This is a genomic window from Pandoraea sp. 64-18 (genome assembly GCF_001899225.1).
GTDB classification, from domain to species: domain Bacteria; phylum Pseudomonadota; class Gammaproteobacteria; order Burkholderiales; family Burkholderiaceae; genus Pandoraea; species Pandoraea cepalis.
The window spans coordinates 114753-171693 of the sequence record NZ_MKVU01000004.1 but is presented as its reverse complement, the minus strand read 5'-3'; the positions used below and the strand labels follow the sequence as shown (position 1 = coordinate 171693).

The following is a 56941-nucleotide window of genomic DNA, read 5'->3' as shown; positions in this document are numbered from 1 at the left end:
GCCAAAGTCGACGACGCGTACGATTTCGTCCTCATCGACTGCCCGCCCACGCTCTCGCTGCTTACCCTCAACGGGTTGTGCGCGGCGCACGGCGTGATCATTCCGATGCAGTGCGAATATTTCGCGCTCGAAGGGTTGTCGGATCTCGTCAATACGATCAAGCAAGTGCACGCGAATCTGAACCGCGACCTGCAGGTGATCGGCCTGCTGCGCGTGATGTTCGATCCGCGCATCACGCTGCAGCAACAAGTCTCGGACCAGCTCAAGGAGCACTTCGGAGACAAGGTATTCAACGCGATCATTCCGCGCAATGTGCGACTCGCTGAAGCGCCGAGCTACGGCATGCCAGGCGTCGTTTTCGATCCTGCATCGCGTGGCGCGAAGGCGTATCTGCAATTCGGCGCGGAAATGATCGCGCGTATTCAAACTATGTAAGGCGCATTCGCGCAGGAACGCATTCACATGGCGACCAAGACCACCGCACTGAAGAAAAAGGGCCTGGGCCGCGGCCTCGAAGCCCTGCTCGGCGCCCACGCCGATAATCACAACGGCGCGACCGACGCGCGCGCCGACGGCGCACCGTCGGTCATGGCGCTCGAGCGCCTTCAGGCCGGCAAGTATCAGCCTCGCACTCGCATGGATGAGGGCGCACTGCAGGAACTTGCCGCGAGCATTCGCGCGCAGGGCCTGATGCAGCCGATTCTGGTGCGTCCCGTCGATGGTGAGAAGTACGAAATTATTGCGGGCGAGCGACGTTTTCGTGCCGCACGTATCGCCGGACTGGCCGAAGTGCCGGTGCTCGTGCGCGACGTGCCCGACGAAGCCGCCGCCGCGATGGCGCTCATCGAGAATATTCAGCGCGAAGACTTGAATCCGCTTGAAGAAGCGCAAGGCATTCAGCGGCTGCTCGGTGAGTTCAACTACACGCACGAGCAAGCCGCCGAATCGCTTGGCCGCTCGCGCAGCGCGGTGTCGAACCTGTTGCGCCTGCTCAATCTCGCGCATCCCGTGCAGACGATGCTGCTCGCGGGCGATCTCGACATGGGGCACGCGCGTGCGCTGCTCTCCGTCGACGCCGCCACGCAGATCACGCTCGCCAATCAAGTGGTGAACAAGCGTCTTTCGGTGCGCGACACGGAGCGCATCGTCAATGCATCGCTCAAGCCGCAGGGAGACGGGATTCGTCGTCGCTCGGCGGAGGAGGGCGGTCGCGACGTGACGCGTCTCGAAGAAGAGTTGTCGGATTTGCTCGCGTCGAACGTCAAGATCAAGGTCGGCCGCAAAGGCGCCGGACAACTCACGATTGAATTCGGCAGCCTCGACGCGCTCGACGGCATTCTCGCGCGCATTCGTGCCGAATGACGTCGGTGTGTTGAGCGTCCTCTCGTGAGCGATCCCGCAGGCAAGTCCGTGGAGCCGACGAAGGCGAGCCCGTCGCAGACATCGGCCGTGCCAGCTTCATCGTCATCGGCAGCGTCATCGCCATCGTCACAGCACGGCACCGCAGCGACGCGTGCATTGCGCGCCCTGCGCGCAACCTACGAGCGCGTGCGCGACGATCGCGTGCTGGTCATCCTGCTCGTGGGATTCGTCGCCTTGCAGATAGCCCGGCCGGCGAGCCTTGGGGACCTGTTCGCACGCATCGATCAGCACACGATTCTCACGCTCGCCGGATTGCTGATGCTCACGCGCGCGATCGATCAGAGCGGCTTCCTCGATTGGCTTGCCCAGCGCTTGCTGCGGGCGTTTCGCACCGAGCGACGTCTCGCGCTGTTGATGGTGGCGTTCGCCGCAGCCCTCTCCACGCTGCTCACCAACGACGTCGCCCTCTTTGCCGTCGTGCCGCTCGCGCAGTCGCTCGCACGCATTGCACCGGTGCGGATTGAACGGCTGATCATCTTCCTCGCGTTGGCGGTCAATGCCGGCTCGAGCCTCACGCCGCTCGGCAATCCGCAGAATCTCTTCCTGTGGCAACACAGTGGCATGGGCTTCGGAGCTTACGTCGTCATGATGACGCCTCTGACGTTGGCGCTCATGGCCGTGTTGCTCGTGACGTGTGCGATGGCGTTCGATTCCCGTGAGCTGCATTTTCAGCGGCGCGGCCCCGCGCATGACGTGCGCTGGCCGTTGCTGTGGGTCGCCCTGGCGCTGTTCGTGGCGTTCGTCGTGCTGGCGGATCACGGCGCTGCCACCTGGGCCTGCGCGGGGGTGGCGGCGGTCCTGCTGGTCGCGCGGCGCAATGCGGTGTTCGGTATCGACTGGTTGCTGCTCGCCATCTTCGTGCTGATGTTCGTGGTGCTGCGCGGTGTGGCCGGGTTACCCGAGGTGCGCGCGACGCTCGGTCAGGTGGATTTGTCCGGATCCGGCATGGCCTATATGGGGGCCGCGGTGCTGTCGCAGGTCATCAGCAACGTTCCCGCCGCGATCCTGCTCGCGGAGTACAGCCACAACTGGCCGGCGCTTGCGCATGGCGCGGCGGTCGGTGGCTTCGGCCTTGCAATCGGTTCGTTAGCCAACCTGATCGCATTGCGCATGGCGAAATCTGACAAGATCTGGTGGCGCTTTCATTGGCTCTCTCTCCCGTTTTATCTGGTGGCACTGTGTGTCGGATATGTTGCCCTCAAATGGGGATAATCGCGCATCGAATGACGTCAAGTCGCAGCGATTGCGCAGCGTTTGGGGCATTTGCCGCGCTGCACCATGAGGAAAATCGGGCTCCTTGAGAGTTGGCGCCAAATCGGAGCATGCACTGCACAATTTCGGCGAATTTGTTGCGTGTTTCGATTGACTGGGGTTCGTAATTTCCCGTAAAATCTCGCGGATTTATCTGCTTGAAGAGCCCATTCGTTTTGCACGAGTCGGGCGGGGAGGCTACGAGATGACCGACGAAAAACGGTCGAACTTGGAACCGAAACCGCAAGCGCCGGCACGTGCAGCATCAGAGGTCTGGGACGACGAGCAGGCGCAAGAAACCATCGTTCCGCTCACACGTGCGCAGGCTGAGCGCCTGTTCGGTCCCGATGTGGGGCGTGTGTCCCGTGTGACTCCATTCAGGGTGGTGGGAGCCCAGGTACTGCTGTCGCTGGTAGCGGCGCTGGCCTGGTGGTTACTCTCGGCATCGCCACGAGACGCGGCGGTGTCCGCATGGCTGGGTGGAATGGTCGGTTGGTTGCCGGGCGCATTGTTTGCGCTGCGGCTAAGAATGTCAGGTGATCGCCTCTCCGTCGGTTCGTTGATGGTGGGAGAGGCGGTCAAGGTAGCAACGACGATTGCGTTGTTTGTGGCCATAGCCTTCGGCTACCCAGGCGTGCACTGGATAGCGTTGCTGGTCACCTTCGTGCTCACGCTCAAAGTCTATTGGCTTGCGATGGCATTGAAGTAGCGGTGAAAACCCGCTCGCGCGTCGACACGTTACCGTGTGCGGATTTTCATAATTGGGTGTTTGATCGCTATGTCATTAGAAGCCGGCCACGCTCCGAGCCCGTCGGAGTACATTTCGCACCACCTGCAAAACCTTGCGAGTTCGACGCAAACCAAGATCGTCGATTTCTCGATCATCAACTGGGACACGATGTTCTGGTCGATCGCAATGGGCGTTCTGGGCTGTTTCGTGCTTTGGTTGGCTGCCCGTAAAGCGTCCTCGGGCGTGCCGAGCCGTTTCCAGGGGGCGGTTGAAATGCTCGTCGAAATGGTGGAAGACCAGTCGAAGAGCATCGTGCACGGCAATCGTGCGTTCATCGCACCGCTGGCGTTGACCGTGTTCGTCTGGGTCGCCCTCATGAACTCGCTGGACTTGCTGCCCGTCGATCTGCCGTCAAAGGTGATCGGGTGGGTCGGCCTGGGCGACATCATTACCCATCACCGCATCGTGCCGACGGCCGATCTGAACGGTACGCTGGGTATTTCCGTCGGCGTGCTGATCCTGATGCTGTACTACAGCTTCAAGATCAAGGGCGCGGGTGGTTTCATGCACGAGTTGTTCACGGCACCGTTCGGTAACCACTTCCTGCTGTGGATCCCGAACCTGCTGCTCAACCTGATCGAATTCTGTGCCAAGACCGTGTCGCTCGGTATGCGACTGTTCGGCAATATGTACGCCGGCGAACTGTTGTTCCTGCTGATCGCTCTGTTGGGCGGCATCTGGAGCTTTGGCGCGGATGCGTCGGTGCTGGGTTTTGTCGGTCACATCATTGCCGGCACCGCATGGGCGATTTTCCACATCCTGATCGTGTTGCTCCAGGCGTTCATCATGATGATGCTCACGCTGGTGTATATCGGCCAGGCGCACGACCATCATTGATGGGTCGTTGCAGGCAGTGACGTGTTTCCCGGTTTCACAGTTTTTCAAATTTAAAGTTTCAAGTCTCTAACCAAAAGGAGTAATCATGCAAGCTTTCATCGCCAACATCCAGGGTCTGACCGCCATCGCTATCGGCATTATCATCGGTCTGGGTGCTATCGGCGCCTGCCTGGGTATCGCGCTGATGGGCGGTAAGTACATCGAAGCGTGCGCCCGTCAGCCCGAGCTGATGAACCCGCTGCAAACGAAGATGTTCCTGCTGGCCGGCCTGATCGATGCGGCATTCCTGATCGGCGTGGGCGTTGCCATGCTGTTCGCGTTCGCGAACCCGCTGCTGTCGAAGCTCGCTTAAGTTTCTTTCGGCCGGTCGCGCAATGATCCGCGCGGCCAACTGGACATGAACGGCGCGCCCAAGCCAGCTGGCACCATGGGGCGCGCTGTTTTGCCAATCGACTCGCATCACCGAAAGGAAACACCGTGAACATAAACGCAACTCTGTTCGCGCAAACCGTCGTGTTTCTGATCCTGGCATGGTTCACGATGAAGTTCGTGTGGCCGCCGCTGATCAAGGCTATCGACGAACGCGCGAAGAAAATCGCTGACGGTCTGGCTGCCGCCGACAAGGGCAAGGCCGAACTGGACGCCGCCAACAAGCGCTCCACGCAAGCCCTCGCGGAAGCCCGCGACGAAGGCGCGAAGCGTATTGCCGACGCCGAGAAGCGTGCTCAGGCCGTGGCCGACGAAATCAAGGCCCAGGCGCAAGCCGAAGCCGCCCGAATCATCGCCAACGCCAAAGCCGAAGCCGAGAATCAGGCCGTCAAGGTCCGTGAATCGCTGCGCGAAGACGTTGCCGGTCTGGCTGTCAAGGGCGCCGAGCAGATCCTGAAGCGTGAAGTTGACGCCAAGGCCCATGCCGACCTGCTGAACCAACTCAAGGCAGAGCTCTGATCATGGCCGAACTCGCAACCATCGCTCGTCCGTACGCCGAAGCGCTGTTCCGCGTGGCCAAGACCGGCGACCTGAATCGCTGGTCGGGGCTGGTGCGCGAACTGGCGCAAGTGGCAGCGCTGTCCGAAGTGGCCAATCTGGCCGACGATCCAAAAATCACGCCGGCGCAAGTGGTCGATGTGCTGACCGCGGCCGTGAAATCGACCGACGCCGAAGTGCGCAACTTCGTCGCCGCTGTGGTCGAGAACGGCCGTCTGGCCGCCATGCCGGAGATCGCCGAACAGTTTGAAGCGTTGAAGAACGCTGCCTCCGGTTCGGCGGATGCCACGATCGAAAGCGCCTTCCCGCTCGAAGGCGAGCAACTGACCTCTCTGGTCAAGGGCCTCGAGCACAAGTTCGGCTGCAAGCTCAACGCGAGCGTGACGGTAGACCCGTCGCTCATCGGTGGCGTGCGTGTGGTGGTTGGCGACGAGGTGCTGGACACTTCGGTGCGCGCCCGCCTGGCAGCTATGCGGACGTCGCTGACGGCCTGAGGCCGGCGCGATACGACTGCGACGGCAAGAATTGAATATCAGGAGCACATATGCAACTCAATCCCTCTGAAATCAGCGAACTGATCAAGAGCCGGATTCAAGGTCTCGAGAGCGGCGCCGAAGTCCGTAACGAAGGCACCGTGATCTCGGTGACTGACGGTATCTGCCGCATCCATGGCCTGTCGGACGTGATGCAGGGCGAAATGCTGGAATTCCCGGGCAATACGTTCGGTCTGGCACTGAACCTCGAGCGCGACTCCGTCGGCGCCGTGATTTTGGGCGAATACGAGCACATCTCGGAAGGCGACACCGTCAAGTGCACGGGCCGCATTCTGGAAGTGCCGGTCGGCCCGGAACTGAAGGGCCGCGTCGTTGACGCACTGGGCCAGCCGATCGACGGCAAGGGTCCGATCAACGCCAAGCTCACCGACGCCATCGAAAAAATCGCCCCGGGCGTGATCTGGCGTAAGTCGGTGTCGCAACCGGTGCAGACCGGTATCAAGGCAATCGACGCCATGGTGCCGATCGGCCGCGGCCAGCGTGAGCTGATCATTGGTGACCGTCAGACGGGTAAGACCGCTGTGGCCATCGACGCGATCATCTCGCAGAAGGGCAAGGGCATGACCTGCGTGTACGTCGCCATCGGTCAGAAGGCCTCGTCGATCATGAACGTGGTGCGCAAGCTCGAAGAGCACGGCGCGATGGAATACACGATCATCGTGACGGCAACGGCGTCGGACTCGGCGGCCATGCAGTTCATCGCACCGTACGCCGGCTGCACGATGGGCGAGTACTTCCGCGATCGCGGCGAAGACGCGCTGATCATTTATGACGACTTGACCAAGCAAGCCTGGGCCTATCGTCAGATTTCGCTGCTGCTGCGCCGTCCGCCGGGCCGTGAAGCCTACCCGGGCGACGTGTTCTATCTCCACTCGCGTCTGCTCGAGCGTGCGGCGCGTGTCTCGGAAGAGTACGTCGAGAAGTTCACCAACGGCCAAATCAAGGGCCAGAGCGGTTCGCTGACCGCCCTGCCGGTGATTGAAACGCAAGCCGGCGACGTGACCGCCTTCGTTCCGACGAACGTGATTTCGATTACCGACGGCCAGATCTTCCTGGAAACCGACCTCTTCAACGCGGGTATCCGTCCGGCAATCAACGCCGGTATCTCGGTGTCGCGTGTGGGTGGTGCGGCGCAGACCAAGGTCATCAAGAAGCTGTCGGGCGGTATCCGTACCGACCTCGCACAGTACCGTGAGCTGGCTGCGTTCGCGCAGTTCGCCTCCGACCTGGACGAAGCGACCCGCAAGCAGCTCGAGCGCGGCCGCCGCGTGACGGAACTGCTCAAGCAGCCGCAGTACCAGCCGCTGCAGGTCTGGGAACTGGCCACGTCGCTGTTTGCCGCCAACAACGGCTATCTGGACGACCTCGAAGTCTCCCAGGTCCTGTCGTTCGAAAAGGGTCTGCGCGAAGTTCTGAAGACCAGCCACGGCGCGCTCATCGGCCGTATCGAAGAGACCAAAGATCTCTCGAAGGACGACGAAGCCGCCCTGCACGCTGCGATCAAGGACTTCAAGCAGACCGGCGCTTACTAATCCGGTTGAATCGGTAACTATTCAACGGACCCGGGAAGGCGCGATGTTCAGCCAACAGCGAACGTCGCGCCGAGACAAGGAGTAAGCAATGGCTGGAATGAAGGAAATTCGCGGCAAGATCAAGAGCGTGCAAAACACGCGCAAGATCACCAAGGCCATGGAAATGGTGGCCGCGTCGAAGATGCGCCGCGCGCAGGAACGCATGCGTCATGCCCGGCCGTACGCTGACAAGGTGCGCCAGATCGCCGCGCATATGGGCCAGGCGAATCCGGAATACCACCACCCGTTCATGGTGAAGCATGCCGACGCGAAAGCGGCCGGCTTCATCGTGGTGACGACGGACAAGGGTCTGTGCGGCGGCTTGAACACCAACGTGCTGCGTGCCGTGGTGGCCAAGATGAAGGACATCGAAGCGCAAGGCCTGAAGATCGAGGCCACTGCCATCGGCAGCAAGGGCTTCGGTTTCCTGAACCGTATCGGCGCGAAGGTGGTATCGCATGTCGTGCAACTGGGCGACACGCCACATCTGGACAAGTTGATCGGCGCAGTGAAGCTGCAGCTCGATGCGTACGCCGAAGGCAAGCTCGACGCCGTGTATCTGGCCTACAACCGCTTCGTCAACACGATGAAGCAGGAAGCCGTGGTCGAACAACTGCTGCCGCTGCCCGAGAAGTTCGAGGGTGCGTCGGACGACGCGAGCGCAGTGCCGGCACAGCATTCGTGGGACTACATCTACGAACCGGATGCGAAGACGGTCGTCGATGCCCTGTTGGTGCGTTACGTCGAAGCTGTCGTGTACCAGGCTGTCGCAGAGAACATGGCGTCGGAACAGTCCGCCCGTATGGTGGCCATGAAGGCCGCATCGGACAACGCGAAGACCGTGATCGGTGAATTGCAGATGATCTACAACAAGGGTCGTCAAGCCGCGATTACGAAGGAACTGTCCGAAATCGTGGGTGGCGCCGCCGCAGTCTAAGCGGTGGCACGGGCCGATGCGCCGCAAGGCGAAATGAATTTGAGTATCTAAAGGAAAAGCGATGAGTACTGCTTTGATTGAAGGCAAAATCGTACAGTGCATCGGCGCCGTTATCGACGTGGAATTCCCGCGCGAAAGCATGCCGAAGATCTACGACGCGCTCACCATGGAAGGGTCGGAACTGACGCTCGAAGTCCAGCAACAGCTGGGCGACGGCGTGGTTCGTACCATCTGTCTGGGTTCCTCCGAAGGCCTGCGCCGCGGCATGACGGTGCAAAACACCGGTCTGCCGATCACGGTGCCGGTCGGCAAGCCGACGCTGGGTCGCATCATGGACGTGCTGGGCCGTCCGATCGACGAAGCCGGTCCGATCGCCAAGGAACACACCCGTTCGATTCACCAGAAGGCACCGGCGTTCGACGAACTGTCGCCGTCGACCGAACTGCTCGAAACCGGCATCAAGGTGATCGACCTGATCTGCCCGTTCGCCAAGGGCGGTAAGGTGGGTCTGTTCGGTGGCGCCGGTGTGGGCAAGACCGTGAACATGATGGAACTCATCAATAACATCGCCAAGGAACACGGCGGTTATTCGGTGTTTGCCGGCGTGGGCGAGCGTACCCGTGAAGGGAACGACTTCTACCACGAAATGAAGGACTCGAACGTTCTGGACAAGGTCGCACTGGTGTACGGCCAGATGAACGAGCCGCCGGGCAACCGTCTGCGCGTGGCGCTGACCGGTCTGACGATGGCCGAGCACTTCCGTGACGAAGGTCGCGACGTGCTGTTCTTCGTGGACAACATCTACCGTTTCACGCTGGCCGGTACCGAAGTCTCGGCACTGCTCGGCCGTATGCCGTCCGCCGTGGGCTATCAGCCGACGCTGGCGGAAGAAATGGGTAAGCTGCAAGAGCGTATTACGTCGACCAAGACCGGCTCGATCACGTCGGTGCAAGCCGTGTACGTGCCTGCCGATGACTTGACCGACCCGTCGCCGGCCACCACCTTCGGTCACTTGGACGCCACCGTCGTTCTGTCGCGTGACATCGCCTCGCTGGGTATCTACCCGGCCGTCGATCCGCTCGACTCGACCTCGCGTCAGATCGACCCGAACGTGATTGGCGACGAGCACTACACGGTGACCCGTCGCGTGCAATCGACGCTGCAGCGTTACAAGGAACTGCGCGACATTATCGCGATTCTGGGCATGGACGAACTGTCGCCGGACGACAAGCTCGCCGTGGCCCGTGCGCGTAAGATTCAGCGTTTCCTGTCGCAGCCGTTCCACGTGGCCGAAGTGTTCACGGGTTCGCCGGGCAAGTACGTTCCGCTCAAGGAAACGATCCGCGGCTTCAAGATGATCGTCGATGGCGAGTGCGACCACCTGCCGGAACAGGCGTTCTACATGGTTGGCACGATCGACGAAGCGTTCGAAAAAGCCAAGAAGATGCAGTAAACGGTTGAGTGCCGGGCGACGGCGGGGTCTCGCGAGAGACGCCACCGCTCGCCGGCAGGTGACTGTTGCGGGGCGGGGTAGCGAAGCGAGGGCGGCAATGTCCGGACTGGCGCGCCTGCCGCTTCATCACACTCAACGGGAGCGATTATGGCAACCATTCAAGTAGACGTCGTCAGCGCCGAAGCGCAGATCTTCTCCGGTCCGGCGCGCTTTGTGGCGCTGCCTGGCGAAGCCGGCGAACTGGGCATTTTGCCCGGCCACACGCCGCTGATCACGCGCATCAAGCCGGGCGCGGTGCGTATCGAGGACGAGGCAGGGAACGAGGACTTCGTCTTCGTGGCCGGCGGCATTCTCGAAGTGCAACCGGGTACGGTGACCGTGCTCGCGGATACCGCAATTCGCGGCAAGGATTTGGACGAGGCCAAGGCTGCCGAAGCCAAGCGCCGTGCCGAAGAAGCGCTGTCGAACAAGGATTCGAACATCGAGTATGCGACTGCCCAAGCCGAACTGGCCGAAGCCATCGCCCAACTCGCTGCGATCCAGAAGTTCCGCAAGGTGAAGTAACGCCGCGTGGCTGCGGCGACGGCCTCATGGTCGACGCTGTACGCCATGCTCGCCGTAGTGCAACGAGGGTTGTCTTTGCAACGACCATCGCCACGCCGCGGCCAAAAGCCCCATGCATGCAAGTGCGTGGGGCTTTTGTTTTGTCCGGGCATGTCCGCCGCCCGGGGGCACCGCGTGCCCACCGCCCCGCGTATTCTTCGCTCAACTCAGGGCCATCCCCACTCGTGTCGTTGCCGGAATTCCGTTAACGTAAACGTCAAGTCAGCATCGCGCGCTATTGTTATGACTAGCGCCCCCGTCGCTCGATGAGACGACAACAGGCGGGCCATTCACGCGGGCGAGCGCCGGACATCAGCATTTCACCCCTTCAGCATTGCTTCAGGAGACAAGCGCATGGAAAGCCGGGAAGTTTCGGGCGTTGTACCTCGTAATGGACTGTCGTATGTGAAGGGTGACACCACCATTCCGCTATCGACGTTGACGGTGTTCGGTCTGCTCGCCGAGACGGCGGCGAAGTATCCGGAGCGGCAGGCCGTCGTGTTCCGTGAGCAGGGCGTGGATTGGACGTGGCGGGAATTCATCGCGCATGTGGATACGTTTGCCTCCGGGCTGATGTCGTTGGGCCTGAAGCAGGGCGATCGCGTGGGCATCTGGTCGCCGAACCGTGTGGAGTGGCTGGTCACGCAGTTCGCCACGGCACGGATCGGTTTGATTCTGGTGAACATCAATCCGGCGTACCGGCTGGCCGAACTCGAATACGCGATCAACAAGGTCGGATGTAAAGCGCTCATCGCGGCGGAGTCCTTCAAGACGTCGCGGTATCTCGACATGCTCAACACGCTCGCGCCCGAGCTGGCAGAGAGTTCTCCCGGTCAATTGCACTCGGCGAAGCTGCCGACGCTGCGCACCGTCATTCGCATGGGCTCGGGCGTGACGCCGGGCATGATGAATTACAGCGACGTGGTCACGCTCGGTGCGGATGCCGATCTCGACGCGCTGCGCGAGATCACCGATGGGCTCGATTGCTTCGACGCCATCAATATCCAGTTCACGAGCGGTACCACCGGCAACCCGAAGGGCGCCACGCTCACGCATCACAACATCGTCAACAACGGCCGTTACATCGCCATGGCGATGCGCTTCTCGGAGCATGACAGCCTGTGCATTCCGGTGCCGTTCTACCACTGTTTCGGCATGGTGCTGGCAGTGCTCGCCTGCGTGTCGACCGGGGCGACGATGGTGTTCCCGGGCGAGGCGTTCGACCCGAAGGCGACGATGGCCGCGGTGTCGGAAGAGCGCTGCACCGCATTGCACGGCGTGCCGACAATGTTCATCGCCCAGCTCGATCATCCGGACTTTGACATCTACCGGTTCGATACCTTGCGCACGGGCATCATGGCTGGCTCGCCGTGCCCGATCGAGACGATGAAGCGCGTGATCAGCCAAATGCACATGCACGAAGTTACGATTGCCTACGGCATGACGGAAACGAGTCCCGTGTCGTTCCAGACCACGACCACCGATCCGCTCGAGAAGCGCGTGACGACCGTCGGGCGCGTGCAGCCGCACCTCGAAGTGAAACTCGTGGATGCTGCCGGGGAGATCGTGCCGGTGGGCGAAAAGGGCGAACTTTGCACGAAGGGCTACTCGGTGATGCAGGGCTATTGGGACGACGAGCCGCGCACGCGTGAGGCGATCCGCGACGGCTGGATGCACACGGGCGATCTGGCCACGATCGACGAGGAAGGCTATTGCAATATCGTCGGCCGCGTAAAGGACATGCTCATTCGCGGGGGAGAGAACATCTACCCGCGCGAGATCGAGGAGTTCCTGTTCCGTCACCCGAAGGTGCAGGCGGTGCAGGTGTTCGGCGTGCCGGATGCGAAGTATGGCGAGGAAGTGTGCGCCTGGATCATTCTCAAACCGGGACAGAGCGCGACGGAAGACGATATCCGCGCCTTCTGCCAGGATCAGATCGCGCATTACAAGATTCCACGCTACATCCGCTTCGTGACCGAGATGCCGATGACGATCACGGGCAAGGTGCAGAAGTTCGTCATGCGCGAGCAGATGGTCGAATCGCTGGGACTGTCGGAAGCGAAGACAGCCTGACCGCCGCCGGGTCGGGGCCCGCGTGAATGGCGGGCCCTTGCTTATTCCTTGAGCGCGCCCGGGGGCAATGCCGTATGATTCGGGATTACCCTAGGTTTCGCGCCATGCCTGCCCACACCTTCCGCACGGTTTTCGTTCTCGGCATTCTGTCGGCCATCGGCTCGCTGTCGATCGACATGTATCTGCCCGCGCTGCCGAGCATTGCACGCGAATTGAATACGACGGACGCGGCAGCGCAATTCTCGCTGGCGTCGTTCTTTATTGGTCTCGGGCTGGGCCAGTTGCTGCACGGGCCGCTGGCCGACCGTTACGGGCGCAAGCGGCCGCTCTACGCCGGTCTGGCGCTCTATACCATCGCGTCGGCCGGTTGTGCGCTCGCCACGAATATCGAGACGCTGATTGTCTGTCGCTTCATTCAGGCGGTGGGCGGCTGCGCATGCTTTGTGATCGCCCGTGCGATGGCGCGCGACCTGTTTGACACGAGCACCGTGGCGCGTGTGCTGTCGCGCATGACGCTCATCATGGGCGCGGCCCCGATCCTCGCACCGCTGATCGGCGGGCAAGTCCTGCTGGTCGTCGGCTGGCGCTGGATCTTCTGGGGCCTGACGGTGTTCGGCGCGCTGTGTTTCGCGATGTCCGTCTATTGGCTGCCGGAGACGCGCGCGGCTGCAAAACAGGCTCGCCATTGGCTCGCTACGGCGTGGCACAACTACGGCGCACTCGTGCGCGACCGCGAATTCATGGGCAATGCGCTTGCGGGGGGCATCTCCCAGGCGGGGATGTTCGCCTACATCACCGGCTCGCCCTTCGTGTTCATCAATCTGTACGGCGTCGACCCTGCGCACTACGGCTGGCTTTTCGGGCTGAACGCGTGCGGCATCATTGCCGGCTCGCAGGTCAACGCCCACCTGTTGCGCAAGCGCCGTCCGGCCGATGTGCTGCGTCGAACCAACAATCTGGTCGCCGTGCTGGGATTGTTGATGCTGGCGGTGGCGGCGCTCAAGCTCGGTGGACTGGTCGGGTTGATGGTGCCGCTGTTCGCCTATGTCACGAGCCTGGGCTTTTCCCAGCCGAATGCGGTGGCCGAAGCGCTGAACCGGCAGCATCAACGCGCCGGGGCCGCATCGGCCCTGCTGGGCGCGCTGCAATTCCTCGCCGCCGCGAGCGCGGGGGCCGCGGTCGGTCTGATGCACGCCCGCTCGGCGGTGCCGATGGCGGCCGTCATGGCCGTGTGCGGTGTGCTGTCTTGGTGTCTCCACACGGTACTGATCCGCCGCGCGGCCCGGGCGTTGCCCCCCGCTGCCGGACCGGCTTGATCCCGCGCTACTTCGCCGCAAGTCGCGAACGCCGCCGCACCCGGCATCATCGAGTGTTGGAATCCCGCCACACTGGGAAGGGCACGAAAGACACTCGAGCGCCAATGCCGAAGATTTTCGGGGAACCGATGCGCGAAATTGTCTTCCAATCCTGACATTCGATACGCGTCATGCCCACCTGTAACAGTTTGTAATTGGACTGTTCGTGCGCCGGCGCGATAGGCAAAGTGCGATGCATAGCCCTCCTGCAAAGCCCCCGGAAATTTTTTGCAAGAATGGCTAAAGTTCGGCACCCGCTTGCCGAAATACAGTCGAGTAGTAAAGCGCAGCTTCATGACGTCTTCGTGACGCTGACATGATTTCGCCACGATCGCTATCCCCAGGCGTATCGAAGGGGCCGCTTGCGCCCCGTCTGTAGGAAAAATTCCTACAAATAACTTCCGCTTTTCTCACCGCCCCACGTAGTTTTTCTCCGATTTCTTTATCTTTCGCCCTTGTCCACAATGCGAGGGACTAGGCAGTCGTACGCCAGATCCATCCATTGCGCCGGGGGGCCGCATGCGAAACAGCGAAACACTCAATGAGATTCGTGAATTGAATCTCTCTTATCTCGTCCTGGCTCAGCGCCTGATCCGTGAGGATCGTGCCGCGGCAATGTTCCGCATGGGGATCAGCGACCAACTGGCCGACGTGCTCGGCCGTCTCACATTGGCTCAACTCGTCAAATTCGCGGGGTCGAACCAGCTTCTGTGTCGATTTCGCTTCGACGACCACGTAATGCTGTCGAGTCTTACGCACAGTGCGAAAGACGTGGGTATGCAGCAGTCGCACGCTTCGATTCTGTTGGCGGGGCAACCCGTCGAGCAGATCGGCTAAGCACGCCACGCACGCTACGCCGCCCGGTGGGCGGCGCTTCGCGTGACTTGCCAGGAAGTTTGCCCATGCGTACCAAAAGCGTCGTTCTCGAGGCCCGTGAAATTCAGTTGGCCATCGAGCTGATTGAACTCGGCGCCCGCCTCCAGTTGTTGGAAGCTGAAACGAGCCTGAGCCGTGACCGGCTCATCAAACTCTACAAAGAACTCAAGGGGGCATCGCCGCCCAAGGGCATGCTGCCGTTCTCGACCGATTGGTTCGTGACGTGGTTGCCGAACATCCATTCGTCGCTTTTCCACAATATCTATCGCCACCTCGTGCAGCACGGCGGGTGCCAGGGCATCGAAGCCATCGTCAAGGCGTACCGCCTGTACATGGAGCACGTGGAGATGCATGACTGGGAAGCGGTGCTCGGGTTTACACGCGCGTGGACGCTCGTTCGCTTCTTCGACAGCAAGATGTTGCAAATGACGCCGTGCACGCGCTGCGGCGGACATTTCGTCACGCACGCCCATGAGCCGCATGGCCAGTACGTTTGCGGACTTTGCCAGCCCCCGTCGCGCGCCGGCAAGACCCGCAAGGCGAAGCATGCGCCCGCGGCCGATCTGGCGCCGGTCACTGAAACTTCTCCATTGGCCGCCTAGGCAAGCCTACGTCACGAGGTCGCACCCCCTACAGTTTCCCTGCGTGTCTGCCGTTAAGCCCTCTGAACAGGACGGACAATTTTCCGTAGACGTATTTTTGCGAGAGGTATCCGGCAGTGCTTGTCGTCATTGGTTACATCATCGTTCTGGCATCGGTCTTTGGCGGTTTCGTCATGGGCGGAGGCCACTTGGGCGCGCTGTTTCAGCCGACCGAGCTGCTGATCATCGGTGGCGCGGGCATCGGCTCGTTCGTGGTGGGCAACAACAGCAAGGCGATCAAGGCGACGATGAAGGCGCTGCCGATGCTGTTCAAGGGCTCGAAATACACCAAGGATCTGTACATGGAGCTGATGGCGCTCCTGTACGTGCTGCTCGCGAAAGCGCGCAAGGACGGCATGCTCGCCATCGAAGGCGACGTGGAAGACCCGGCATCGAGCCCGGTGTTCTCGCAATATCCGCGCATTCTCGGCGAGCCGCGCATCATGGAATTCCTCACCGACTACCTGCGCCTGATGGTCAGCGGCAACATGAACGCGTTCGAGATCGAGAACCTGATGGATCACGAAATCGAAACGTACCGTCATGAAGGTGAAGTCCCCGCGCACTGTCTGCAGAAGACGGGCGACGCCATGCCCGCTTTCGGTATCGTGGCGGCCGTGATGGGCGTGGTGCACACGATGGCGTCGGCCGACCAGCCGCCGGCGGTGTTGGGCGCGCTGATCGCCCAGGCCCTCGTGGGCACGTTCCTCGGCATTTTGCTCGCCTACGGCTTCATCTCGCCGCTGGCGCAGCTCATCGAACACCGCATCAACGAATCCGTGAAGCTCTACGAGTGCATCAAGGTCACGCTGCTCGCCAGCCTGAACGGTTACGCGCCGGCACTCTCGGTCGAGTTCGGCCGCAAGGTGCTGTATTCCACCGTCCGTCCGTCGTTCGCCGAGCTCGAAGAGCACGTGCGACAGGTCAAGGCACGCTGACGGGCCGCAGCAATGAGCGAGAAAGAAGAGCGGCCCATCATCGTCAAGCGCCGCGCGCGCAGCGCGCACGGCCATCACGGCGGCGCGTGGAAGATTGCGTACGCCGACTTCATGACGGCGATGATGGCGTTCTTCTTGCTGATGTGGCTGCTCAGTTCGGCGACGAGCAAGGAGCTGACGGGGATTGCCGAATACTTCCGCACGCCGCTCATGGTCGCGCTCTCCGGCGGACATAACGCGGCCGACAATAGCGGTGTCATTCCCGGTGGCGGCCCCGACACGACCCGCACCGACGGCCAGAAATCGCGCGGCGATCAAGCCAGATCGCGTCAGGCGATGTCGGCCGAGCTGGCCGAGCGGGCCGAAGCGCAGCGTTTGCGCGAACTCAAGGCGCGCATCGAGAAGGCAATCGAGAACAATCCTACGCTCAAGCAGTTCCGCAAGCAGTTGCTCATCGACGTGACGACCGAGGGCTTGCGCATTCAGATCGTGGACGACCAGAACCGGCCGATGTTCGCCAACGCGAGCGCGCAGGTGCAGCCGTATATGCGTGACATCCTGCGCGAGATCGGCAAGTCGCTCAACGACATGCCGAACCGCATCAGCCTGTCGGGCCACACCGATGCCACCGCCTACGCACAGGGCGACAAGAGCTACAGCAACTGGGAGTTGTCGGCCGATCGCGCGAACGCGTCGCGTCGCGAACTGATTGCCGGCGGTCTCGACGGCGAAAAGGTGCTGCGCGTGGTGGGCCTGGCGTCCACCGTGCCGCTCGATCGCGACAACGCGTACAACCCGATCAATCGCCGCATCAGCATCATCGTGCTCAATCGACGCGCAGAGCAGTCGGTCAAGCGCGAGGCCGACCAACCGACGATCGACGCAGCGAACGCCCGCGGCGCCGGCAGCGATGCCGTGAACGCCCTCATCAACGGCGAGCTGCCGGCACCGCCTGCTCCCCCGGCGGCACCCGACGCCGCTCTGCGATAACGGACAAGAGGAGACGCATGCAGGCCCTTCGCAACACGATTCTCGCCGTCGACGATTCTGCGTCGATGCGTCAGATACTGGCGGCCACGCTTGACGAGGCCGGCTACGCCGTGACGACTGCCCGCGACGGGCAGGAGGCCCTGGCGCTGGCGTCGAACGCGGCGTTCGATCTGGTGCTGACCGACCAGCACATGCCTGGCATGGACGGCCTGTCGCTCATTCGCGCGCTGCGCGAACTCGACACGTTTGCGCAAACGCCGATTCTGGTGCTCACCACCGAAGTCGACGGCGCGTACAAAGCCGCGGCGCGCGAAGCGGGCGCCAGCGGCTGGCTGATCAAACCGGTCGACCCCGAGGCATTGGTCGACGTAGTGGGCTCGCTCGTCGGCGAAGGCGCATGACGATGTCGTCGATGGCACAACCAAGTTAGGACGAGGAAATCGGTGGATATCACCCAGTTCTACCAGACCTTTTTCGATGAAGCGGAAGAGTTGCTCGCCGAGATGGAGCATCTTCTGCTCGCGCTCGATATCAATGCACCCGATAACGAGCAGCTCAATGCGATCTTCCGTGCGGCCCACTCGATCAAGGGCGGCGCCGCGACGTTCGGCTTCACCGCGCTCACCGAGACCACTCACCTGCTGGAAAACCTGCTGGACCGCGCGCGCCGCGGCGAATTGCAGTTGCGCACCGAGATGGTCGACACCTTCCTGGAAACCAAAGACGTGTTGCATCAACAGTTGAATGCCTACCGCGCCTCCAGTGAGCCCGATGCCGAGGCGATGAAGCGCATCTGCGCAGTGCTCCAGCAGCTCGCCGCGGAGGAAAGCGGCGCGCCTGCCCCTGCGGCCGCACCGGCTGCGCCGGTAGCCTCCGCAGCGCCAGCCGCGCCAGCCGCCCCCGAAGCCGCTGCCGGGCCGGCGACGGACGCGAGCGGCGCGCCCGCAAGCGCTGTCCCGCCGGGCCAGACGCGTCTGAAGGTCACGCTCACCGGCGTGGGCGAGAAGGACCAGACGTTGCTCGCGGAAGAACTGGGCAACCTGGGCGACGTGGCTGGCCGCCAGTCGAGCGGCGACACGCTGCACCTGTGGCTCGATACCACGTGCGGCGCCGACGACATTCTCGCGGTGTGCTGCTTCGTGATCGAGCCGTCGCAGATCGACGTGCAGGACGCGGCGACGGCGGCCGCGGCGATGGCCGCCGCGGCACCGGTCGAGCCGACGGTGGCCGCCCCGGTCCAGACCTCGGAAATCTTTGCTCCGGCGCCGGTCGTCGCGACACCGATCGAAGTGCCGGTCGCCGCCCCGGTGGCGGCGGCGGCCCAGGAGGCACCGGTGCCGCCGCCTGCGGCCGAGCCGATCATCGTGCCGCCTGAGGCGCCCGCCGCGCATGCCGGCGCTGGCGGTGGTGGCAATGGGGCGCATCCTCCGGCAGAGAAGCGCGTGGCCGCACCGGCAGGCGGCGCGGCCGGACACGAGAACAGTTCGATTCGCGTGGGCGTGGAGAAGGTCGATCAGCTCATCAACCTGGTGGGCGAGCTGGTGATTACGCAGGCGATGCTCGCGCAAACGGCGAGCAGCCTCGATCCGATGCTTCACGATCGCCTGTTCAACGGCATGGGCCAGCTCGAGCGCAATGCGCGCGACCTGCAAGAGGCCGTGATGTCCATCCGCATGATGCCGATGGATTACGTGTTCTCGCGCTTCCCGCGCCTGGTGCGCGACCTCGCGACCAAGCTGGGCAAGCAGATCGAACTCGTCACGTTCGGTCAGGCGACCGAACTCGACAAGAGCCTGATCGAGCGCATCATCGATCCGCTCACGCACCTCGTGCGCAACAGCCTCGATCACGGCATCGAGACGACGGAGCTGCGCCTGGCCTCGGGCAAGGACCCGGTCGGTCAGCTCGTGCTGTCCGCGGCGCATCAGGGCGGCAACATCGTGATCGAAGTGAGCGACGACGGCGCGGGCCTGCGTCGCGAAAAGATCCTTGCCAAGGCCCAGCAGCAGGGGCTGCCGGTCTCGGACTCGATGTCCGACGAAGACGTGTGGCAACTGATCTTCATGCCGGGCTTCTCCACCGCCGAGGCGATCACCGACGTGTCGGGCCGCGGCGTGGGCATGGACGTCGTCAAGCGCAACATCCAGCAGATGGGCGGGCACGTGGAGATTCTGTCCACGCGCGGCAAGGGCACCACGATCCGCATCGTGCTGCCGCTCACGCTCGCGATTCTCGACGGCATGTCCGTCAAGGTCGGACCGGAGATCTTCATTCTGCCGCTGAACTTCGTGATGGAGTCGCTGCAGCCGCGTCGCGACGACATTCGCGCCGTGACCGGCGAAGGTCAGGTCGTGCTGGTGCGCGGCGAGTACCTGCCGCTCGTCGAGCTTTACCGCGCGTTCGACGTGCCGGAGGCGCGCGCCGATCCCACGCAGGGCATCATCGTGATCCTTCAGGCCGAAGGCCGCCGCTTTGCGCTGCTCGTCGACGAACTGGTCGGTCAGCAGCAAGTCGTGGTGAAGAATCTCGAAACCAATTACCGCCGTATTCACGGTATTTCCGCCGCCACCATCATGGGTGACGGCAGTGTGGCATTGATCGTCGACGTGGCGGCGCTTCAGCGCGGCCAGCGCTCGGCGGCCGCCACCATCTTCAACTGAAGTCGGAGACGCGTCAGATGGACAACCTTTCGCAAGAACATGCCGTGTCGCGCCAGGGCGGCGCCATGCAGACCGATGGCGACGGTCAGGAGTTTCTGGTCTTCACGCTCGGTGACGAGGAATACGGCATCGACATTCTGAAGGTGCAGGAGATTCGCGGCTACGACGCGGTCACGCGCATCGCCAATGCGCCGGACTTCATCAAGGGCGTGATCAATCTGCGCGGCATCATCGTGCCGATCGTGGACATGCGGATCAAATTCCGTCTGGGCCGCGTCGAGTACAACACGCAAACGGTCGTGATCATTCTGAACGTGGCGGGCCGCGTGGTCGGCATGGTGGTCGACGGGGTCTCCGACGTGCTCACGCTCGCCCGTGGCGAAATCAAGCCGGCGCCGGAATTCGGCGCGCAACTGGCCACCGAGTACATCACCGGACTGGGCACCGTCGAAGGCCGCATGCTGATCCTGATGGACATCGAGAAGCTCATGACCAGCAGCGACATGGCGCTCATCGAGCGCCTGGCGAGCTGAGACCCGGCGCGCCACCCGACACGCCTGACACACCCGAGCCCCCCCGACCTGTCATTCACGGAGACCGAGCACGTGCGCAATAACCAGCCCGTCACCCAAAACGAATTCGTCATCGGCGAGCATCAGTACCTGATCTCACGGACGGATCTGAAGGGGCGGATCACGTATGCCAATCCCGCCTTCGTGGAGGTGAGCGGCTATTCGCGTGAAGAACTGCTGGGCGCACCGCACAACATCGTTCGCCATCCGGACATGCCGCCGGAAGCTTTCGGCGATCTGTGGGAGACGGTCAAGCGCGGCGATACGTGGACCGGGTTGGTCAAGAACCGCCGCAAGAACGGCGATTTCTACTGGGTGCTCGCAACGGTAACGCCGACGCTGGAAAACGGTGCCGTGGTGGGCTTCACGTCGGTGCGCGTGCGGCCGGCGGCAGGCACGACAGCGCAGGCCGAGACGGTCTACGCGCGCTTTCGCAGCGGGCAGGCCGGCAACTTGCGCATTCGCGGCGGTCAGGTCGAGCGTGGCGGATTCGCGGCGGTGGCGCGCAAGATCCGTCTGGACACGCTGCGCGCGCGGCTGACCGGGATCATCGTGCTCGGTGCGACGCTGTTGGCCGTGGTCGGCGGTCTGGGCCTCTGGGGGATGTCGAGCAGCAACGGAAAACTGCTGCGCGTCTATCAGCACGGCATGGTGCCGGTAAGTACACTGGCCGTCATCGGCCAGAAGCTCGACCGCGACGTCTTGCTCGTGGCCGAAGCGGTGGGCAGCCCCAACCTCGACGCGATGAAACGCGCGGGCGATGAGATCACGAGCAGCCTCGACGACATCAATCGCGAGTGGACCGAATACATGGCGTCGGTCGACCCGGACACGCGCGCACAAGCCGAGCGCTTCAACACGATTCGCCAGCGCTTTACGACCGACGGCCTGCAACAGACGGTCGAGATGCTCAAGGCCGGTTCGGCCGAAGGCGCCCAGCAGACGTATCTCGAAAAGGTGAAGCCGGCCTATGGCCCGATGCGTGACGAGCTCAATGTGCTCACGCGCCTTGAACTCACCCAGGCGACCGACCTGTATCAGCAATCGCAGAAAGCCCACACCTTCGTGCGTGCGGCCACCGTGATCGCGGTGATCGGCGGCATCATCCTCTTGTTCGTTCTCGGCAGCGTGCTACGTCGCGCGATCAATCACCCATTGCGCGTGGCGCTCTCGATGTCGAAGCAGATCGCGGCGGGCGACTTGACCGTCAAGGCGGAAGGCACGGGGCGCGACGAGATCGGCCAGTTGCTTTTCGGCCTCACCGTCATGAAGAACAGCCTGCTGTCCATCGTGTCGGACGTGCGCGAAGGCATCGAATCGATCAACGTGGCCTCGCACGAAATCGCGGCGGGCAACACCGATCTGTCGGCGCGTACGGAGCAGCAGGCGGCCTCGCTGGAAGAGACGGCGTCGTCGATGGAGCAGCTCACGGCCACGGTCAAACAGAACGCCGACAACGCCAAGCAGGCGAGCGTGCTGGCCGTGAACGCCTCTGAGATTGCCGCCCGCGGCGGTCGCGTGGTCGGCAACGTGGTCGACACGATGCACGGGATTTCGTCGAGTTCGCACAAGATTGTCGACATCATCAGCGTGATCGAAGGCATCGCGTTCCAGACCAACATCCTTGCGTTGAACGCGGCGGTGGAAGCGGCACGCGCGGGCGAACAGGGCCGCGGCTTTGCCGTGGTGGCCGGCGAAGTGCGCACGCTGGCGCAGCGCAGCGCGGCGGCGGCCAAGGAAATCAAGGTGCTGATCGAAGACTCGGTCGGGCGCGTGGAGAGCGGCTCGACGCTGGTGGCGCAGGCCGGTCAGACGATGGAGGAAATCGTGCAGGCGGTGCAGCGCGTGACCGACATCATGGGCGAGATCTCGGCGGCATCGAGCGAACAGTCGAGCGGCATCGAGCAGGTCAATCGCGCCGTGACGCAGATGGACGAAGTCACGCAGCAGAACGCGGCACTCGTGGAAGAAGCGGCGGCGGCCGCCGGCTCGCTCGAAGATCAGGCGGGTCGCTTGCGCGACGCCGTGGCTGTCTTCCGTGTCGGCGATGCCTTCAAGGCGGCAGCGGCGCACAGTACCACCGTGCATCACAGCGCCTCCGCGCAAGGCCAGCCGGAGGCCGCTACGTCGGTGGCCCCGGCGGTCTCGGCGGCCCGCGCGGCACCGGCACGGGCCAGCGCAGGCGGTGCTACGCGCACCGTCACGCGACGCCCGCAGTCACCGGCGCCGACGGCGCCCGCCGCCGCCGGCACGCCGGAGGACGCGCAGGTGCTGCAAATGGCCGCGCGTCGAGGCAAGGCGCCGGCGGGCGGATCGACCGGATCGACGTCGAGCGCAAACGCGAGCGATTCGGGCGAGTGGGAAGAATTCTGACGGGTCGGTAATTCGGATAGTTGAGATGGATACACCGGCCGCAGGCCGGTCTTCACGAGGTAGAGATCGTTATGTTTAAGAATGTCACCATCCGGGCACGGCTGACGCTGGCGCTGGGACTCTTCATGGTGCTGCTGGTCGTCGGCGCCGCGGCGGGTCTCCTCTCGCTGCAACAAAGCAATGCGTCGCTGCGCGATATCTACAGGAACGACATGGCGTCGTCGCGCTCCCTCGCACAGACGACGATTTCCACCCTGACGGCTCGCGTGACGCTCTCGCGCATCGAGTTCATTGCCGATCCGACCGAGATCAAGACGGCCATCGAGCGCGTCCGTCAGAACCTCAAGGCGGCAGACGACGCGTGGGGCGCTTACGCGGCGAAGCCCATGTCCGACAGCGAAAAGCCGTTGGCCGATGCAGTGATCTCCGCCCGTGGCAAGGTGGTCAACGAGGGCATCGTGCCCGCACTCAAGGCCATTGAGTCGGGCGATATCCCGGACTTCCACGCCAAGACGGTCATGGACGTGCCGCGCCTCTTCTCCGATTACACCAAGGCGATGGTGGCGTTGGCCGACTTGCAGAACAAGACTGCCGAGAACCGCTACCTGGCCGCCCAGGCGCGTTACACGCTGGTGATGTGGCTGGTCGGCATCGGCCTGGTCATCGGCCTGCTCGTGGGCATCATCACGCAGATCACGCTCACGCGCGCCGTCGTCGGCCCCATCGACGACGCCATCAAGCATTTCGAGAGGATCGCGGGCGGCGACCTGACGCAGCGCATCGAAGTGTGGAACGACACCGAAACCGGGCGTCTATTCAAGGGCGTGAAGCATATGCAGGACAGCCTCGTGCGCACGGTGACGGAGGTCCGCTCGGGCACCGAGTCGATCACCTCGGCCGCGCAGCAGATTGCCGCGGGCAACACCGATCTGTCGGCACGCACCGAACAGCAGGCCGCGTCGCTCGAAGAGACGGCGTCGTCGATGGAGCAGCTCACCGCCACCGTCAAGCAGAACGCGGACAACGCGCGCCAGGCGAGCCAGCTTGCCGTGAACGCGTCGGACATCGCCGCACGCGGCGGCGAAGTGGTGGGCCGCGTGGTCGGCACGATGCAGGGCATCTCGACCAGCTCGAGCAAGATCGTCGACATCATCAGCGTAATCGACGGGATTGCCTTTCAGACCAACATTCTGGCGCTGAATGCGGCGGTGGAAGCCGCGCGCGCCGGTGAACAGGGCCGTGGTTTCGCGGTGGTGGCGGGCGAAGTGCGCACGCTGGCGCAGCGCAGTGCGGCGGCGGCCAAGGAAATCAAGGAACTGATCGAAGACTCCTCCCACAAGGTCCAGGACGGCTCCTCGCTCGTCGAACAAGCCGGTCAGACGATGGAAGAGATCGTGCAGGCGGTCAAGCGCGTGACCGACATCATGGGCGAGATCTCGGCGGCATCGAGCGAGCAATCGGGCGGCATTGAACAGGTCAATCGCGCCGTCACGCAGATGGACGAAGTCACGCAGCAGAACGCGGCGCTTGTGGAAGAAGCCGCGGCCGCGGCCGGCTCGCTCGAAGAGCAGGCCAATCGTCTGAAGACGGTCGTCTCGGTGTTCCGTCTGGACGCCAGTCAGGCGGCGTCCAGCCACACGGCGCCGACGCTCGCGGCCGCACCGGTGGTCCGCCCCGTTGCAAAGAAGGTGAAGGCGACGGCGCCCGCTGCGTCCGCACCGACGTCAGCGGTGGCCCCGAAGGCCGCGCCCGCCGCGCCGCGCAGACCGGCACCGGCGGCGGCTGCCCCTGCGGCAAGCGCCCGCACCGGCACGGATGACGCCAGCGGCGACTGGGAGACCTTCTGATCGCGCGCCGCGCGCGCTCTGGCAGCAATCGGCAAGACGAAAACCGTCGCGCGCATCGCGCACGCGACGTGCAGGCAGTGGAGGGTCACATCATGAAGCAATTGAGTCTCAAGGCAAAACTCTGGTCCGCGCTTGCGCTGATGTGGCTGGGTCTTTTGATTTTCGGCGGCTGGGCCGCCTGGCATGAACGCAGCACGATGGTGTCGGAGCGGCGTGCGGCGGTGCAAAGCGTCGTCACGAGTGCCGACGGTATCGTGCGCGACTACGCGGCACAAGCGGCGGCGGGCAAGATCAGCGTCGACGAAGCGAAGCAACAGGCCATGGCTCGCCTGAAGACGATGCGCTATGGCGACAGCGGCTACCTGGTCGTGTTCGACTCGAAGCCGGTCGTGCTCATGCATCCGACGCTGGCCGATCTGGTGAACAAGGACGTCTCGAACTATAAGGATTCGAACGGCAAGCTGCTGTTCGTCGAGATGGCTCGTGTCGCCAAGGAGAAGGGCTCGGGCTTCGTCGAATACCACGGTCGTGTCGCGGGCAGCGACAAGCGCCTGGAAAAGCTCTCGTTCGTGAAGTACTTCGCGCCGTGGGACTGGAGTGTGATGAGCGGCATGTACATGCAGGACGTCGACGAAGCGTTCTACAGTGCGTTGATTCGCTACGGCATTGCCCTGTTGCTCATCGGCGCCATCGTGACGGCCGCGATGATCGCGATCATTCGCAACGTGCAGCGCAGCCTCGGCGGCGAGCCGGAATACGCGGCCGACATCGCCCATCGCATCGCGAGTGGCGATCTGCAAAGCCACGTGATGCTGGCGCCAGGCGACAACAGCAGCCTGCTCTACGCGATGCAACGCATGCAGCGCACGTTGGCCGAGACCATCGGGCAGATCCGCGAGGGCACCGAATCGATCACGACGGCGGCGCAGGAAATTGCGGCGGGCAACACCGATCTGTCGGCACGCACCGAACAGCAGGCCGCGTCGCTCGAAGAAACGGCGTCGTCGATGGAGCAACTCACCGCCACCGTCAAGCAGAACGCGGACAACGCGCGCCAGGCGAGCCAGCTTGCCGTGAACGCGTCGGAGATCGCGACCCGTGGCGGTCAGGTCTCCGGAAAGGTGGGCGAGACGATGGACGGCATCTCGACCAGCTCGAGCAAGATCGTCGACATCATCGGTGTGATCGACGGGATCGCATTCCAGACCAACATTCTGGCGCTGAACGCCGCCGTGGAAGCCGCCCGTGCGGGCGAGCAGGGCCGTGGCTTTGCCGTGGTGGCGGGCGAAGTGCGCACGCTGGCGCAGCGCAGTGCGGCAGCGGCGAAGGAAATCAAGGCGCTGATCGAAGAGTCGGCGCGCCGCGTGCAGGACGGTACGGCGCTCGTCGCTCAGCAGCGGCAGACCATGGGTGAGATCGTGCAGGCGGTCAAGCGCGTGACGGACATCATGGGGGAGATCTCGGCGGCATCGAACGAGCAGTCGAGCGGTATCGAGCAGGTCAACCGCGCCGTGACGCAGATGGATGAGGTGACGCAGCAGAACGCGGCGCTCGTGGAAGAAGCGGCCGCCGCTGCGGGATCGCTGGAATCGCAGGCGCACGATCTGCGCGCGGCGGTGGCGGTGTTCCAGACGAGCGGTGCCGGCGGGGCCGTTCACGCGATGGGCGCGCCGCGTCGCGGGCCGGCGCCGCAACCCCTGGCTCGCGCGGCATAGCGCGAACAATTGCCGCGGTGGCAAAGTGAGACGACATGACTGATTCGCGCACGACATCACCTACGACACGTCGAGGCGCCGCGGGCATCGACGGCGACGTCGGCTCGCGCAGCGCGGATTTCGCGCGCGCCAGCGGTGCTGCCCTCTCCGGCGAGCGCGACTTCACCTTCTCGCTGACCGATTTCGGCCGCATCCGTCATCTGATCTATCAGCGCGCCGGGATCGCCCTGGCGGAGCACAAGCGCGAAATGGTGTACAGCCGCATCGCGCGGCGTCTGCGCGCGCTCGGGATGACGAGCTTCACCGAATACCTCGACATGCTCGAGGCTGACACCGGCGAGACCGAATGGGAGTCGTTCACCAACGCGTTGACGACCAACCTGACGTCGTTCTTCCGCGAGTCGCATCATTTCCCGCTGCTCGCCGACTTCGTGCGTCAGCGGGCCAAACCGATCTCGATCTGGTGCTGCGCGGCGTCGACCGGCGAAGAGCCGTATTCGATTGCGATGACGCTCGTCGACACGCTCGGCACGCGGCCCAGCGCGAGCGTGCTCGCCACCGATCTCGACACGCAGGTGCTCGCGCGGGCATCGAGCGCGGTCTACAGCGGCGAGCAGACCGGCAAGCTCTCGCAAGAGCAGTTGCGCCGCCACTTCCTGCGGGGCACGGGCGCCAACGAGGGCAAGATCAAGGTGCGTCCGGAGCTGCAGCAGCTCGTGACGTTCGCGCCGCTCAACCTGCTCGCGCCGTCGTGGCAGATCGGCGGTCCGTTCGACGTCATTTTCTGCCGCAACGTGATGATCTATTTCGACAAGGCCACGCAAGCGCGCATTCTCGAGCGCTTCGTGCCCTTGCTCAAGCCGGATGGTTTGCTTTTCGCCGGGCACTCCGAGAACTTCACCTACGTGAGCCAGGCGTTCCGGCTGCGCGGGCAGACGGTGTACGAGCTGGCAGGCTCGACCGCGCGAGGGGCCTGACATGACGCAGCCACTGGCCGAGGCGCTCGCCACCAACCACTACTTCGACAATGCGTTCGACACGCAGGCGGTGAAGCTGCTGCCGTCCGAGTACTACGTCACGACCGACGACATCATGCTCGTGACGGTGCTCGGGTCGTGCGTGGCCGCGTGTGTGCGCGATACCGTCACGGGTATCGGCGGCATGAATCATTTCATGCTGCCCGACGATGGCGAGAGCGAGCGCAACCGTATACTCTCGGCGTCGATGCGCTACGGCGCTTACGCCATGGAAATGCTTATCAACGAGCTGATCAAGCTCGGCGCACGGCGCGAACGGCTCGAGGCGAAGGTCTTCGGCGGCGGCGCGGTGCTCGCGGGCATGACCACGCTGAACATCGGCGATCGCAATGCGAACTTCGTGTTGCGCTATCTGGAGATGGAGCAGATTCGCGTCACGGCGCAGGATCTTCTCGGACCGCATCCGCGCAAGGTATGCTTTTTGCCGCGCACCGGGCGGGTGATGGTCAGAAAGCTGGGCGACCGGGGCGACCCGGCCATTGCCCAGCGCGAACAGGCGTACGCGCAGCGACTGCGTGCACGCGAAGTCCGGGGTTCCGTAGAACTCTTTGCGCCACCGGCCAGAAACGCCAAGCCTCGGCCGGGGCCTGACAACCGACAAATGGAGGAGGCTTGAGCGAACCTATCAAAGTCCTGTGCGTGGACGATTCCGCACTCGTGCGCAGCCTGATGACCGAGATCATCAATGCGCAACCGGACATGACCGTTGTGGCGACCGCCCCCGATCCGCTCGTGGCGCGCGACCTGATCAAGCAGCACAACCCGGACGTGCTCACGCTCGACGTCGAAATGCCGCGCATGGACGGGCTCGACTTCCTTGAGAAGCTCATGCGTTTGCGTCCGATGCCGGTGCTCATGGTGTCGTCGCTGACCGAGCGCGGCTCGGAAGTCACGCTGCGCGCACTAGAACTCGGCGCCGTGGATTTCGTGACCAAGCCTCGCCTGGGCATTCGCGACGGCATGCTCGAGTACGGCGAGATGATTGCCGACAAGATTCGTGGCGCCGCGCGCGCCCGCGTGCGCAGCGCCCCGCCCAAGAGCGCGACGCCCGTGCCGGTCGAAGCGGCGCCGCTGCTGCGTAACCCGCTGGTGTCGACGGAGAAGCTGATCATCATCGGCGCGTCGACGGGCGGCACGGAGGCGATCCGTGAGGTGCTCGTGCCGATGCCGCCGGACGCCCCGGCGATTTTGATTACCCAGCATATGCCGGCGGGCTTCACCAAGTCGTTCGCGCAGCGCCTGAACGGCCTGTGCCGCATTACGGTGAAGGAAGCCGAGCACGGCGAGCGGGTGCTGCCGGGCCACGCGTACATCGCGCCGGGCGGCGACACCCACCTGCAGCTCTCGCGCAGCGGCGCGAACTATGTGGCTTTGCTCGATGCGGCGCCGCCGGTGAATCGACATCGTCCGTCGGTCGATGTATTGTTCCGCTCCGCGGCGGTTCACGCCGGACGCAATGCGATCGGCGTGATTCTCACGGGCATGGGCCGCGACGGCGCGGCCGGACTCGTGGAAATGCGCCGGGCCGGCGCGCACACCTTCGCGCAGGACGAGGCGAGTTGCATCGTGTTCGGCATGCCGCGCGAGGCCATTGCGATGGGCGGGGCGGAAGAAGTGGTGCCGTTGCACGAAATGGCCCGCAAAGTGCTGCATCAGGTTGCGAAATTTGGCGATCGCACCCAGCGGGTATAGTAGGGCGCTTTTTTGGCGTTTTTTCGCCGTATGCGTCGCGTCGATTTGCGGACACACTTGGGGCACCAAGTGGTGGCGAAATCTGCCCATGAATATCGCCGGCCCCCGCGGGGCGCCGGCTGAATTGGAGTAATGATGGTAGACAAGAACTTGAAATTCCTGGTCGTCGACGATTTTCCGACGATGCGCCGGATTGTGAGAAACCTGCTCAAGGAGCTGGGCTTCTCCAATGTCGACGAAGCGGAAGACGGTGCGGCGGCGCTGGCCAAGCTGCGTGGCGGCAGCTTCGAATTCGTGGTCTCGGATTGGAACATGCCGAACATGGATGGCCTGACGATGCTTCAGCAGATCCGAGCCGATCCGAACCTCGCAAAGCTGCCGGTGCTTATGGTCACGGCCGAAGCGAAGAAGGAAAACATTATCGCGGCTGCCCAGGCCGGGGCGAGCGGGTATGTGGTCAAGCCGTTTACGGCCGCGACGCTCGATGAAAAGCTGGGCAAGATCTTCGAGAAAATGGTTAAGACAGGGGCGTGAGCGTGACCCACGAGGCGAGCACTGAATGGCCGGGTGAGCCCAACGGCGCTTACGTGACCGGCGAAGCGGACCCGTCCGCGCGCATGCTCATGCGCGTTGGGCAGCTGACGCGCATGCTGCGTGACAACCTGCGCGAACTCGGGCTGGACAAGCAACTCGAGCAGGCGGCCGAAGCGATTCCCGACGCGCGCGACCGCCTGAACTATGTCGCCACCCTGACCGAGCAGGCGGCGGTGCGGGCGCTCACGGCCATCGAACTGGCCAAGCCCCTTCAGGATCGTCTCGAAGCGGACGCCAATGCACTCGACGAACGCTGGGCCAAGTGGTTCGACGAGCCGCTCGAACTCGACGATGCCCGCAAGCTGGTCGTGGAGACGCGCACGTATCTGCGTCGCGTGCCGGACGACACGCGCGCGACCAACCACCATCTGATGGAAATCATGATGGCGCAGGACTTCCAGGATCTGACCGGACAGGTCATCAAGAAGATCATGGATGTCGTGCAGGAGATCGAGAAGCACCTGTTGCAGACGCTGCTCGAAAACATGCCGCCCGAGAAGCGCAAGGAAGCCGAAGATTCGCTGCTCAACGGGCCGCAGGTCAAGACCGATGGCCGCACCGACATCGTGTCCGATCAAGGGCAGGTCGACGACCTGCTCGCCAGCCTCGGCTTCTGAGGATTCGCCCCGCCGGCCCGTCGACGGGCTGCCGGGGCGTCGCTTTTTGACGGCATTTCCGACCTTTGCCGCACGCCGGCGCGAAATACCGCCCAATCCCGCCTCTATTCCCCCCTTTGTGACTTGACGGTTACGGCCATAATCGGTCGCGATGGGGTGGCTTCGTCCGCCCGCAGTGGATAAGGCATGGCTGAGGATAGCGATCTCGAAAAGACGGAACCTGCGTCTCCCCGGCGCCTTGAAAAGGCGCGCGAGGAAGGACAGGTTGCGCGTTCGCGGGAACTGTCCACGTTCGCCTTGCTGGCGGCCGGAGTGGCCGGCTTGTGGATGACGGCTGACCGCATTTCGCAAGGCTTCGCCCAACTGATGCGCCACGGGATGCAGTTCGAGCCGGGCACCGCCCTCGACACCCACCGCATGCTCTCCTATGCCGCACGCTCGGGCGCCGACGCGCTCATCGCCATTGCCCCGCTGCTCGGTGTGCTGGTGCTCGCGGCGATTGTCGCCCCGATGGCGCTGGGCGGTTGGCTCTTCACCACCCAGTCGCTCGCGCCCAACTTCGGCCGCCTGAACCCACTCAAGGGGCTGGGCCGCATGTTTTCCGTGCAGGGGCTGGTCGAACTCGTCAAGGCGGTGGCCAAGACGCTGCTCGTCGGCGCCGTGGCCTACTGGGCGATTGCGCGCGACCGCGACGCGGTCATGGGGCTGATGACGCAGTCGCCCCGCGCGGCCTTGCCGTATGTGGGCGAGTTGATCGCGGTGTGCTGTGCGTTCATCGTGGCATCGCTGATGCTGGTGGCGGCCATCGACGTCCCCTTCCAGCTCTGGCAGCACTACAAGAAGCTGCGCATGACCAAAGAGGAAGTGCGGCAGGAAAACAAGGAAAGCGAAGGCGATCCGCATCTCAAGGCGCACATCCGCCAGTTGCAGCGCCAGACGGCGCGCCGTCGCATGATGCAGGACGTGCCCAAGGCCGACGTGATCGTGACCAACCCGACGCACTTTGCCGTTGCGCTCGAATACAAGGAAAACATGACGGCACCGCGCGTGCTGGCCAAGGGCACGGATCTCGTTGCGCTGCGCATCCGCGAGATGGGCGCCGAGCACCACATTCCGATTCTCGAAGCCCCGCCGCTGGCACGGGCACTGCACGCGCACGTGGACATCGGTCACGAAATTCCGGCCACGCTCTACACGGCCGTGGCCGAAGTGCTGGCGTGGGTCTTCCAGCTTCGCCGCTGGCGCACCGAGGGGGGCGCCGCGCCCGTTACCCCGTCGGATCTGCCGGTGCCGGCCGAACTCGACGCGCCGCGGCGCGCCGGGTCGAAACGAGTGTAACGAATGAACCTCAATCCTCGCGCGAACCAGCTACTGCGCTCGTCGCAACTGCTCCTCGGCGGCAATCTGAAGTCGCTCGCCGCGCCGGTGCTGATCATCATGATTCTGGGCATGATGATCCTGCCGTTGCCGCCGTTCATCCTGGATCTGCTCTTCACCTTCAACATCGCATTGGCGGTGATGGTGCTGCTCGTGAGCATGTACACGCAAAAGCCGCTCGACTTCGCGGCGTTCCCGAGCGTGCTGCTGTTCTCCACCTTGCTGCGCCTGTCGCTGAACGTGGCATCCACCCGCGTGGTGCTGCTCGAAGGCCATACCGGCCCGGACGCCGCCGGCAAGGTGATCGAGGCGTTCGGCCACTTCCTGGTGGGGGGCAACTACGCGGTCGGTATCGTGGTGTTCATCATCCTCGTGGTCATCAACTTCATGGTGATCACGAAGGGCGCCGGGCGCATCGCCGAAGTCGGCGCGCGCTTCACCCTCGACGCGATGCCGGGCAAGCAAATGGCCATCGACGCCGACCTGAACGCCGGACTGATCGGCGAAGAGGAGGCGCGCAAGCGTCGCTCGGTGATCGCCCAGGAAGCCGACTTCTACGGCTCGATGGACGGCGCATCGAAGTTCGTGCGCGGCGATGCGGTCGCCGGTCTGCTCATCATGATCATCAACATCGTCGGCGGGCTGATCGTCGGCGTGGCCCAGCACGGCCTGGATATCGGCATGGCGGCGAAGAACTACACGCTGCTGACCATTGGCGACGGTCTCGTCGCGCAGATCCCCGCGCTGGTGATCTCCACGGCCGCCGGTGTGGTCGTCTCGCGCGTGGCGACCGATGAAGACATTGGCCAGCAGGTCGTCTCGCAACTGTTCAGCAATCCGCGCGTGCTGGGGATCACGGCGGCGATCCTCGGTCTGATGGGCTTGATTCCGGGCATGCCGCACTTCGCCTTTCTGCTGCTGGCCTTGGGGCTGGGGGCGCTCGCTCGCTATCAGTTCCGGCGCGCCGAGGCCGAGAAGCAACAGGCCGCGCGTCCGACCCCCGTGGCGTCCAGCGCGCCGGCCGAAGTGGCCGAAGCGTCGTGGGACGACGTGGCGCTTGTCGACCCGCTCGGACTGGAGGTCGGCTATCGGCTGATTCCGCTCGTCGACCGCAATCAGGACGGCGAATTGCTCAAGCGCATCAAGGGCATCCGCAAGAAATTCGCCCAGGAAATCGGTTTTCTCGCACCGGTGGTGCACATTCGCGACAACCTGGAGCTGCGTCCGAACCAGTACCGCATCACGCTCAAGGGCGTGGTCATCGGCGAAGGCGAAGCGTATCCGGGACAACTGCTCGCCATCGATCCGGGGCAGGTCAGCGCACCGCTGCAGGGCACGCCCACGCGCGATCCGGCCTTCGGCTTGCCGGCGACGTGGATCGATGTCGGTCAGCGCGATCAGGCGCAGGCGTATGGCTACACGGTGGTCGATGCCGGGACGGTGGTCGCCACCCATCTGAACCACCTGATCAACGCCCACGCGCACGAGTTGCTGGGCCGTCAGGAAGTGCAGCAGCTCATCGAGCGCATCGGCAAGGACGCGCCCAAGCTCATCGAAGATCTGGTGCCGAAGACGATCGCGCTCACCACGTTGCAGAAAGTCTTGCAGAACCTGCTCGAGGAGCAGGTGCCGATTCGCGACATGCGCACGATCATCGATACGCTCGCCGAACACGGTACGCGCGTACAGGACGCCCACGACCTCACGGCGCTGGTGCGCCTGGCGCTCGGCCGCGCGATCACGCAAAGCGTGTTCCCGGGAAGTGGCGATCTCGAGGTGGTGGGGCTCGATGCCAATCTCGAAAGAATTCTCACGCAGGCGTTGTCGGCAGGCGGTGGCACGGGGCTGGAGCCGGGTCTCGCGGACACGCTGCTGCGCGAGACGCAGGCCGCGGTGGCGCGCCAGGAGCGTCAGGGCTTGCCGTCGGTACTGCTGGTCCAACATCCGCTGCGTTCGCTGCTCTCGCGCTTCTTGCGCCGCAGCTTGCCGCAGCTCAAGGTTTTGTCGTATGCGGAAGTGCCTGACACACGGAATGTGAAAATGACGGCACTCATCGGAGGTCAAGGGTGAAGATTCGGAAATTCTTTGCGGGCACGTGCCGCGATGCACTGCGCCAGATTCGCGAGGAAATCGGACCCGATGCGGTCGTGTTGTCCAATCGCTCGGTCGCCAATGGCGTGGAAATCGTCGCATTGGCGGAAGAGGATCTTGACGCGCTCGCGGGCGGCGACATGCCGACCCACCGGCCGCGTCCACGCCCGGCGGTGCCTGTCGCCCCGGTCGCTGCCGTCACTGGCGCGCCGATCGCGGCGGCCCATGATGCCGGGGCAACGAGCGCGTTTGCCCAAACCATGATGGATGAACTTCAGAGCATGCGCGGCTTGCTCGAAGAGCAGGTCGCCGGGCTGGTCTGGAACGACAAGCAACGTCGTTCCCCGGCGCAGGGCGAGATTCTGCGCACGCTGCTCGCCGCAGGGTTCTCGGCGCAACTGGGTCGGGCGCTGCTCGAACATCTGCCGGAGGGCGGCGATCTGGAGAGTGGGTTGGCATGGGTGAAGCGCGCGCTGACGCGCAATCTGCCCGTCATGCCGAACGAAGACGAACTGATGGACCGCGGCGGCGTGTATGCGCTGATGGGGCCGACCGGGGTGGGCAAGACCACCACGACGGCCAAGCTCGCGGCGCGCTGCGTGATGCGGCACGGCGCGGAGAAGCTCGCGCTGCTCACCACCGACAGCTATCGTATCGGCGGGCACGAGCAACTGCGCATTTACGGCAAGATTCTCGGCGTGACGGTGCATGCGGTAAAAGATGCCACGGACCTGCGTCTGGCGCTGACCGAATTGCGCAACAAGCACATGGTGCTGATCGACACGGTGGGCATGAGCCAGCGAGACCGTACGGTGCCGGAGCAGGTCGCGATGTTGTGCGGCGCCGAGACGCCGGTGCAGCGTCTGTTGCTGCTCAACGCCACGAGTCATGGCGATACGCTCAACGAGGTGGTACACGCCTACCGCAGCGCGAGCGCGCAAGGCGGCGGCGATCTGGCGGGGTGCATTCTCACGAAACTCGACGAATCGACCAATCTCGGGTCGGTGCTCGATACGGTGATTCGTCATCGCTTGCCGGTGCATTATGTGTCCACGGGACAGCGTGTGCCGGAGAACCTGCACGTGGCCGACAAACCATTCCTGATCGACACCGCACTTTCCGCGCCGGTCACGGGCTCGCCATTCGTGCCGGCCGAGGAAGACCTGCCGGCTGTGGTGCGCGGCGTCGACCCCCAATACAGCGGGCTGTTCGCGCCCGCACAACCCTCAGGCGAGGCTTGCTTTGGTTAAGCTCGTACTCGATCAAGCGGAAGGTCTGCGCCGGCTCGTGGCGCGTCACACCACGCGAATCGTCGCGGTGGTAGGGAGTGCGCCTGAAGCGGGTCAGACGAGTACCGCGCTGAATCTGGCCAGCGCCCTGGCGCATCACGGTCAGGATGTCGTGCTGGCCGACGAGAGCGGCCATGCGGCACCGGCGCTCGGTCTGCCGCTGCGCGGCGACATTCACGACGTGCTGGCCGGACGCGTGTCGCCCGAGGCGATTCGCGTGCACACGCGCGACAACGTGATGGTGGTGCCCGTGGCGCATCGGCATCCCGAACGCATTGACCCGTTGCGCGCGCTGCCGCTGTTGACGACCAGCGAGCCCGACGTCGTGGTGATCGATTGCACGCACGCGGGGGCGGTGCTCAGCCCGCTCGCGGCGCACGCGCACGACGTGCTGGTGGTGCTGGGGTGCGAGCCGGCGTCGATCACGGGGGCGTATTCGTGGATTAAGCAGGCGCATTTCGAGTATGCGTTGGCGCAGTTCCGGGTGTTGGTGAATCGGTCGGAGGACGTGGAGGCGCGCGTGGTGTGCCGCAATCTGGCCACGACGGCGAGCCGTTATCTGGCGGTGTCGCTGGAGCTGGCGGGCCATGTGCCGATGGATCGGCAGGTTGTGCGTGCGCGGCAATTGACGCGCACCGTGGTCGATGCGTTCCCGATGGCGCCGGCGGCGGTGGCGTATCGGCAACTGGCGGCGCAGGTGATGCATTGGCCATTGGCCGTGCGAGAGACGGGGCTGGCCGCGTTGGGCGCCGGGGTGGGTGACATCGGTGGCGAGCGCGGCAACGACATAACGCTTGGCGTGGGCGCGGTGAGCGCGCACACGGCTTGAGCGACACGGCACGCGTCGAGAGGAAGCGGAGGGAAACATGTATACCGCGAGCGGGAAGGTCGACACGAACGACACGCTGACGCAATACGCGCCGTTGGTGCGTCGTCTGGCGCTGCAACTGATGGCGAAGCTGCCGGCGAGCGTGGAATTGGAAGATCTGATTCAGGCGGGCATGCTCGGGCTGCTCGATGCGGCGAACCGCTATCAGGAGACGCAGGGCGCGCAGTTTGAAACGTACGCGAGCCAGCGCATTCGCGGCGCGATGCTCGACGAGTTGCGCGAGCTGGATTGGGCGTCGCGCGGCATTCGCAAGACGGCGCGTCAGATCGAGAAGGCGGTGCAGCGCCTGGAGCAACGGTTGGGCCGGGGGCCGTCGGAGAGCGAGATCGCGGGCGAGCTGTCGATCGGTCTGGCCGAATATCAGCAGATGCTGCAGGACGTGCACGGTTGCCAACTGGTCTATTACGAGGATTTCGATTCGGCGGACGAAGAGCCGTTTATTGACCGGATCTGTGCGAATCCGGGCGCCGATCCGCTGACGATGTTGCTCGACGAAGGCTTGCGCGGCGGCGTGATCGATGCGATCGATCGGCTGCCGGAGCGCGAGAAGTTGCTCATGAGCCTGTATTACGACCAGGGCCTGAATCTGCGCGAGATCGGCGCGGTGCTGGAAGTGAGCGAATCGCGCGTCTGCCAGTTGCATAGCCAGGCGATCTCGCGCCTGCGCACAACGTTGCGTGAGAAGGCTTGGACTTCGGCGAGTTAAGTCACACCCATTGAGCCAAGCCCTCGGACGTTCGTTTCCGAGGGTTTTTTTGCGTTTGGGCGCGGCAAGGCTTCATCTTTTCGGACAAATCGGCCTTGAAAGAATGGTGCTATTATTGGCACCATTCTGGCATGCCGTCCTTATCCAAACTTCTCGCCAAGATTGCTCGCGAACCTGCCAATGTGCGATTTGTCGAGTTGGTGTTTCTCTGCGAAGCCTACTTTGGCGTGCCGCGCCGGTCAGGCAGCCACACCATCTTCAAAACGCCATGGCACGGGAATCCTCGCATCAATTTGCAGAATTCGGGAGGCATGGCGAAGGCTTATCAGGTACGCCAGGTCTTGAATGCCATCTGCAAATTCGAGGGCCGAGAGCATGAACATTAATCATTACACCTATCGTCTGACCTGGTCGCCGGAAGATGGCGAGCACGTCGGGCTTTGTGCCGAATTCCCATCGCTGTCCTGGCTGGATGTGACGCCGGAAGGAGCGTTGGACGGTATTCGGAAGGTGGTGACGGACGTGGTCGCCGATATGCAGGCGAACGGGGAAACGGTGCCGGAACCGCTGGCCGAGCATCGTTACAGCGGTGAATTTCGCGTGCGGATTCCCCCAACGCTACATCGCGCGTTGGTCATCGAAGCGGCGGAACTGGGAGTCAGTCTGAATCGACTGGCGAGCCTCAAGCTTGCGGCGAACTAAGCCGCGTCAAGCCGTAGTCAAGCCGTAATGCTGCCGCCGCTCGATCGCGGGGCGGTGCGGCCGTCGGGGCCGTAGAGCGGGGCGTTCTGCTGCGGGCCGTACAACACGTTCAGCGCCTGCTGCGTGTAGGTCAGACGCGTGCGAATCAGTACGCCATTCGTTTCATTGGCACGCTTGGCTTCGATCGCCGCGTCCAGCAGCGCCTTCCACGCGGCGTCGACGCCGGTGTCGGCGGCGGCCGCCGCCGTTGCGCCCGACTCGTCCGGACGATAGCCCAGGGCTTCCAGCTGGGTGTCGCGTTCGCGCCCAAGGGCTGCGAGGTCGGTCACGGCTTGCGTCTTGCGCTCGGTCAGCTCCGGCAATGCGTCGAGCATGCCATTGACCAACGCCTGCTGTTCCTCGAGAAGCAGCGCCGAAAACGCGCGAATGGCGTTCGTTTCGGCGGCGAGAGTTTTCAGCAGGGCGTCAGTGGTCATGACTTCGATTGCGTGGAGAGCAGATCGCGCGCGGTCGCAATGAGACCGTCCGCAATCTTGCTGGGATCAATGACGAGCTTTCCTTCGGAGATGGCCTGCTTGATCGCGGCCACCTTGGCCACGTCAATATCGGCAGATCCCGTCTTCGCCAGCGCTGCCTGCAAGGCGCGCATCTCCGACGACAGCGCGCTCGCGCTCACATTCGCGCCGCTGCCCGTGCTGGCGACAGACGCGTTCGTGCCTTCGGCGCTCGCCGTGGCGGCAGTCGTCCGGTCGGTCGGCGCCTTGCCCGGACCGACACCAGTCAACGGATTGGCGGGTGGTTCGATTTTCATATGCTTTCCCCTGAAACCTGCCTGTGTAACGGCATCGTCGGGCGCAACTTTAGGTAAGTTACATCCTGTTACCCGATCCCGCGACCGACCGATTTCAGTGAATTCTAACCCGTAGTGAGTGTTTGCTTACAGGGCAACTTCCACTTCAACGCTCCCATTCTTACCGGTCTTGACGGTCCCACTGACGAGCTGACCGGCGCGGGTGCGCACCTGAACGGGATCGCCGGCGCTGGCACGCGACAGCACCTGTCCTTCGGTACTCACCTCGAAGCCCGAGCCGCGCGAGACGACGCGCACGGTTTGTCCCTGCTGGACGGCAATCGCGCTGCGCAGCAGATCGGAACGGATCGGCAGGCCAGACGTGATCCGGTTCACCGCCACTGTGCCGATGATCTGACCGGCATCGGTCGCCACCGTGCGCGGCAACAAGGTGAGATCGCCCTGGCGCGGTGACAGATCGTTCGGCCCGATGGCTTCGCCCGGGTTGATCTGACGCGCGGCAACGAAATACGTGGCGGTGATGCTCACTCGGGCCTGAAGGTAGAGCGTCCAGGGACGCTCGCCCGCGCAGCGCACGCCGACGGTCGTCGACCCCCACAGGCGCGCGCCCGGCGGCAGAAAGGGTTCGAGGGCGGCGCAGGCCGGCATCCGATCGGAGACCGCGTCGCCCACCGTCAAGCTCACACGTCCCGGCAACCCGGTCGTCTGCTCGCGCAGGAAACGTTCGGCCGTCTGACGGATGACTTCGGTGTTCTGGAACTGGGACTGAACGGCGGCGCCGGCGGCCTGGGGGGCTTGCACCGCGGCCGCCACCCCGACATTCGAATTGGCATTCGCCGTGGTGACCGTCGCCGCCACATTCCGCGCCGCGCTCGACACGTTCGACACGTTCGAGGCGATACCGCCGGCTGCGGCATTGTTGCCGGGAATGACAACGGCGCCGGGGCCGAGCGTGCTCCCCAGATGCTGCGCGGCCGGGTCGGTGGCAACACCCGCGGCAGGCGAGGCGGCCCGCGCAAGACCCGGTAAAGCGAGACTCGTCAGGCTCAGGACGACGGCAAGCAGACTGGATCGCACGCATGTGCGAACGCCCTGCCGCAGCGCGCTGCGCGCGCGGGGGGCACTGGCGAGAACGCCGCCGAATTTGCCTGCCATGCTCACTCTCCTTCGTACACGGCACCCGAGCGGTGTGCCGGGTGGCTGGCGCACGCCCTGCGCCGCGCCGTGAAGCCGACGGCACCGGGCAGCGTTCCGATGCCTGGGGGGCGAACCCCGCCCGATGCCGTCAGGAAGCCATTCTAGAGATGTCGCCAACCGGGGCATGGCCCGAAATGGCGGTCAATCTCGTGCCTATTCCCCCGATTGAATCCCGAGGGGTACGCATACGATGCAAAGCATGCCAAAAGGTCCGTACTTTTCCCGGGCCCTGGCAGGACATGCCGTCTGCGTGCCGCTGTGAGACCCGCCCTCAGTGCTGAGCGGACGTCCCCGGTGCCGAGACGGTCAGGCTTCTTGTGCACTACCCGCATCAAGGCAAGCATCGGGCGAGACGAGATCATGGACAAACTGGACGCGGCATTGCGATTTTCTCAGCAGGCGCTGGCCATGCGCGCCTACCGCCAGGAGGTGATCTCGTCGAACATCGCCAACGCGGATACGCCGGGATACAAGGCGCGTGATGTCGATTTCAACAATGCGTTGAGCCAGGCGGTCGAGCGCGGCGCGCAGCAACAGCTTGCTACCGAATCGAGTGTTTCGCTCTCGCGCACCTCGTCGCGCCACATCGCCGGGCGGGGCGTGAGCATGGCCCCGCCGATGGGCGGTCCCGAGCTGCTGTATCGCGTGCCGTACCAACAAAGTATCGACGGCAACACCGTCGAACTCGATGCCGAGCGTGTGAACTTCGCCGACAACGCCGTGCATTACCAAACGGGCCTCACGGTCCTGTCCAGCCAGATCAAGACGATGCTGGCCGCCATTACAAGTCAAGGGTAAGCGCCATGCCGCTGATGAGCATCTTCGATGTCGCCGGATCGGCCATGACTGCGCAGTCGCAGCGCATGAACGTGACGGCGAGCAATCTCGCCAACGCCGAGTCGGTGACGGGACCGGACGGTCAGCCGTATCGCGCCAAGCAGGTCGTGTTCCAGGTCAATCCGGTCGAGGGCAGCAACGTCGGCGGCGTGAAGGTGGCCGGCGTGGTCGAGGATTCGTCGCCGCTCAAGACGGTGTACGACCCGAAGAACCCGGCTGCCAATGCCCAGGGCTACGTCACCATGCCCAACGTGAATCCGGTGGAGGAGATGGTCAACATGATCTCCGCTTCCCGCTCTTATCAGGCCAACGTCGAGGCGCTCAACACCGCCAAGACGCTGATGCTCAAAACCCTCACGGTCGGCCAGTAAGGGGCCGCGCGGAGACCAGAAGATGGCAAGTATCAATACGTCGAACGCCGCGAACTTATCCCAGACGTTCCTCGACTCGGTCAACGGCACTGCCAGCAGCAGCTCCAGTTCGTCTGCCGGCAGCGCAAACGACCTGCAAGGCAGTTTCCTGAAGCTGCTCGTCGCGCAGATGAACAATCAGGATCCGCTCAATCCGATGGACAACTCGCAGGTGACCTCGCAGCTCGCGCAGATCAGCACGGTCTCGGGCATCACCCAGTTGAACACGACGCTCTCGTCGGTGACCTCGCAGCTCAATTCGACGCAAAGCCTGCAAGCCTCGGCGCTCGTGGGCAAGGGCGTGCTGATTCCGGGCAGCAGCGTCGGGGTAGGCAGCACCACGGCCACGGACGGCACGGTCACGAAGACCGCCACCCCGTTCGGCTTCGAACTGCCGAGCGACGCCGACACGGTGACGATCCAGATCAAGGACAGCACGGGCAAGGTCGTACGCACGGTCAACGCGGGCGCGCTCGACGCTGGCGTGCAGGCCCTTACGTGGGATGCCAAAGATGACGCGGGCACCGCCGTGGCCGATGGCAAGTACACGGTCGCGGTGACTGCCGCGGCTAACGGCAAGGCCGTGACGCCGACGCTGCTCTCGTACGCGCAGGTGCAAAGCGTGGTGGCCAGCACGACCGGCGCGCCGCTGCTCAACGTGGGGACAGGCTCGAACGTCAAGCTCTCCGATGTGCGCGAAATCCTGTAACCGGCCCTATCGACCCCGCACGGCGTAAGCCCTTAACCCTTTCCATTGCGACAGACGTCGTCGACCACCGAATTTCAGGAGTATCCACATGGCCTTTTCGACCGGACTGAGCGGCCTGAACGCCGCCTCCAAAGACCTGGACGTCATCGGCAACAACGTTGCCAACGCGGCCACCGTCGGTTTCAAGCAAGGTGAGGCACAGTTTGCTGACATCTACGCCAACTCGCTGTACGGCGCGGGCAACAACACGGTGGGCATCGGCACGCGCGTGGCGGGCATTGCCCAGCAGTTCACGCAGGGCGACATCACCGTCACGAATCGTCAGCTCGATCTGGCGGTGTCGGGTAACGGCTTCTTCCGCATGTCGAACAATGGCGCCATTGCCTACACGCGCAACGGTCAGTTTTCGCTCGACAAGAACGGCTACATCGTCGACACCAACGGCGACCGCTTGACCGGCTATCTGGCGGGCCCGACCGGCATCATCAACAGCGTCTCGCCGGTCGATCTGCGCATCCCGACGGGCGACCTGTCGCCGACGGCCACATCCAAGATCACCGCTCAGTTCAACCTCGACTCGCGCAGCGCGGTCAATACGACGGCATTCTCGATTACCGATCCGAACTCGTACACGAACGCCACGTCGCTCAAGGTCTACGACTCGCTGGGCAATTCGCACGACGTGAACCTGTACTTCGTGAAGTCGAGCGTCAACGCCGTGACCAACAACGCCACCTGGTCGGTGTACGCCTCGACCGACGGCACGACCCAGGTGGGCGCCGGTCCGATCGGCACGCTGACGTTCAACTCGGCCGGCAGCCTCGTGTCGCAGACCGACTCGACCGGCGCCGCCGTGACGGGCCCGATCACGCTGCCGACGATCAACTACGGTAACGGTGCGTCGAGCGCCAGCTTGACGCTCGACATGTCGGGCACCACGCAATACGGAAACACCTACTCGCCGAACAACCTGACGCAGAACGGCTACACGTCGGGCCGACTGACCGGGTTCACGTTCAGTGCCGACGGCACGATCGTCGGCACGTACTCGAATACCCAATCGATGGCGCTGGGCCAGGTGGCGTTGGCGAACTTCAACAACGTGCAGGGCCTGATCCCGCAGGGCAACAACCTCTGGCAAGAGTCGGCCGCGTCGGGCATTCCGATCGTCGGCGTGCCGGGCGGCACGAACCTCGGCAAGCTGCAGTCGGGCGCCGTCGAAGCCTCGAACGTCGACCTGACGGCGGAACTGGTTCACATGATCACCGCGCAGCGCAACTACCAGGCCAGCGCGCAGACGATCAAGACGGAAGACCAGTTGATGCAGACCATGGTCAACCTGTAAGGCGGATCCGAGGACATGCATAACTTGCACGGGGGCCGTCGATGGATCGTCTGATCTATATCGCCATGACTGGCGCGAAGCAGGCGATGGAGCAGCAGTCGACCACCGCCAACAATCTCGCGAACGTCTCGACGCCGGGCTTTCGCGCCCAGCTCGCGGCGTTCCGTCAGGCGCCGGTGCGCGCGCCAGACGGCACGACCGGCACGCGGACCTTTGTCGCCACGTCCACGCCGGGTACCGACTTCACCCCCGGCGCGATGCAGCAGACGGGCCGCCCGCTCGACGTGGCCATCCAGGGTCAGGGCTGGCTTGCCGTGCGCGATGCGCAGGGCCGCGAAGCCTACACGCGCGGCGGCAACCTCGAGATGACGGCCGACGGGCAACTCACGCTGCACGGGCTGCCGGTCATGACCGATGCCGGGCCGGCCGCCGTGCCGCCGGGCGCGGCCGTGAGCATCGGCACCGACGGCACGATCTCGGCGCTGGGGCAGGGCGATCCGCCCAACTCCATTGCCGTGATGGGCCAACTGAAGTTGGTCAATCCGCCCGAGACCAATTTGGTGCGAGGCGACGACGGGCTGTTCCGCACGGCGAACAATGCGCCGGCGCAGGTTGACCCGAACGTCGTCGTCGTGGCGGGGGCGATCGAGAACAGCAACGTCAATCCGGTCACTGGCCTGGTGAACATGATCTCGCAGTCGCGGGCCTTCGAGATGCAGATGAAGATGCTGCAGACGGCCGACACCAACGAACAATCCGCCAACCAGTTGCTGAACTTCAGCTAACGGGCGTGTGGCGCGTCGGATCCGAGGGGACCCGCGCGCCGCGACCGTACACGGGGAGAAACACCACATGATCCGTTCGCTCTACATCGCTGCTACCGGCATGAACGCCCAGCAGACGAACATGGACGTGATTTCGAACAACCTCGCCAACACCAGCACGAACGGCTTCAAGAAGGGTCGTGCGGTGTTCGAGGATCTGCTGTACCAGACGCTGCGCCAGCCCGGCGCCCAGTCGTCGCAGCAGACGTTGCTGCCTTCGGGCCTGCAATTGGGCACGGGTGTGCGCCCGGCGGCGACCGAGCGCATCTTCACGCAGGGCAACCTGACGCAGACGAGCAACGCCAAGGACGTCGCGATCAACGGCGACGGTTTCTTCCAGGTGCTCATGCCGGACGGCACGACCGCTTACACGCGCGACGGCTCGTTCCAGGTCGACAACAACGGCCAGCTCGTGACGGCGTCGGGCTATCCGGTCCAGCCGGCCATCACGATTCCGGCGAACGCGCTCTCCCTGACCATCGCGCGCGACGGTACGGTCTCGGTCACGCAGCCGGGCAACACGGCCAACGTGCAGATCGGTACGTTCCAGCTCGCCACGTTCATCAACAACGCCGGTTTGCAAAGCCTGGGCGAGAACCTGTACGCCGAGACGGCCGCCTCGGGAGCGCCGAACGTCGCACAGCCGGGTACCAACGGCGCGGGCGTGCTCAACCAGAACTACGTCGAAACGTCGAACGTGAATGTGGTCGAAGAGCTGGTGAACATGATTCAGGCGCAGCGCGCCTACGAAATCAATTCGAAGGCGGTCACGGCATCCGACCAGATGCTGCAGCGCCTGACGCAGATGTAAGCGGTGCGCCGCGGAAAGCCCCAAAGAATGAACGTCGAAATGTCAGCTCAAACGACCGTAAAGCATCGCGGCGCAGGCCTCGCGCGGTTCCTGGCGCTGGCGGCCGTCGCCGCGTTGAGCGGTCTGGCGGGCTGCGCTTACATCCCACAGGAACCGGTGGTGAACGGGCCGACGACCACGCGCCCGCCGCCCCCGCCGATGTCGGCCGATCCGGAAGGCTCGATCTACCGCCCGCTTTACTCGAACCGTCCGCTGTTCGAAGACCGCCGTCCGCGCAACGTTGGCGACATTCTCACGATCGTCATCAACGAAAACACGGCGGCGAGCAAGAACTCGGCGGCCAACACCACGCGTGCGGGCAGCGGCACGCTGAAGCTGAATCAGACCCCGGGCGTGATCGGCGGCGTGCTCAACAATCAGGGCCTGGACGTGAGCGGCGGCAACAAGTTCGACGCCAAGGGCGCGGCGAATGCGAACAACGTGTTCTCGGGCCAGATCACCGTGACCGTGATGGAAGTGCTCTCGAACGGCAACTTGGCGGTGGCCGGCGAGAAGCAGATCGCGATCAACCAGGGCACGGAATACATCAAGTTCTCGGGCGTGGTCAGCCCACAGACGATCTCGGGCGCGAATACCGTGCCTTCGACGCAGGTGGCCGATGCGCGCATCGAATACCGTGGCAAGGGCTATATCAACGAAGCCGAAACCATGGGCTGGCTGCAGCGCTTCTTCCTTAATATTTCGCCATTCTGATGTCGATCATGCCGTTCCCGTCGCGCCTTGCGCCGTCCTTGCATCACCTTCGCCAGGGCCTTCACCGCTTTGTCACCACGCTGGCCGTGGCGGGCGCGGCCGCGATGCTGCTGTGTCCGGGCGTGGCTCGCGCCGAACGTCTCAAGGAGCTGGCGTCGATTCAAGGGGTGCGCGACAACCAGTTGATCGGCTACGGCCTGGTGGCGGGCCTCGACAACTCGGGCGACCAGACCACGCAGACGCCGTTTACCGTGCAGAGCATGACCAACATGCTCTCGCAGCTGGGCATTACCGTCGCGCCCGGCACCAACATGCAGTTGAAGAACGTGGCCGCTGTGATGGTGACGGCGACACTGCCGGCGTTCACGCGCCCCGGTCAGGCCATCGACGTGGTGGTCTCCTCGATGGGCAATGCCAAGAGCCTGCGGGGCGGCACGTTGCTTATGACCCCCCTCAAGGGGCCGGACGGGCAGGTCTACGCGCTGGCGCAGGGCAACCTGCTCGTGGGCGGCGCTGGCGCGTCGGCCAATGGGTCGAGCGTGACCGTCAACCAGTTGGCCTCGGGCCGTATTCCGAGCGGCGCCATCGTCGAGCGTGCCGTGCCGACCGCGATGGGCGGTCAACAGGGCACGGTGCAGATGGAACTGAACGTGACCGATTTCTCGACCGCGCAGCGTGTGGTCGATGCCGTGAACCGCCGCTTCGGCTACGGCACCGCGCAGGCGCTGGACGGCCGCGTGATCCTGTTGCGCACGCCGAGCGATCCGTCGGGCCGTGTGCAGTTCCTCGCCCAGCTCGAAAGTGTGGACGTGCACCCCGACAACACGGCCGCGCGCGTGATCATCAACGCGCGCACCGGTTCCGTCGTGATGAACCAGAACGTGACGATCCAGCAGTGCGCGGTCGCCCACGGCAATCTGTCGGTCGTCATCGACACGCAAAACAACGTGAGCCAGCCCGCGCCATTCTCGGGCGGTCAGACGGTGGTGGCGCCGAATTCGCAAATCTCCGTTCAACAGGAGAACAACGCGCTCAGGATGATCAAGGCGGGCGCGAACCTGGCCGACGTCGTCAAGGCGCTCAACTCGCTCGGTGCCAGCCCGGCCGATCTGATGTCGATTCTGCAGGCCATGAAGGCCTCGGGCGCGCTGCGCGCCGATCTGGAGATCATCTGATATGGCCGACGGCTCCCGACTGAGCGGTGCGGGCAAGTCCCTGCCCGACCTGACGCAACGCGCTACCTACGACATGCAGGGCCTCACAGCCTTGCGCGCGGCGGCCCACCAGCAAACGCCGCAGGCCACGCAGCAGGCGGCCAAGCAGTTCGAGGCCGTTTTCACGCAGATGATGATGAAGAGCATGCGCGACGCCACGATGTCTGGCGGCCTGCTCGGCAGCGATCAGGAAAAGATGTTCAACGGCATGCTCGACGACCAGCTCGCGCAGCAGCTCGCGTCGAACAAGGGCATCGGTCTGGCCGACATGATGCTCAAGCAGCTCGCCCAGACCGGCACCACCCTGCCGCCGGCGGCGATGGGGCGCCAGCAACCGTTGCAGGGCCGCGCCTACAACGCGGCGGATGCCATCGGCGTGGCCGAGGGCGCCCCGGCCGCCGCAGGCGATTTCGTCGAGCGCATGGCCACGGCGGCCCAGAACGCCAGCGCCAACAGCGGCATTCCGGCGCGCTTCATGCTCAGTCAGGCGGCGCTTGAATCCGGCTGGGGCAAGCACGAAATCCGTCGGCGCGATGGCAGCACGAGCTTCAACGTCTTCGGCATCAAGGCGGGCAAGCACTGGACCGGTCCGACGGTGGAGGTCGCCACGACCGAGTACGTGAACGGCCAGCCGCACAAGGTGATGGCCAAGTTCCGCGCCTATCGCTCGTATGACGAGGCGTTCGCCGATTATGCGAACCTGATTTCGAGCAATCCGCGCTACGCGTCGGTCGTGGCGAGCGCCAACGACGCCGCGAGCTTCGCCACCAATCTCCAGCGCGCCGGGTATGCGACCGATCCGCAGTACGCCAGCAAGCTGATGAAGATCATGAAGCACTTCGCCTGACTGGCACGGGCGTCGACAGGGCATCCTCCGGCGCGTCGGCCTCAATTTTGCCGGCGGGCTGCCGTAAACACATGGGTAACGGTGCGCGAACGGGCTTTCCGCTGTGGGGCGCACCCTCCATTCAAGCCGCGAGATCATGAGCCTAATCAATATTGGCATGAGCGGGCTGAACGCCTCCCAGTTCGCCCTGAACACCACCGGCAACAACATCTCCAACTCGGGGACGGCCGGATACAACCGCCAGGTTGTCGACTACACCCAGGCGGACAGCCAGTTCGCCGGTGTGGGCTACGTCGGCCAGGGCGTGCTGGTGAGCGATGTGTCGCGCGTGTACGACCAGTTCCTGTCGAACCAGGTCAACCAGGCGCAGACACAGTACAGCCAGCTCAACACCTACTACCAGCAGATCTCGCAGATCAACAATGCGCTGGGTAGCTCCACGACCGGCCTGTCGGCCTCGATGTCCACGTTCTTCACGAACCTGCAGACGATCGTGACCGCGCCGAACAACTCGGCCACCCGGGCGACGGTGATTTCGTCGGCGCAGACCCTCACGAGCATGTTCCAGTCGCTCTCGGGCACGCTGTCGTCGCTGCGCACCAGCGTGAACGGCAACATTACCCAGGCGACCACGCAGATCAACACGTACGCGAAGCAGATCGCCAGCCTTAACGACGCGATTCTGCAGGCGCAGGGCAACGGCACCCATACCATGCCGAACGACCTGCTCGACCAGCGCGATCAGGCCGTCGCAAGCCTGAACGCCATCGTACAGACGAACATCGTCAAGGACACCAACGGGTCGTACAACGTCTTCGTCGGCAATGGCCAGTCGCTGGTATCGGGCAACTCGGCCTATCAGATGACGACGGTGCCTTCGACCAGCGATCCGTCGCAAATGACCGTGGCCTACGTCACCGGCAACGGCACGAAGGTCGCGATCCCGGAGTCGTCGATCACCGGCGGCTCGCTCGCCGGCCTGTTGTCGTTCCGCAGCGGCGCGCTCACGCAGGCGCAGAACTCGCTCGGCCAGATCGCCATGTCGCTGGCCGGCACGTTCAACGCGCAGAACCAGTTGGGGATGGACCTCTACGGTCAGATGGGCGGCAACTTCTTTACGGTGCCCAATCCGACGATCATCGCGAATACCGGCAATTCGAACGCGGCCACGCTCAACGCCAGCATCACCGACGCCTCGAAGGTGACCGCAAGCGACTACTCGGTGAGCTTCGACGGAACCACCTACACACTCACGCGCCAGAGCGACGGCGCCAAGTGGACGGCGGGGGCGCCCGCCACGCCGAGCACCCCGCTGAACTTCCAGGACACCAGCGGCGCGGCATTCGGCGACGGCTTCTCGGTGACCACCACCGGCATGGTCGCCGGCGACAGCTTCGCGATCCAGCCCACGCGCAACGCCGCGCAGAACATCGGTGTGGCCATCACCGATCCGGGCAAGATCGCCCTGGCCGCGCCGATCCTCGCCTCGACCCCCAGCACCAATAGCGGCTCGCTCAAAGTCGATCAGGGCAGCGTGGACGCCAACTATCTGTCGAACGTACTGAGCGCACCGGTCAACTTCACGTTCACCAAGGACCCTGTGACCGGCGCACTGACGCTCGTCGCCCCGTCGCCGATGACGGTCTCGGTCAATGGCGTGACGACCTCGTATGCCGCCGGCGCCACCGTGCCGTACAACGCCGCAACGGGGGCGAAGATCACGATGAGCGGCATGACGGTCAACCTGAGCGGCACGCCGTCCAATGGCGACACGTTCACCATTTCGCCGAATACGTCTGGCGCGGTGACCGACAACCGCAACGGTCTGGCGTTGTCGGCTCTGCAGAACGACACGACCAAGGTGGGGGGCGCGCAGAGCTATGCGACCGCCTACGCGAGCCTGGTCTCGTTTGTCGGTTCGACCACGAATACGTACAAGTCGACCAGCGCGGCGCAGCAGACCCTGTTGCAACAGACGCAAACGGCACAGCAGTCCAATTCTGGCGTGAACCTCGACGAAGAGGCGGCGAACCTGATCAAGTACCAACAGCTCTATCAGGCCAACTCGAAGGTGATTCAGACCGCGTCGACGTTGTTCAGCACCATCCTCCAGATCGTCAATTAAGCGCAGGGGCATCGCGATGCGGATCAGCACCAACATGATTTACGATCAGGGGATGCGCTCGATGAGCCAGAACACCTCCGATCTGCTCAACGTTCAGGCGCAACTCTCGTCGGGCAAGCGCGTGACCACGCCGAGCGACGACCCGATTGCGTCAGCCCAGGCGGTGGCCGTGTCGCAGGACAACGCCATGAACACGCAGTACGCGGCGAACCGGCAGTCCGCGACCACCCAGTTGCAGCTCGAGGACTCGACCTTCGGCAGCGTCATCAACGCGTTGCAGCACGTGATGTCGCAAGTCGTGTCGGCGGGCGACGCCTCGCTCAACGACAAGGACCGATCGACCATCGCGAGCGACCTGCAATCGAGCTTTCAGCAATTGCTTTCGCTGGCGAACACCACCGATGCCAACGGCCAGTATCTGTTCTCGGGCTTCAAGGGCAACACCGCGGCGTATATGACATCGGCCACGGGGGCGTCATACACGGGCGACTCGGGCGTGCGTTACGTGCAGGTGAGTCCGAACCGTCAGATCGCAATCAACGACGTTGGATCGAGCGTCTTCGAAAGCGTGCAGAGCGGCACGTCGGGCACGCTGATCAGCGGAAACGCCGCCAATCAGGGCACCGCCACGTATTCCACTGTCTCCACGACCAACGTGGCGGCGGCGGGCGCAAACCATCAGTACCAGATCAGCTTCGCGATCGACAACACGACCACGCCGCCCACGACCAACTACACGGTCAAGGATCAGACGGATACGACCGTGCCGGACGTGACGGGCGTCTACACCGCCGGCCAGCCGATCTCGTTCGGCGGCAAGGCGGTCACGTTCTCCGGCGCGCCGGCCACGGGCGACACCTACACCGTGCAACCGGCCACCATGGGCAGCACGAACATGTTCGACAACCTGCAGGCGCTGATCAACACGCTCAAGACGCCGGTCAGCAGCACGAACGGCACGGGCCAGGCCAACCTGGACAACGCGCTGACCACGTTCGGCCAGATGTTCAGCAACACCTACGACAACGTCACGACGATTCGCACGACCACGGGCTCCCGCATGAACGAACTCTCGGCGCTCAACAACATCGGCGACACCAATTCGCTGAATTATCAGTCGCAGTTGGGCGATCTGCTCGACGTGGACTGGAACTCGTCGGTGACCAAGTTCTCGCAGTTGCAGGCCGCGTTGCAGGCATCGCAGCAGAGCTTCCTGCAGACGCAGAAGCTGTCGCTGTTCAGTCTGCTCTGACCGGTTGCGCGGGACATTGCCCGCGCCGGACAAGGCAGGACCGCAGCAATGACATTGGGCCGCCCGGGATTGCCGGGCGGCCCAATGTCATTTGTGGGGGCATTGCGACATCGCTCGCGCCCGGTGTTCAGGGTTTTGGGACGAAGGCCGCGGTCGTGCGGATCATCATGTCGATGCCGATCGCGATGAAGTGGTCCATCACCGGCGCAATACGCGGCATCATCAGCTCGATCACCACCAGCCCCACGCCCAGCGTGAGCGGAAAGCCGACGGCGAAGATGTTGAGTTGCGGCGCCGCGCGATTCAGAATGCCCAGCGCCAGGTTGCAGATGAGCAGCGCGGCCACGAGCGGCAGCGACAGCATGAGCGCGAGCATGAAGAGCTGGCCGCCCAGCATGGCGAGATAGTGCCAGCCCACGCTGGAGAGCGGTACGGCGGAGACCGGCAATACCGTGAAGCTTTGCACCAGCGTGGCGAACATCACCAGATGTCCATTGGTGGCGAGGAACACGAGCATGGCCACGACATTGAGCAGCATGCCGAGCACGGCGGTGCTGCCGTCGCTGTTCGGCGTGAGCAGCGTGGCAAACGACAGCCCCATCTGCAAGCCGACGAAGTCGCCCGCCATGCTGATGGCGGAGAACACGATCTGCATGCACCACCCCAGCGCCGCGCCGATCATCACCTGCTGCACGAGAATCCAGAGTCCCTCCCACGAGAACGGCGAGGCGGCGGGCATGGGGCCGAGCACCGGGGCGAGCGCCAGCGCGACAATGCCCGCGAGGCCGATCTTGACCGTGCCGGGCACGGCGGCGTCGCCGAACAGGGGGGCGCTCATCGAGAGCGCCAGCAGGCGCACGAATGGAAACAGGAACGCCGCAATGACGCCCGAGAGTTGTTCGTAAGTGAAGCTGATCAACGCGGGCGCGGCTTACCCGACGAGGCCGGGAATGCCCGTGAGCAACTGGCGCATGTAGTCGACCATCAGGTTGAGCATCCAGGGGCCGGCGATCACCAGGGTGGCGAACACGGCCAGCAGCTTCGGGATGAACGACAGCGTCATTTCATTGATCTGGGTGGCGGCCTGAAACAGGCTCACGAGCAGACCCGAGACGAGCGCGACGAGCAGCAGCGGCGCGGCGAGCAGCAGGGTGACCTGCATTGCCTGATGGGCCAGCGCCATGACGGTTTCCGGAGTCATCTCGCGTTCCTGCGCTACATGGTGAAGCTCTGGGCGAGCGAGCCCAGCAGCAGTTGCCAGCCATCGACCACCACGAACAGCATCAGCTTGAACGGCAGCGATACCGTGGAGGGCGACACCATCATCATGCCCATCGACATCAACACGCTCGCAACCACCAGATCGATGATCAGGAACGGAATGAAGATCGTGAAGCCGATCTGAAACGCTGTCTTCAGTTCGCTCGTGGCGAAGGCGGGAACGAGAATGCGCATCGGCACGTCTTCGGGGCCGTTCATCGGCGGGGTCTTGGCGAGCTTGGCGAAGAGTGCGAGGTCGGCTTCACGCGTCTGCTTGAGCATGAACGCGTGGAACGGCTTGGCGCCGGTGTCGATGGCCTGCTCGAAGCTGATCTTGTTCGCGGCGAACGGCTGGTAGGCGTCGGTGTAAGCCTTGTCGAACACCGGCGACATGACGAAGAAGGTCAGAAACAGCGCCAGGCCGATCAGAATCTGGTTCGGCGGCGACGTGGTGACGCCGATGGCATGGCGCAGCAGCGAGAGCACGATGATGATGCGTGTGAAGGCGGTCATCATCAGCAGCATCGCGGGCAGGAAGCCCAGCGATGTGAGCAGCAACATCGTCTGCACGGACAGCGAATAGGTCTGTCCGCCGCCGGGCGCCGGGGTCGTGGTGAACGCGGGCAGCGTGGCCTGCGCCAGGGCGGTGCCCGGCAGGGCGAGGCAGGCGAGCGCCAGTCCCAGCGTGATACCGAGTGCCCAACCCGCTTGGCGAGGCGATGGCCCGGTCAACCGCAAACCGCGCGCCATCAGGAATCCTTTTTCATCGTTTCGCGCAATTTCTGCGCAAACGCTTGTGCGGCGCGGTTGGCCTGCGCGCCCGGATGGGCAACGGTGGGCGCGGCGGGCATATCGGCGACACGATCCGCATCGATCACATGCAGGCTGCGCACCTGACCGGGCGCAACCCCCAGCACGATCCAGTCGCCCGCGACCTCGACCACGACCACGCGTTCACGTTGGCCCACGGCGGCGCTGCCGACCACGCGCACGTTGCCGCCCCCCAACGGGCGTTGCAGCCCGAAACGCTTGGCCAGCCACGCCAACCCGAAGAGCAGCGCCAGCACCAGCACGAGGCCCAGCCCCGTCTGTACGATGCCCGCGCCGCCAAGGCTCGGTACGGCCGCAGCCTGCGAGGCCGTGCCCTGGGCGTGCGCGGTGGCGATCGTCAGGCAGGCCAACAGGGCGGCCGCTGCCGCGGCACGCCCCACGGGGGCGCCGCGGACTTTTGTTGCATTCATCGGTTGAGCTTTCGGATGCGTTCGGATGGCGTGATGATATCAGTCAGGCGAATGCCGAACTTGTCGTTCACAACCACGACTTCGCCCTGGGCGATGAGGCAACCGTTGACCAGCACGTCCATCGGCTCACCGGCCATGCCGTCGAGTTCCACCACGGAGCCCTGCGCCAGTTGCAGCAGGTTCTTGATGGCGATCTTCGTGCGGCCCAGCTCCACGGTCATCTGGACCGGGATGTCGAGAATCAGGTCGATGTCGTTGTGCGTCGCGTTCGGCGGATTGCCGGCCGTGGCCGCCAGGGGCTGAAACACGGGGGCGGCGGCCGGTGGCGCCGCGGCTTCGGTCGCCGTCTGCTCCGCCATGGCACTGGCCCACTCGTCCGCCATGGCCTGGGCGTCGTCACCAAGCGTTTGAGGGGTATCGCTCATCACTCGTTGTCCTTCGTGTAATCGCTGTGCGAATGGTTGATCATCTGGTTCACGCGCAGCGCATATTGACCGTTGAACACGCCGTAATTGCATTGCATCACGGGCACGCCGTCGACCTTGGCCTCGAGCACCTCGGGCACGTCGAGCGGAATCACGTCGCCCACGCGCATGTTGAGCAACTGCGAGAGCGTCATGTCGAACTGCGCGAGGTTGGTCACGATTTCGACGTCGGCCGCTTGCACCTGTTGCGAGAGCAGACGCACCCAGCGCTTGTCGACTTCGAGCGTCTCGCCTTGCAGGGGGCTCGAGAGCTGGTCGCGCATCGGCTCGATCATCGAGTACGGCATGCAGATATGGAATTCGCCGCCGACCGAGCCGAACTCGATGTCGAACGTGGTCGTGACCACGACCTCGTTAGGCGTGGCGACGTTGGCGAACTGAGTGTGCATTTCGGCGCGCACGTACTCGAACTCGACCGGATACACCGGTTTCCACGACGCCCCGTAGTTCTCGAACACCAGGTCGAGCAGGCGCGCGATGATGCGCTGCTCGGTCTGCGTGAAGTCGCGCCCTTCGACGCGCGTGTGGAACCGGCCGTCGCCGCCGAACAGGTTGTCCACCACGAGGAACACGAGGTTCGGGTCGAACACGAACAGCGCCGTGCCGCGCAGCGGCTTGATGTGGACCAGATTGAGGTTGGTCGGGACAGGCAGGTTGCGAATGAACTCGCTGTACTTCTGCACGCGTACCGGGCTGACCGAGATTTCGGCGCTGCGGCGCATGAAATTGAACAGGGCAATGCGGAACAAGCGCGAGAAGCGGTCGTTGATGATCTCGAGTGTAGGCATGCGCCCACGCACGATACGCTCTTGCGTCGCGATGTTGTATGGCCGGATGCCGGAATGCTCTTCCGACTCCGACCGGTCATCCTGTTCGCCGGTGACACCCTTCAGAAGGGCATCGACCTCTTCCTGCGACAGGAACTCCTCATGCGCCATGTATCACTCACTGAATTACAAACGCGGTGAACAGCACTTCGCCCACGGCCTGCTGCGGCATGTTGGCCGCGAACGGCTGCGCGACCAGTGTGCGGATCTCGCTCGCCAGACGGCGCTTGCCGTCGATCGTGGCGAGATCCTGCGGCTGCTTGGACGACAACAGCAGCAACACACGGCTGCGCACTTCGGGCATGTGCTGCGTGATGCGGGCTTGCGTCTCGGCGTCTGCCACCTTGAGCGAGAGGCCGATATGCAGATAGCGCTCGCCGTCTTCGCCCGTCAGGTTCACCGTGAACGGGTCCATGCTGACGAACACGGGGGGCGGCGGGGGCGGTGGCGCTTTCGCGGCTTCCTGGCGTCCGGTCAGCAAATACACGGCCGTTGCCGCGCCGGCAGCGGCCATAAGGGCTACCGCAACGATCAACAGAATCCATTTGCGCATGCTCCCTCCGGAGGGAGCCGCGGCTTGCGTCGATGCGGGATTTGCCATGTGTTCGCCTGCTATTGGGTAATGATTGTCGGCCAACCCGCCAACGGGTGATCGGCCGAAAAGAAGGGACAATCGCGTCTAACTCGCGTCTTTGTCTTAACGGCAGAAAAACCGGCTGGCTTTAGGGCGGTGCGACGCCCGGTCGCGCCGCTCGTGCGGATCCCGGGGGGAGATCAGGCGAACGTGTCGACGAGACCGTTGCTCACGCGTACCGGAACGCTCACGGTCGTGGCGAGCGTCGCGTCGTCGCTCTGGCCGAAGCCCGGGGTGCCGCGTGCGTTGCCGTTGCCGCTTCCATTACCGCTTCCGTTGCCATTCGCCCCTTGCTGGGCAAAGGCCTGTTGCTGCGAACTGTCGCTGCTCACGGTAGCGTTACCCAGCGCAATGCCATTGTTGGCCAGGCTTTCGCGCAGTTGCGGCAAGGCCGCCTGCACGGCGTCGCGCACGGCGGCGTGTTGCGAGACGAACATCGCCTGCGCCGAGTCGTTCGCCACGTTCAGCACCACGTGCAGCGGACCGAGATCGGGCGGATTCAGGCTCAATTGCGCCGTTTGTGCATGGGCGGACGAGAGCCAGACCACTTGCTGCGAGAGCTGGTTGTTCCAGTCCTGCGTCCCCACGCGCGCGTTCAGGGCGAGCGCGGCGGGCAGATTGGCCTGGACCGGCGACTGCGGTTGGGCGTCCAGCGCTGGCGTGGCCGTTTGCGCGATCTGTGCGGCCGCCTGCGTGGCGGTGGCTGTCGCCGCTTGCGCGGCGGTGTCGCGATGTCCCTGCGCTTGCGCCAGCGCGTCGGCCATGCGTTGGGCCTGGGCGTCCGCACTGACCGGTGTCGCTGCGGTCTTGGCATCCGCCGCCGCTGGTTGTGCGGACGTATTGGTCTGCGTTGTCGTACCGTTCCTGGCCAGGGCGTCGAGCGGGAGGCCGCCAGTCTTGTCGGCGTTCGATGCCGCTGCGCCATTGACCGGTGCGCCCGCGTTGGTGGTCGTGGTCGCGGCCTTGGCGTCGGCCGGCGCCTGGCCGGTCAGTTGCGCGGCGCCGGTGGCCTGCAGCGCGCCGTTCACTGCGGCGGCGATGGCTGCGCCGGTGCCGGACTTTGCGTCGGCCGAACCCGCGTCGGCCGGGGTGGCCGGGGCAGGGGTCTGGGGCGGCAGCGGCGCGTTGTTCATGGCGGCAAGGGCGACGGCAAGAGCGGCTGCCGGATCGCCGGGCGCCGCTGTGGCCGCCGCGTCGTCGGCGGTAGCGTCATTCTTGTCGCTGTCGGCCGTCGTCGATTTCGAGGATTTCGTCGAAGCGTTCGTTTGGTTTGCCTGGCCCGCCTGCCCGGTCTGGTTCGCCTGATCGGCTCGCGAGCTGTTGTCGGCGGTGTTCTGCGTCGGCGTTGCGCTGCCGCCCGAGGCGTTCCCGGACGACGCATTCGTCTGACTCGCTTGCGCGGCCGTATTGTTCGCGCTGCTCGCGGTGGGCTGAACCGTCTGGCGGGTCTGCTGCGAGAGCACGGCGGAGAAGGGCAGCGCGTTGCTGTCGTCGGTGTTCGACGATCCGGCGCGGTGGCCCGTCACGGCTTGCAGGGCCGCGCCTGCGGAATCGGTCAGGAAGCTAAGAATCGACATAGTGGGCGCCTTGGGTCCTTCAAATCGGGGAGTCGGCACGACGGCGCAGGCTGCGCGCGGCGTACTCGTCGTTTTCTTTCTGCTCGCGGCGCGCGACACGCAGCGCCGTGCGGGCTTGCTCACGCGAAGCGAGCGTACCGAAGGAATTCAGGCGGCGCTGCTGCGCTTGCCATTCGCGGCGTGCGGCCGCGAGACGCTCGTCGGCTTGCTCGAGCAGCATGGCTTGCTGTCCGATGGCCGTGTCGAGCGTATCGATGAATTGCTGGAAGTTGCGCCAGTCGCAGCCGGCCATGCCCTGAATCGTCGCCGTCTGCATGCGCGTGCGGTATTCGTGGCGATACTG

59 protein-coding genes (2 of these 59 only partly in view) are annotated in these 56941 nt (G+C 64.1%); 47 read left to right on the top strand and 12 right to left on the bottom strand.

Going from position 1 to position 56941, the window contains the following annotated elements; all coding sequences use genetic code 11:
* The 36 genes from BGP02_RS01555 to BGP02_RS01380 all read left to right on the top strand — a co-directional run.
* Nucleotides 1–435, top strand: the 3' portion of a protein-coding gene (locus BGP02_RS01555) for a ParA family protein (RefSeq protein ID WP_150564373.1). The gene continues 336 nt to the left of window position 1, outside the view; only the last 435 of its 771 coding nucleotides appear in the window; its start codon lies off the left edge, out of view; its stop codon occupies nucleotides 433–435.
* Between the two features lie 27 nt (nucleotides 436–462).
* Nucleotides 463–1362, top strand: coding sequence for a ParB/RepB/Spo0J family partition protein (locus BGP02_RS01550; RefSeq protein WP_017233824.1), 900 nt, complete (start codon nucleotides 463–465; stop codon nucleotides 1360–1362).
* A 156-nt stretch (nucleotides 1363–1518) separates the two neighbouring features.
* Nucleotides 1519–2634 carry an SLC13 family permease gene (locus tag BGP02_RS01545; RefSeq protein WP_286797447.1) on the top strand — a complete coding sequence of 372 codons (1116 nt, stop codon included), beginning with the start codon at nucleotides 1519–1521 and terminating at the stop codon, nucleotides 2632–2634.
* 244 nt (nucleotides 2635–2878) lie between these two features.
* Nucleotides 2879–3382 (top strand): ATP synthase subunit I, encoded by a 504-nt coding sequence (locus BGP02_RS01540; RefSeq protein WP_150564374.1) that lies wholly within the window; start codon nucleotides 2879–2881, stop codon nucleotides 3380–3382.
* A gap of 69 nt (nucleotides 3383–3451) precedes the next feature.
* Nucleotides 3452–4300: a F0F1 ATP synthase subunit A gene (gene atpB, locus BGP02_RS01535; protein ID WP_017233821.1), complete on the top strand. Its 849-nt coding sequence runs from the start codon at nucleotides 3452–3454 to the stop codon at nucleotides 4298–4300.
* 85 nt (nucleotides 4301–4385) lie between these two features.
* Complete coding sequence (gene atpE / locus BGP02_RS01530; protein ID WP_017233820.1) at nucleotides 4386–4652, top strand: F0F1 ATP synthase subunit C; 267 nt, start codon at nucleotides 4386–4388, stop codon at nucleotides 4650–4652.
* Between the two features lie 125 nt (nucleotides 4653–4777).
* On the top strand, nucleotides 4778–5248 hold the full coding sequence (locus tag BGP02_RS01525; RefSeq protein WP_017233819.1) for a F0F1 ATP synthase subunit B: 471 nt from the start codon (nucleotides 4778–4780) through the stop codon (nucleotides 5246–5248).
* Between the two features lie 2 nt (nucleotides 5249–5250).
* Nucleotides 5251–5781: a F0F1 ATP synthase subunit delta gene (locus BGP02_RS01520; protein ID WP_017233818.1), complete on the top strand. Its 531-nt coding sequence runs from the start codon at nucleotides 5251–5253 to the stop codon at nucleotides 5779–5781.
* Nucleotides 5782–5831: 50 nt separating this feature from the next.
* The gene (gene atpA / locus BGP02_RS01515) at nucleotides 5832–7373 is read left to right on the top strand and encodes a F0F1 ATP synthase subunit alpha (protein WP_017233817.1); all 1542 of its coding nucleotides are present in this window, start codon (nucleotides 5832–5834) and stop codon (nucleotides 7371–7373) included.
* Nucleotides 7374–7461: 88 nt separating this feature from the next.
* Nucleotides 7462–8349, top strand: a complete 888-nt coding sequence (atpG, locus tag BGP02_RS01510) for a F0F1 ATP synthase subunit gamma (protein WP_026131929.1) — start codon at nucleotides 7462–7464, stop codon at nucleotides 8347–8349.
* Nucleotides 8350–8410: 61 nt separating this feature from the next.
* A complete protein-coding gene (gene atpD / locus BGP02_RS01505; protein WP_261939555.1) occupies nucleotides 8411–9802 on the top strand; it encodes a F0F1 ATP synthase subunit beta in 1392 nt (463 codons plus the stop codon).
* 147 nt (nucleotides 9803–9949) lie between these two features.
* Nucleotides 9950–10366, top strand: coding sequence for a F0F1 ATP synthase subunit epsilon (locus BGP02_RS01500; RefSeq protein WP_017233814.1), 417 nt, complete (start codon nucleotides 9950–9952; stop codon nucleotides 10364–10366).
* Between the two features lie 393 nt (nucleotides 10367–10759).
* Nucleotides 10760–12478, top strand: coding sequence for an AMP-binding protein (locus tag BGP02_RS01495; protein WP_017233813.1), 1719 nt, complete (start codon nucleotides 10760–10762; stop codon nucleotides 12476–12478).
* A 104-nt stretch (nucleotides 12479–12582) separates the two neighbouring features.
* Nucleotides 12583–13794 (top strand): Bcr/CflA family multidrug efflux MFS transporter, encoded by a 1212-nt coding sequence (locus BGP02_RS01490; RefSeq protein WP_017233812.1) that lies wholly within the window; start codon nucleotides 12583–12585, stop codon nucleotides 13792–13794.
* Nucleotides 13795–14352: 558 nt separating this feature from the next.
* On the top strand, nucleotides 14353–14670 hold the full coding sequence (gene flhD, locus BGP02_RS01485; RefSeq protein ID WP_017233811.1) for a flagellar transcriptional regulator FlhD: 318 nt from the start codon (nucleotides 14353–14355) through the stop codon (nucleotides 14668–14670).
* 65 nt (nucleotides 14671–14735) lie between these two features.
* Entirely contained in the window at nucleotides 14736–15311 is a 576-nt protein-coding gene (gene flhC / locus BGP02_RS01480) for a flagellar transcriptional regulator FlhC (protein ID WP_017233810.1), read from the top strand.
* A 116-nt stretch (nucleotides 15312–15427) separates the two neighbouring features.
* Nucleotides 15428–16288: a flagellar motor stator protein MotA gene (motA, locus tag BGP02_RS01475; protein WP_017233809.1), complete on the top strand. Its 861-nt coding sequence runs from the start codon at nucleotides 15428–15430 to the stop codon at nucleotides 16286–16288.
* Nucleotides 16289–16300: 12 nt separating this feature from the next.
* Nucleotides 16301–17278, top strand: a complete 978-nt coding sequence (gene motB, locus BGP02_RS01470) for a flagellar motor protein MotB (RefSeq protein ID WP_017233808.1) — start codon at nucleotides 16301–16303, stop codon at nucleotides 17276–17278.
* A 17-nt stretch (nucleotides 17279–17295) separates the two neighbouring features.
* Nucleotides 17296–17679, top strand: a complete 384-nt coding sequence (locus BGP02_RS01465; protein ID WP_017233807.1) for a response regulator — start codon at nucleotides 17296–17298, stop codon at nucleotides 17677–17679.
* A gap of 42 nt (nucleotides 17680–17721) precedes the next feature.
* Nucleotides 17722–19938, top strand: coding sequence for a chemotaxis protein CheA (gene cheA, locus BGP02_RS01460; protein WP_261939557.1), 2217 nt, complete (start codon nucleotides 17722–17724; stop codon nucleotides 19936–19938).
* Between the two features lie 17 nt (nucleotides 19939–19955).
* Complete coding sequence (locus tag BGP02_RS01455; protein WP_017231684.1) at nucleotides 19956–20471, top strand: chemotaxis protein CheW; 516 nt, start codon at nucleotides 19956–19958, stop codon at nucleotides 20469–20471.
* A 72-nt stretch (nucleotides 20472–20543) separates the two neighbouring features.
* Nucleotides 20544–22883, top strand: coding sequence for a methyl-accepting chemotaxis protein (locus BGP02_RS01450; RefSeq protein WP_286797424.1), 2340 nt, complete (start codon nucleotides 20544–20546; stop codon nucleotides 22881–22883).
* 71 nt (nucleotides 22884–22954) lie between these two features.
* Nucleotides 22955–24730, top strand: coding sequence for a methyl-accepting chemotaxis protein (locus BGP02_RS01445; RefSeq protein WP_286797422.1), 1776 nt, complete (start codon nucleotides 22955–22957; stop codon nucleotides 24728–24730).
* A gap of 92 nt (nucleotides 24731–24822) precedes the next feature.
* On the top strand, nucleotides 24823–26445 hold the full coding sequence (locus tag BGP02_RS01440; RefSeq protein ID WP_039830256.1) for a methyl-accepting chemotaxis protein: 1623 nt from the start codon (nucleotides 24823–24825) through the stop codon (nucleotides 26443–26445).
* A 35-nt stretch (nucleotides 26446–26480) separates the two neighbouring features.
* Nucleotides 26481–27422 carry a CheR family methyltransferase gene (locus BGP02_RS01435; RefSeq protein ID WP_150564382.1) on the top strand — a complete coding sequence of 314 codons (942 nt, stop codon included), beginning with the start codon at nucleotides 26481–26483 and terminating at the stop codon, nucleotides 27420–27422.
* Nucleotide 27423: 1 nt separating this feature from the next.
* Complete coding sequence (cheD, locus tag BGP02_RS01430; protein ID WP_150564383.1) at nucleotides 27424–28098, top strand: chemoreceptor glutamine deamidase CheD; 675 nt, start codon at nucleotides 27424–27426, stop codon at nucleotides 28096–28098.
* Nucleotides 28095–29174, top strand: coding sequence for a protein-glutamate methylesterase/protein-glutamine glutaminase (locus BGP02_RS01425; protein WP_017233619.1), 1080 nt, complete (start codon nucleotides 28095–28097; stop codon nucleotides 29172–29174). The genes cheD and BGP02_RS01425 overlap by 4 nt, the downstream gene beginning before the upstream one ends.
* A 135-nt stretch (nucleotides 29175–29309) precedes the next feature.
* Nucleotides 29310–29708, top strand: coding sequence for a chemotaxis response regulator CheY (cheY, locus tag BGP02_RS01420; RefSeq protein WP_017233620.1), 399 nt, complete (start codon nucleotides 29310–29312; stop codon nucleotides 29706–29708).
* An 83-nt stretch (nucleotides 29709–29791) separates the two neighbouring features.
* Complete coding sequence (gene cheZ / locus BGP02_RS01415) at nucleotides 29792–30385, top strand: protein phosphatase CheZ (protein ID WP_051060153.1); 594 nt, start codon at nucleotides 29792–29794, stop codon at nucleotides 30383–30385.
* Between the two features lie 186 nt (nucleotides 30386–30571).
* Nucleotides 30572–31723 (top strand): flagellar biosynthesis protein FlhB, encoded by a 1152-nt coding sequence (gene flhB, locus BGP02_RS01410; RefSeq protein ID WP_017233622.1) that lies wholly within the window; start codon nucleotides 30572–30574, stop codon nucleotides 31721–31723.
* 3 nt (nucleotides 31724–31726) lie between these two features.
* Complete coding sequence (gene flhA, locus BGP02_RS01405) at nucleotides 31727–33832, top strand: flagellar biosynthesis protein FlhA (RefSeq protein ID WP_017233623.1); 2106 nt, start codon at nucleotides 31727–31729, stop codon at nucleotides 33830–33832.
* The gene (gene flhF, locus BGP02_RS01400; RefSeq protein ID WP_017233624.1) at nucleotides 33829–35103 is read left to right on the top strand and encodes a flagellar biosynthesis GTPase FlhF; all 1275 of its coding nucleotides are present in this window, start codon (nucleotides 33829–33831) and stop codon (nucleotides 35101–35103) included. The genes flhA and flhF overlap by 4 nt, the downstream gene beginning before the upstream one ends.
* The gene (locus BGP02_RS01395) at nucleotides 35096–35971 is read left to right on the top strand and encodes a MinD/ParA family ATP-binding protein (RefSeq protein WP_286797416.1); all 876 of its coding nucleotides are present in this window, start codon (nucleotides 35096–35098) and stop codon (nucleotides 35969–35971) included. The genes flhF and BGP02_RS01395 overlap by 8 nt, the downstream gene beginning before the upstream one ends.
* Before the next feature lie 37 nt (nucleotides 35972–36008).
* Nucleotides 36009–36737: an RNA polymerase sigma factor FliA gene (locus BGP02_RS01390; protein WP_017233626.1), complete on the top strand. Its 729-nt coding sequence runs from the start codon at nucleotides 36009–36011 to the stop codon at nucleotides 36735–36737.
* 131 nt (nucleotides 36738–36868) lie between these two features.
* On the top strand, nucleotides 36869–37123 hold the full coding sequence (locus BGP02_RS01385; protein WP_017233627.1) for a hypothetical protein: 255 nt from the start codon (nucleotides 36869–36871) through the stop codon (nucleotides 37121–37123).
* Entirely contained in the window at nucleotides 37113–37439 is a 327-nt protein-coding gene (locus BGP02_RS01380) for a type II toxin-antitoxin system HicB family antitoxin (RefSeq protein ID WP_017233628.1), read from the top strand. Before BGP02_RS01385 ends, BGP02_RS01380 begins: the two co-directional genes overlap by 11 nt.
* A 17-nt stretch (nucleotides 37440–37456) precedes the next feature.
* Here BGP02_RS01380 and BGP02_RS01375 read toward each other — a convergent pair whose 3' ends face one another.
* From BGP02_RS01375 to flgA, 3 genes are all read right to left on the bottom strand, one after another.
* Nucleotides 37457–37915, bottom strand: coding sequence for a flagella synthesis protein FlgN (locus tag BGP02_RS01375; protein ID WP_017233629.1), 459 nt, complete (start codon nucleotides 37913–37915; stop codon nucleotides 37457–37459).
* Nucleotides 37912–38250 carry a flagellar biosynthesis anti-sigma factor FlgM gene (gene flgM, locus BGP02_RS01370; protein WP_017233630.1) on the bottom strand — a complete coding sequence of 113 codons (339 nt, stop codon included), beginning with the start codon at nucleotides 38248–38250 and terminating at the stop codon, nucleotides 37912–37914. The genes BGP02_RS01375 and flgM overlap by 4 nt, the downstream gene beginning before the upstream one ends.
* A gap of 126 nt (nucleotides 38251–38376) precedes the next feature.
* Nucleotides 38377–39405, bottom strand: a complete 1029-nt coding sequence (gene flgA, locus BGP02_RS01365) for a flagellar basal body P-ring formation chaperone FlgA (protein WP_017233631.1) — start codon at nucleotides 39403–39405, stop codon at nucleotides 38377–38379.
* A gap of 399 nt (nucleotides 39406–39804) precedes the next feature.
* On the opposite strand from flgA, the gene flgB reads away from it, so the two are divergent.
* The 11 genes from flgB (at nucleotide 39805) to flgL (ending at nucleotide 50574) form a co-directional block, all read left to right on the top strand.
* Entirely contained in the window at nucleotides 39805–40245 is a 441-nt protein-coding gene (gene flgB, locus BGP02_RS01360) for a flagellar basal body rod protein FlgB (RefSeq protein ID WP_026131887.1), read from the top strand.
* Between the two features lie 5 nt (nucleotides 40246–40250).
* Nucleotides 40251–40655: a flagellar basal body rod protein FlgC gene (gene flgC / locus BGP02_RS01355; protein WP_017233633.1), complete on the top strand. Its 405-nt coding sequence runs from the start codon at nucleotides 40251–40253 to the stop codon at nucleotides 40653–40655.
* Nucleotides 40656–40677: 22 nt separating this feature from the next.
* Nucleotides 40678–41403, top strand: coding sequence for a flagellar hook assembly protein FlgD (flgD, locus tag BGP02_RS01350; RefSeq protein ID WP_017233634.1), 726 nt, complete (start codon nucleotides 40678–40680; stop codon nucleotides 41401–41403).
* A gap of 88 nt (nucleotides 41404–41491) precedes the next feature.
* Nucleotides 41492–42748, top strand: coding sequence for a flagellar hook protein FlgE (gene flgE, locus BGP02_RS01345; RefSeq protein ID WP_017233635.1), 1257 nt, complete (start codon nucleotides 41492–41494; stop codon nucleotides 42746–42748).
* Between the two features lie 41 nt (nucleotides 42749–42789).
* Nucleotides 42790–43533, top strand: coding sequence for a flagellar basal body rod protein FlgF (locus BGP02_RS01340; RefSeq protein ID WP_017233636.1), 744 nt, complete (start codon nucleotides 42790–42792; stop codon nucleotides 43531–43533).
* 67 nt (nucleotides 43534–43600) lie between these two features.
* Nucleotides 43601–44383: a flagellar basal-body rod protein FlgG gene (flgG, locus tag BGP02_RS01335; RefSeq protein ID WP_017233637.1), complete on the top strand. Its 783-nt coding sequence runs from the start codon at nucleotides 43601–43603 to the stop codon at nucleotides 44381–44383.
* 39 nt (nucleotides 44384–44422) lie between these two features.
* A complete protein-coding gene (locus tag BGP02_RS01330) occupies nucleotides 44423–45136 on the top strand; it encodes a flagellar basal body L-ring protein FlgH (RefSeq protein ID WP_026131889.1) in 714 nt (237 codons plus the stop codon).
* Nucleotides 45136–46311, top strand: a complete 1176-nt coding sequence (locus BGP02_RS01325) for a flagellar basal body P-ring protein FlgI (protein WP_017233639.1) — start codon at nucleotides 45136–45138, stop codon at nucleotides 46309–46311. The genes BGP02_RS01330 and BGP02_RS01325 overlap by 1 nt, the downstream gene beginning before the upstream one ends.
* 1 nt (nucleotide 46312) lies before the next feature.
* Nucleotides 46313–47197, top strand: a complete 885-nt coding sequence (flgJ, locus tag BGP02_RS01320) for a flagellar assembly peptidoglycan hydrolase FlgJ (protein WP_017233640.1) — start codon at nucleotides 46313–46315, stop codon at nucleotides 47195–47197.
* A gap of 136 nt (nucleotides 47198–47333) precedes the next feature.
* The gene (gene flgK / locus BGP02_RS01315; RefSeq protein WP_039830255.1) at nucleotides 47334–49322 is read left to right on the top strand and encodes a flagellar hook-associated protein FlgK; all 1989 of its coding nucleotides are present in this window, start codon (nucleotides 47334–47336) and stop codon (nucleotides 49320–49322) included.
* Nucleotides 49323–49338: 16 nt separating this feature from the next.
* Nucleotides 49339–50574, top strand: coding sequence for a flagellar hook-associated protein FlgL (gene flgL, locus BGP02_RS01310; RefSeq protein ID WP_017233642.1), 1236 nt, complete (start codon nucleotides 49339–49341; stop codon nucleotides 50572–50574).
* A gap of 127 nt (nucleotides 50575–50701) precedes the next feature.
* Here the strand turns inward: flgL and fliR are convergent, their stop codons facing one another.
* The 9 genes from fliR to fliJ form a co-directional block, all read right to left on the bottom strand.
* Nucleotides 50702–51493, bottom strand: coding sequence for a flagellar biosynthetic protein FliR (gene fliR / locus BGP02_RS01305; protein ID WP_017233643.1), 792 nt, complete (start codon nucleotides 51491–51493; stop codon nucleotides 50702–50704).
* Nucleotides 51494–51505: 12 nt separating this feature from the next.
* Nucleotides 51506–51775, bottom strand: a complete 270-nt coding sequence (fliQ, locus tag BGP02_RS01300; protein WP_026131892.1) for a flagellar biosynthesis protein FliQ — start codon at nucleotides 51773–51775, stop codon at nucleotides 51506–51508.
* 14 nt (nucleotides 51776–51789) lie between these two features.
* Complete coding sequence (gene fliP / locus BGP02_RS01295; protein ID WP_017233645.1) at nucleotides 51790–52584, bottom strand: flagellar type III secretion system pore protein FliP; 795 nt, start codon at nucleotides 52582–52584, stop codon at nucleotides 51790–51792.
* The gene (gene fliO / locus BGP02_RS01290; RefSeq protein ID WP_261939562.1) at nucleotides 52584–53075 is read right to left on the bottom strand and encodes a flagellar biosynthetic protein FliO; all 492 of its coding nucleotides are present in this window, start codon (nucleotides 53073–53075) and stop codon (nucleotides 52584–52586) included. The genes fliP and fliO overlap by 1 nt, the downstream gene beginning before the upstream one ends.
* Nucleotides 53072–53500 (bottom strand): flagellar motor switch protein FliN, encoded by a 429-nt coding sequence (gene fliN / locus BGP02_RS01285; RefSeq protein ID WP_017233646.1) that lies wholly within the window; start codon nucleotides 53498–53500, stop codon nucleotides 53072–53074. Before fliN ends, fliO begins: the two co-directional genes overlap by 4 nt.
* Nucleotides 53500–54498 (bottom strand): flagellar motor switch protein FliM, encoded by a 999-nt coding sequence (gene fliM / locus BGP02_RS01280; protein ID WP_017233647.1) that lies wholly within the window; start codon nucleotides 54496–54498, stop codon nucleotides 53500–53502. Before fliM ends, fliN begins: the two co-directional genes overlap by 1 nt.
* A 7-nt stretch (nucleotides 54499–54505) precedes the next feature.
* Entirely contained in the window at nucleotides 54506–54940 is a 435-nt protein-coding gene (gene fliL, locus BGP02_RS01275; RefSeq protein ID WP_017233648.1) for a flagellar basal body-associated protein FliL, read from the bottom strand.
* A gap of 221 nt (nucleotides 54941–55161) precedes the next feature.
* Nucleotides 55162–56598 carry a flagellar hook-length control protein FliK gene (locus BGP02_RS01270; RefSeq protein ID WP_286797400.1) on the bottom strand — a complete coding sequence of 479 codons (1437 nt, stop codon included), beginning with the start codon at nucleotides 56596–56598 and terminating at the stop codon, nucleotides 55162–55164.
* Nucleotides 56599–56617: 19 nt separating this feature from the next.
* A protein-coding gene (gene fliJ / locus BGP02_RS01265) for a flagellar export protein FliJ (protein WP_017231687.1) crosses the window boundary here: on the bottom strand, nucleotides 56618–56941 show its 3' portion. Its footprint extends 129 nt past the window's final position; only the last 324 of its 453 coding nucleotides appear in the window; the start codon falls outside the window, past its right edge; its stop codon occupies nucleotides 56618–56620.

Excerpts from the sequence above, each read along its gene's own strand:
- BGP02_RS01550 (WP_017233824.1), top strand. The coding sequence starts at position 463 with ATGGCGACCAAGACCACCGCACTGAAGAAAAAGGGCCTGGGCCGCGGC.
- BGP02_RS01540 (WP_150564374.1), top strand. The coding sequence starts at position 2,879 with ATGACCGACGAAAAACGGTCGAACTTGGAACCGAAACCGCAAGCGCCG.
- atpB (WP_017233821.1), top strand. The coding sequence starts at position 3,452 with ATGTCATTAGAAGCCGGCCACGCTCCGAGCCCGTCGGAGTACATTTCG.
- atpE (WP_017233820.1), top strand. The coding sequence starts at position 4,386 with ATGCAAGCTTTCATCGCCAACATCCAGGGTCTGACCGCCATCGCTATC.
- BGP02_RS01520 (WP_017233818.1), top strand. The coding sequence starts at position 5,251 with ATGGCCGAACTCGCAACCATCGCTCGTCCGTACGCCGAAGCGCTGTTC.
- atpA (WP_017233817.1), top strand. The coding sequence starts at position 5,832 with ATGCAACTCAATCCCTCTGAAATCAGCGAACTGATCAAGAGCCGGATT.
- atpG (WP_026131929.1), top strand. The coding sequence starts at position 7,462 with ATGGCTGGAATGAAGGAAATTCGCGGCAAGATCAAGAGCGTGCAAAAC.
- atpD (WP_261939555.1), top strand. The coding sequence starts at position 8,411 with ATGAGTACTGCTTTGATTGAAGGCAAAATCGTACAGTGCATCGGCGCC.
- BGP02_RS01500 (WP_017233814.1), top strand. The coding sequence starts at position 9,950 with ATGGCAACCATTCAAGTAGACGTCGTCAGCGCCGAAGCGCAGATCTTC.
- BGP02_RS01495 (WP_017233813.1), top strand. The coding sequence starts at position 10,760 with ATGGAAAGCCGGGAAGTTTCGGGCGTTGTACCTCGTAATGGACTGTCG.
- BGP02_RS01490 (WP_017233812.1), top strand. The coding sequence starts at position 12,583 with ATGCCTGCCCACACCTTCCGCACGGTTTTCGTTCTCGGCATTCTGTCG.
- flhD (WP_017233811.1), top strand. The coding sequence starts at position 14,353 with ATGCGAAACAGCGAAACACTCAATGAGATTCGTGAATTGAATCTCTCT.
- flhC (WP_017233810.1), top strand. The coding sequence starts at position 14,736 with ATGCGTACCAAAAGCGTCGTTCTCGAGGCCCGTGAAATTCAGTTGGCC.
- motB (WP_017233808.1), top strand. The coding sequence starts at position 16,301 with ATGAGCGAGAAAGAAGAGCGGCCCATCATCGTCAAGCGCCGCGCGCGC.
- BGP02_RS01465 (WP_017233807.1), top strand. The coding sequence starts at position 17,296 with ATGCAGGCCCTTCGCAACACGATTCTCGCCGTCGACGATTCTGCGTCG.
- BGP02_RS01455 (WP_017231684.1), top strand. The coding sequence starts at position 19,956 with ATGGACAACCTTTCGCAAGAACATGCCGTGTCGCGCCAGGGCGGCGCC.
- BGP02_RS01445 (WP_286797422.1), top strand. The coding sequence starts at position 22,955 with ATGTTTAAGAATGTCACCATCCGGGCACGGCTGACGCTGGCGCTGGGA.
- BGP02_RS01440 (WP_039830256.1), top strand. The coding sequence starts at position 24,823 with ATGAAGCAATTGAGTCTCAAGGCAAAACTCTGGTCCGCGCTTGCGCTG.
- BGP02_RS01435 (WP_150564382.1), top strand. The coding sequence starts at position 26,481 with ATGACTGATTCGCGCACGACATCACCTACGACACGTCGAGGCGCCGCG.
- cheD (WP_150564383.1), top strand. The coding sequence starts at position 27,424 with ATGACGCAGCCACTGGCCGAGGCGCTCGCCACCAACCACTACTTCGAC.
- cheY (WP_017233620.1), top strand. The coding sequence starts at position 29,310 with ATGGTAGACAAGAACTTGAAATTCCTGGTCGTCGACGATTTTCCGACG.
- cheZ (WP_051060153.1), top strand. The coding sequence starts at position 29,792 with ATGCTCATGCGCGTTGGGCAGCTGACGCGCATGCTGCGTGACAACCTG.
- flhB (WP_017233622.1), top strand. The coding sequence starts at position 30,572 with ATGGCTGAGGATAGCGATCTCGAAAAGACGGAACCTGCGTCTCCCCGG.
- flhA (WP_017233623.1), top strand. The coding sequence starts at position 31,727 with ATGAACCTCAATCCTCGCGCGAACCAGCTACTGCGCTCGTCGCAACTG.
- BGP02_RS01390 (WP_017233626.1), top strand. The coding sequence starts at position 36,009 with ATGTATACCGCGAGCGGGAAGGTCGACACGAACGACACGCTGACGCAA.
- BGP02_RS01385 (WP_017233627.1), top strand. The coding sequence starts at position 36,869 with ATGCCGTCCTTATCCAAACTTCTCGCCAAGATTGCTCGCGAACCTGCC.
- BGP02_RS01380 (WP_017233628.1), top strand. The coding sequence starts at position 37,113 with ATGAACATTAATCATTACACCTATCGTCTGACCTGGTCGCCGGAAGAT.
- BGP02_RS01375 (WP_017233629.1), bottom strand. The coding sequence starts at position 37,915 with ATGACCACTGACGCCCTGCTGAAAACTCTCGCCGCCGAAACGAACGCC.
- flgM (WP_017233630.1), bottom strand. The coding sequence starts at position 38,250 with ATGAAAATCGAACCACCCGCCAATCCGTTGACTGGTGTCGGTCCGGGC.
- flgA (WP_017233631.1), bottom strand. The coding sequence starts at position 39,405 with ATGGCAGGCAAATTCGGCGGCGTTCTCGCCAGTGCCCCCCGCGCGCGC.
- flgC (WP_017233633.1), top strand. The coding sequence starts at position 40,251 with ATGCCGCTGATGAGCATCTTCGATGTCGCCGGATCGGCCATGACTGCG.
- flgD (WP_017233634.1), top strand. The coding sequence starts at position 40,678 with ATGGCAAGTATCAATACGTCGAACGCCGCGAACTTATCCCAGACGTTC.
- flgE (WP_017233635.1), top strand. The coding sequence starts at position 41,492 with ATGGCCTTTTCGACCGGACTGAGCGGCCTGAACGCCGCCTCCAAAGAC.
- BGP02_RS01340 (WP_017233636.1), top strand. The coding sequence starts at position 42,790 with ATGGATCGTCTGATCTATATCGCCATGACTGGCGCGAAGCAGGCGATG.
- flgG (WP_017233637.1), top strand. The coding sequence starts at position 43,601 with ATGATCCGTTCGCTCTACATCGCTGCTACCGGCATGAACGCCCAGCAG.
- BGP02_RS01330 (WP_026131889.1), top strand. The coding sequence starts at position 44,423 with ATGTCAGCTCAAACGACCGTAAAGCATCGCGGCGCAGGCCTCGCGCGG.
- BGP02_RS01325 (WP_017233639.1), top strand. The coding sequence starts at position 45,136 with ATGTCGATCATGCCGTTCCCGTCGCGCCTTGCGCCGTCCTTGCATCAC.
- flgJ (WP_017233640.1), top strand. The coding sequence starts at position 46,313 with ATGGCCGACGGCTCCCGACTGAGCGGTGCGGGCAAGTCCCTGCCCGAC.
- flgK (WP_039830255.1), top strand. The coding sequence starts at position 47,334 with ATGAGCCTAATCAATATTGGCATGAGCGGGCTGAACGCCTCCCAGTTC.
- flgL (WP_017233642.1), top strand. The coding sequence starts at position 49,339 with ATGCGGATCAGCACCAACATGATTTACGATCAGGGGATGCGCTCGATG.
- fliQ (WP_026131892.1), bottom strand. The coding sequence starts at position 51,775 with ATGACTCCGGAAACCGTCATGGCGCTGGCCCATCAGGCAATGCAGGTC.
- fliP (WP_017233645.1), bottom strand. The coding sequence starts at position 52,584 with ATGGCGCGCGGTTTGCGGTTGACCGGGCCATCGCCTCGCCAAGCGGGT.
- fliO (WP_261939562.1), bottom strand. The coding sequence starts at position 53,075 with ATGAATGCAACAAAAGTCCGCGGCGCCCCCGTGGGGCGTGCCGCGGCA.
- fliN (WP_017233646.1), bottom strand. The coding sequence starts at position 53,500 with ATGAGCGATACCCCTCAAACGCTTGGTGACGACGCCCAGGCCATGGCG.
- fliM (WP_017233647.1), bottom strand. The coding sequence starts at position 54,498 with ATGGCGCATGAGGAGTTCCTGTCGCAGGAAGAGGTCGATGCCCTTCTG.
- fliL (WP_017233648.1), bottom strand. The coding sequence starts at position 54,940 with ATGCGCAAATGGATTCTGTTGATCGTTGCGGTAGCCCTTATGGCCGCT.
- BGP02_RS01270 (WP_286797400.1), bottom strand. The coding sequence starts at position 56,598 with ATGTCGATTCTTAGCTTCCTGACCGATTCCGCAGGCGCGGCCCTGCAA.